This window comes from Oligoflexus sp. (genome assembly GCF_035638955.1).
GTDB lineage: Bacteria > Bdellovibrionota_B > Oligoflexia > Oligoflexales > Oligoflexaceae > Oligoflexus.
In genome coordinates, this window is record NZ_DASQYZ010000132.1 from 1 (window position 1) to 57,671 (window position 57,671).

A 57,671-nucleotide genomic window follows, 5' to 3' on the forward strand; every position below is an offset into this window, starting at 1 on the left:
CGGAAATCCAGGTTCCCATCTCGAGCGTCTCAATGTTCTTTCAAAAAATGTCAGCGATGCGATCAACGAGATTTTCTCGATGGCGTATGCTCAAACCCAGGAATTATCCTGGACTCCACCATCCGGATCAGACCCGGACATCAGGCTTGTTGAAAAAAGTCTCTGGATTAATCGCATCATGATTCCTCTGGCTTCACGTCAGAAGACTTTGCATCTGATTCAGGCTTTTTTTCAGAAGGAAACGATGGTTCTTTCCAAATTCGAGATTGTGGAGGCTGTCTACGGTCCGCAAAGTCATCACAGTCAGCGGTTTATCGACGCTCAGGACGGCAATCTCACCAAGTTACTGAGTCGAACCCGCACATTTTTGGAGAAGTCCCTGGCGCACACCTATCCGCAGCGTCCCTTGGATTGGCTGGTCTTTGACATCAAAGCGCGGAAGTACCTTCTCTATAAAGTCAGGACCGACTTTATCAAGCTCTAATGGTTCGTCACGGGAATAGCAAACAGGAGGGAAACCTAAACATGCAGATCAGTTGATTGGGTCAACGGTACAATAAACGTGCCCATGGCGTAAACTTCGTGACCAGGGGTTGGAGATCCCTGGTCTTCAGCCAGGGTCAAGGCTTGTTTGCGAAGCTGGTGAGAGACCTTCTGCGCATTTTCAGGGTGCATGGTAAAAAACGCGGTGTAAAAGAACCTTTGTTCCAAGGGCATATTTTCCAGGCACCATTGTGCGCGGTCCAGGGTCTTGCGATGAAGAGATCGTATCTCGTAGGCATTGCCTCGGTTGCCCAGTTCCATAAAACGAATTTTGGTCCCAGGCCCATCTGGTGTCTTCTGAATCCAGCCGATACTTTCCAACTCATCAATCATCTGCTTCAAGGCCTCCGAGCTCACACCAAGACGCTTTTGCAGGGCTTCGTCGGTTCGAATCTCGCTTTCAATTTCAAGCAGGAGCGTTAAAGCCAGGGGAGCGAGGGACCACGCATGCACCATGCGATGAGGAACTTCTGCCTGCAGATAGAGGTGCTGCAGCCGAATCTCTTTGGCCATCATGTAATTGAGGTTATTCACATCACCCGGTGCTTCCAATTCCGCGAGCGCCAGGTGAAGGAAATAATTTTTAACAGGTTCTGACTTTTGCAGGCGCCCTGCGACTTTATGAACAGTGGGTCTGGAAAAGTGCGACTTGCCTGACAGCACCGTACACAGGCCAGAAACAGCAATCCCAAGATCACGAGCAAATGCACGCATGGAATAAAGCTCTTTACGCGCACAACGATCGGCAAGTTCCGTCTTGAGGAAATCACGATAAGTCCGAGCGGCCAACAGTTCCCTGTCTCTTTGTGTAATGGCTGTCATAGGTCGATTCTCTGGATAAGAAGTATTGAAGTGAGAGCAACACCGACTTGATAACATCTGCTGCTTAAATTTATTGCAGTGTTCACTTCCAAACCCAGTCCAGGACGTGAATTGTGATCTTTTCGGCCCTATAGGCACCCCTTGATGCGCCACCTGCTGTCACCACGCGGTGCCGGGGCTGGAGGAGGTGCCGGCCCCGGACGTACCGGGCGCCGCCACGGTCACCCCGCGGTGCGGGGCCGGCCGGGGGTTTTGGCCCCGGACGCACAAAACCCCTGAAAGTTTCCTTCCAGGGGTTTTGCTATTTTTAAGGCTGCACCGAGCTACTCTCCCACAGTTTAAACTGCAGTACCATCGCCGCTGAAGAGCTTGACTTCCGTGTTCGGGATGGGAACGGGTATTTCCTCTTCGCCATGAGCACAGCCAAATCATGTATCACTCGGATGAACTGAATAGCGTGAATGTCTCGAGAAATCAAGGTCTGTTCGTAGCAGAGACTTATTCTCCGACTCTTGGTCCTCGCTTGAGCTTGTCAAGTAAGGGGAAAGGCGGGTTAAAATTAAGCCTCACGATCTATTAGTACTGATCAGCTCCACACCTTGCGGCGCTTCCACCTCCAGCCTATCAACGTCATGGTCTATAACGGATCTTCAGGGCCTTGCGGCCAGGGAAATCTCATCTTGGGGTGGGCTTCCTACTTAGATGCTTTCAGCAGTTATCCCGACCACACTTAGCTACCCTGCTATGCCGCTGGCGCGACAACAGGTACACCATAGGTGTGTCCATCCCGGTCCTCTCGTACTAAGGACAGACCCCCTCAAATTTCCTGCGCCCACAGTAGATAGGGACCGAACTGTCTCACGACGTTCTGAACCCAGCTCGCGTACCACTTTAATTGGCGAACAGCCAAACCCTTGGGACCTGCTTCAGCCCCAGGATGTGATGAGCCGACATCGAGGTGCCAAACCTCCCCGTCGATGTGAACTCTTGGGGGAGATCAGCCTGTTATCCCCGGAGTACCTTTTATCCGTTGAGCGATGGCCCTTCCATGCGGAACCACCGGATCACTAAGACCCACTTTCGTGCCTGCTTGAGGTGTCCCTCTCGCAGTCAAGCCACCTTATGCCTTTGCACTCTACGACCGGTTTCCATTCGGTCTGAGGTGACCTTTGTACGCCTCCGTTACTTTTTTGGAGGCGACCGCCCCAGTCAAACTACCCACCAGGCATTGTCCCTGTCCCGGCTTACGGGACGAGGTTAGATATTCAGAATTGTCAGGGTGGTATTTCAACGATGGCTCCCCAACGACTGGCGCCGCTGGATCAAAGCCTCCCACCTATGCTACACAGACAAACCCAAATACCAATGCCAAGTTATAGTAAAGGTTCACGGGGTCTTTCCGTCTTACTGCGGGTAACGGGCATCTGCACCCGTTTTTCAAATTCGCTGAGCACTGGGCCGAGACAGCGGAGAAGTCGTTACGCCATTCGTGCAGGTCGGAACTTACCCGACAAGGAATTTCGCTACCTTAGGACCGTTATAGTTACGGCCGCCGTTTACTGGGGCTTCAATTCGGAGCTTTGCTTGCGCTAACCCCTCCTTTTAACCTTCCAGCACCGGGCAGGCGTCACACCCTATACGTCATCTTACGATTTTGCAGAGTGCTGTGTTTTTGTTAAACAGTCGCTTCTCCCTCTTCTCTGCGACCAGCGTTGGCTTCGAGGGCGAACCTCTACACCTAGCTGGCATACCTTATCCCGAAGTTACGGTATCAATTTGCCGAGTTCCTTGGCCCAGCTTCACTCAATCGCCTTAGGATTCTCTCCCTGTCCACCTGAGTTGGTTTGGGGTACGAGCGATGTACTTCAACGTTTAGCGGCTTTTCTTGTGAGCATGGGATCATCAACTTCAGGACCGAAGTCCACCGCGTCACTTCTCGACATTAACCGTCCGGATTTGCCAAAACGATCTGCCTACGAGCTTGCACCGGGATATCCAACACCCGGCCTGACTACCCTTCTCCACCCCCGCATCACTCCATACAAACGGTACGGGAATATTAACCCGTTTCCCATCGACTACGCCTTTCGGCCTCGCCTTAGGGTTCGACTAACCCTGGGAGGATTACCCTGGCCCAGGAAACCTTGGACTTTCGGCGGTACGGTTTTTCACCGTACTTTTACGCTACTTATGCTAGCATGAGCTCTTGAAGTTCCTCCAGCATCCCTCACGGAACACCTTCGCAGGTTGCTTCAATACTCGCCTACCGCCCTTGCGGGCCCATAGCTTCGGTGCCACACTTGAGCCCCGTTACATCTTCCGCGCAGGAGCACTTGACCAGTGAGCTGTTACGCTTTCTTTAAATGATGGCTGCTTCTAAGCCAACATCCTGGCTGTCTGTGCACTCCCACAACGTTTTCCACTTAGTGTGATCTTTGGGACCTTAGCTGATGGTCTGGGCTCTTTCCCTCTCGACTACGAATCTTCTCACTCGCAGTCTGTCTCCCGGACTTTTGGCCGTACGGGTATTCGGAGTTTGACAGGGTTTGGTAATCTGGTGAGACCCCTAGCCCAATCAGTGCTCTACCCCCCGTAGGGAACGTCCGAGGCCATACCTAAATATGTTTCGGCGAGAACCAGCTATCACTGAGTTTGATTAGCCTTTCACCCCTACTCACAGGTCATCACAGAATTTTTCAACATTCACGTGTTCGGTCCTCCACTAGGAATTACCCCAGCTTCAACCTGCCCATAAGTAGATCACCCAGTTTCGGGTCTAATGCCACGGACTAAACGCCGCTTCGGACTCGCTTTCGCTACGGCTCGGGTCCTTGAGACCTTAACCTTGCCTGTGACATTAACTCGCTAGCTCATTATGCAAAAGGCACGCCGTCACTTTCGCTCCGACTGCTTGTAAGCGCTCGGTTTCAGGATCTATTTCACTCCCCTCAACGGGGTTCTTTTCACCTTTCCCTCACGGTACTGATTCACTATCGGTCACCAGGTAGTATTTAGCCTTGGGAGATGGTCCTCCCGGATTCAGACAGGGTTTCACGTGCCCCGCCTTACTCAGGAACGGATCGAAGACTTCAGGATTTCGCCTACGGGACTATCACCCTCTATGGCCGGACTTTCCAGACCGTTTAGCTATCCTTTCATCCCCTTGTGATCCGCCCTACAACCCCGATGGGTAAACCCATCGGTTTGGGCTCTTCCGTGTTCGCTCGCCGCTACTGACGGAATCTCTATTTGATTTCTTTTCCTCCGGGTACTGAGATGTTTCAGTTCCCCGGGTTAACTCCTTCGGCCCTATGTATTCAGGCCGAGGTCATGCCGAAGCATGGGGTTTCCCCATTCGGACATCTCCGGATCAAAGCTTGCTAAGCAGCTCCCCGAAGCATTTCGCAGCTTGCCACGTCCTTCATCGTCTCCTGGTGCCAAGGCATCCACCGAACGCCCTTAGTAGCTTATTTTTAACGCCTTCCCCTTACTTGATAAGATCAAGTACGAGTTCGATTCCCGGTTTAAAGGAATCTATGGAGAGAATCTCTGCTACATTGAGTGTGCTGGCATTTTTACCCTTCTTTCGAAGCGTAAAAAGGCTCAGATATACTTTCAATTGCCTTAATTTCTTTTGAGGATTATTCACGATATTCAGTTGTCAAAGAGCTTGAAAAAAAATGCCCCTTATTCAAGGGCAGGTTCCTTCAAAGCTGAATAGAGAGACAGAGGAATTAGTGACGAACGTCATTAACCATCAGGATAGCTGTTCATTGCTGAACGAGCATAGTCCTTAGAAAGGAGGTGATCCAGCCGCAGGTTCCCCTACGGCTACCTTGTTACGACTTCACCCCAATCACGGCCTCAACCTTGGTGAGCTGCCTCCTTGCGGTTGGCTCACTCGCTTCTGGTTAAGACCACTTTCGTGGTGTGACGGGCGGTGTGTACAAGGCCCGGGAACGTATTCACCGCAGCGTGCTGATCTGCGATTACTAGCGATTCCAACTTCATGAAGTCGAGTTGCAGACTTCAATCCGGACTGAGATAGTGTTTTACGGATTAGCTCCACCTTGCGGTCTTGCAGCCGTCTGTTTCTACCATTGTAGTACGTGTGTAGCCCTGGCCGTAAGGGCCATGAGGACTTGACGTCATCCCCGCCTTCCTCCGGTTTAACACCGGCGGTCTTCCCAGAGTCCCCAACTTAATGCTGGTAACTGAGAACAGGGGTTGCGCTCGTTGCCGGACTTAACCGAACATTTCACAACACGAGCTGACGACAGCCATGCAGCACCTGTCTACGAGTCCCCGAAGGGAAGGATGCATCTCTGCACCTGTCTCGCGATGTCAAGGCCAGGTAAGGTTCTGCGCGTTGCTTCGAATTAAACCACATACTCCACCGCTTGTGCGGGCCCCCGTCAATTCCTTTGAGTTTTAGTCTTGCGACCGTACTTCCCAGGCGGGATACTTAATGTGTGAACTTTGGCACTCAGAGGGTTAACTCTCCGAACGCCTAGTATCCATCGTTTACGGTGCGGACTACCAGGGTATCTAATCCTGTTTGCTCCCCGCACTTTCGCACCTCAGCGTCAATACACTGCCAGGCAGGCGCCTTCGCCTCCGGTGTTCCACCTGATCTCTACGAATTTCACTTCTCCACCAGGTATTCCCCCACCCTCTCAGGTATTCAAGACAAGCGGTTTCAACTGCAGTTCCTGGGTTGAGCCCAGGTATTTCACAATTGACCTACGAGTCCGCCTACGTGCGCTTTACGCCCAGTGATTCCGAGTAACGCTTGCACCTTTCGTATTACCGCGGCTGCTGGCACGAAATTAGCCGGTGCTTATTCTCGAGGTACCGTCAGCAAACTGGATTGTTCACCCAATCTACCTTCTTCCCTCGCTAAAGAGCTTTACGACCCAAGGGCCTTCTTCACTCACGCGGCGTTGCTGCATCAGGGTTTCCCCCATTGTGCAATATTCCCTACTGCTGCCTCCCGTAGGAGTCTGGACCGTGTCTCAGTTCCAGTGTGTGTGATCATCCTCTCAGACCACATACCCATCGTCGCCTTGGTGGGCCATTACCCCGCCAACTAGCTAATGGGACATGGGCCAATCCTTAGACGGTAGCCCTTGCGGCGCCACCTTTACTCTTGCGAGGTTATGCGGTATTAGCGTTCGTTTCCAAACGTTATTCCCCATCTAAGGGCATGTTCCCATGTATTACTCACCCGTGCGCCACTTTACTCATCCCGAAGGACTTTCGCGTTCGACTTGCATGTATTAGGCACGCCGCCAGCGTTCACTCTGAGCCAGGATCAAACTCTAAAGTTTAAATCCAGGACGAGCCGAAGCTCGCTTTTTTTTATTTTAACCCGACATCTCATCCGAAGATGAAACATCAGAATTGACGTTCGCGCTTCTTCTTTCTGTCTTCTATTCAGTTTTCAAAGAACCGACTGCTTTGTACTCTTAGAAGCTTGGATTCGTCAAGGATTTTCTTGTCTTATCTCTTCTTCATTTGCGTCCATTGCCGCCGTGAAGAAGGGTTATACGGGATCACCTACTGCTCGTCAACACCCATTGCAGTTTTTTTTAAAGGAGTTGTAAAAAAGTGCGAGAGCCTTGCTGGGCAAGGTTTTCACGATGCCGTCAAAGTTGCGTTTGATCGGGTCGAGGTGAGAAAAGTCGTCATGACTGAGTTATTCAGGCGGTTTTCTTTCCCGAATCAGGGAAGATGGCGAGGAATCTTTTCTTTTCATCTTCGGCTGTATACTGGCGGAATGTATAGCTTTTTATGTCGGTTGTGACCTTCGCCAGCTCATCAATTGTGCAGCGTTGATCAAAATCTATAAGAACATAGTTCAATCCGGTCTGCAGAATCTTCAGCGACATCACAACGTGTTCGAGCTTCTGCGCGATCACATCTTCTGACGAAAGCGCGCCAATAATACCAAAGATGACGTTCTTCATTTCATCATCTATGGTATTGAGCGTGTTCATTTCGGTTTTGAACCGACCAGCGAAGCGAGAAATGCGATTACGGACCAGAACTTCCGGCTCCGCCGATGTCAGTTGGCTCAGATCCTGGCCTTTACTGTACCGCTCAGCCGTCTCTTCGAAAATCTCATCCACGACCTTTTGCATGTCCTGAATCAGGATTTCCGTTTCCATGTCCGGGTTCACATAAGTGGATTCCAAGACCTTTTCGGCCTGTTGACGCCTGTCCTCAGTGGTGCTGCTGATTCCAGCAACACCCTGCATAACAGTTTCAACCGTGCTGACCATCGTCTCGCGAATATTCAGCAACTGCCCTTCGAGCAGCTGTGTATACTGCGCCAGAAAGCTCACGAGGTAGGCACTAGGATCCTCTTTATCCGACATCGCTGCCCCCGAAGTCTTAGCCTGCGATCTTGGTCACAGCGGCGACCAATTGATCAGGTTGGAAAGGCTTCACGAGCCAGCCTTTGGCACCAGCTGCCTTGGCTCTTTGAATCAGATCAGAAGCCCCTTCAGTGGTCAGCATAATCACGGGAACCGTGTTGCCTTCCGCTTTCAGTTTTTCGACCATTTCCAAGCCATTCATGTTGGGCATGTTCACGTCGCTGATGACCATAGCCACGTCTTTATTGGCCTTGAGCTTCTCGATGCCGTCGGCGCCGTCTTCGGCTTCGATGACTTCGTAGCCGCCTTTGGTGAGCGTGAAACTCACTTGCTGGCGAATGGTTTTCGAGTCGTCCACGATCATGATCTTCTTTCCCATGAAATCCTCCTTTGGGGGCAGACCTTAACTGACACGCTTTATTTGTTGTGGATGGCCGAAGATCTTGTGAAAGATCAATCGTTCATCTTCACTCGTATAGCTGAGATAAACCTGGGTCAGGACCCGATTGCGAAAGAGCTTGATGGATTCGACTCTGGCATTCAGCTTGAAGTTCGCAAGCAATGTTGCCAATTCCACCTGCAGCTGGTTCATGCCGGCAATGATATGACTCAGCCGTTGCGCGATCACGTCATCCACGGACACCGCACCGATGATTTTCGCGAGCATATTTTGCAGGTCACGGTCCAACCCGCTGATCGCTTCCATATGCTTCGAAAACAAACCGCCGGTCCGCATCAGCTTGTTTTCCAGATAATCCTTACGCAGCGAATCATTTGACGTCGGCGCGAGGATCGCGATTTCGTCTTTTTCCAATTCCTTGCTGGACGAGCTGACAAAATCCTGTGATTTCTTATCTTTGATAAGAACTTCATTGGCTTTTATCTTCTTTTCGTCGGCTACCTGGCTCATCGAGGTCACCGAATCCATGACGTCGGCTACGGTTTTCTCCATCAGCATACGAATGGACACCAGCTGCTGTTCAGTCAGCAGGGTGAAATCCCGCAGGAAATCCACGAGAAGTTTGGAAGCGACGAAACTGTCCTTGCTTTCGACCACGTTGAGTCTCCATCTAACCCAGGACGTATCGGTCAGGGGCAGGAGGGCTTGAATAAAACATCCCGGAAATTATGTTAAAAAGATGATAAGATGGTAAGTTTTAACCGGTTAGGGCCGTTGTAAAACCGCTGGCGTCAGGTTTTTGACAAGGCCGCGCCCCGAAAATCTTCGTGCTATACTCAGGTTTGATGCTTGTACATTCCCCTACTGCTGCGAGTTCTCTAGAGTGAAGACCAATATTCTTGAATTCTTTTACGAACATGTGGATGAAGACGACTGGCTCACAGGCCTCGACCTCTATACCTCGGGAAAGGTGGAAGAAATCAAGTCCATGCATGGCTTGATTACCGCGCGTATCAGCTCAAACGGCGGGCGCGGTGAAGAAACACGGCTTAAAATTCACCCCAACGGTCACTGTATTCAGTGGATCGAATGCACGTGTAAAAAAAATCGAAGCGGCGGCCAATACTGTGAACATCTGGCCTCCTTCATGATTTCCATTGATCGGGAGAAGCCGGAACTGCTGGCCTCGCTCGATGCCCGTATGCCGCTCAAACACCCCGTCGCCGTCCGCCGGAAGAATATCAAGGCCCAGATCGAAGGCGAAAAGCGCGACCGCGGTGAGGGTGCCGCCCAGACCATCCTCAGTCATTTAAAAGGTAATATTCAAAGCGTCCGTCTCCTGGCGAACGGACCTTCGATGAAAGTGCGCCTGGAAATCAAACCGGGCGAGTATACCAATTACCACCTCGAATTGGATGACGCAGCGAAGTTTTTGCAGAGTCATCCGAAGCTGACCACGGCCAGCGACGAGATCAAGTTGCTCAAAGTCTTCAATGTCACAGCCATTCGTGGCACACGAATCTATCAGGAAGATGATGAGAAGGTGGTCGCCGAACGCGTGGTGGTGATTCCGCATCCGCCCGCTGCCTTCCAGCGCCTGGCCGAAAAAGAACACCAGCATTCGCTATTCCCCGAAGCTCACAAGATGCTCACCCGGCTGGAACCCAAAGGCAAGGATGGGCATTTCGAATTTGTCTCGCTGAAGGCGGGGAATAAATTTCTGGGCAAGGAATATTTCTTTCTGCCCGAACGCGGATTCTGGAAATTGACAGAAGGCGACGTCAGTTCGGTTTGGAATGATCTGCCGATTCGCAAAGTTTTCAAGGACGATGCATCGGCTAATTTCATCCAGGATAATTTTTTCGAATACATCAATGAAGGCCCGATCTGGCTGGATGCGAATCTGAAAGGGGCGGCGATCGAGAGCGCGCCTCATCTGAAAGAGATCCGGATCCATAAAGCTGCGGATGGCTGGTTCTTCCTTGATCCTCGATATCAAAGTGGCCAGGAATCGATTTCCATGCTGGATCTGGTGACGCAATTTCGCAAGAAAAAGCGGAACTACATTCGACAGGGTGAAAAGTGGATCAAGATTCCAGACTTTGTGAAGGATCACAACTGGGAGACGGATGAGACAGGCAAGTTCATCAAGGTGAGCGCGCTGGGGCTGATGCGCCTCAAGGCGGCCGTCGGTGATTTCGATCAATTCGTCGGCTCGAAGAAGGTTTTGAATCAGATTCGTAACCAGCTCGAGTTCAAAAATAATATCAAGGTTCCGAGCCTGTCCCACACCAAACTGAAGCTGCGGGAATATCAGTTCACCGGCGTGCAGTGGATGTGGTGGCTCTATGAAAACAAGCTCCACGGGCTGCTGGCGGATGAAATGGGTCTTGGTAAAACACATCAGGCCATGGGTTTGATGTCGGCCATCCAATCCCGCAAGGAAAAGTCCTATTTTATCGTGATCGCGCCCACGACGGTTCTTGATCACTGGGAAGATAAGGTTTTGGCGTTTTGTCCTAACCTTAAAGTCTTCAAGCACCATGGCCCCAAGCGCAGCCAGAACATCAAGAAGATGATGGAAACCCACGATCTGATGATCACCAGCTATGGAGTCCTTCTGCGCGACGCCAAGCAGCTGCAGGCGATCCACTGGGATTCCATTATTCTGGATGAAGCCCATTTCGTGAAAAATCACGATACGGCCACTTATCAATCGGTCTGTACGTTGAGCGGGGATATCCGTATTTGTTTGACCGGTACGCCGATTGAAAATCATCTGGGCGAGATGAAGAACCTGTTTGATTTCCTGGTGCCAGGTTACCTGGGATCGGATGAATATTTCCGCCGCAATTTCATGCAGCCCATTGAAAAGAGCGGTGAGCCCGAGACCGAGCTGGCACTGCAGAAACTGATTCATCCCTTTAAGATGCGGCGGAATAAGGCCAACGTTCTGCACGATCTGCCGGAAAAGGTCGAGGACATCAGGCACTGCACGCTGTCGAATGATCAGATCAAGATTTATCGTGAAGTTCTGGAACTGAAGGCACGACCCATTCTGGAAACTTTGAAGGATGAGAATGCATCCGTGCCTTATCTGCACGTGTTTGCGGTTTTGACTCTGCTGAAGCAGGTTTGCAATCATCCCCTGCTCGTGCATCCTGGAAAATTAGATCAGTATGAGAGCGGCAAGTTTGAAGCGTTGAAGGAGATCCTGGCGGAAGCTCTGGATAGCGGCCATAAGGTTGTGATCTATAGCCAGTACGTAGAGATGATTCGTTTGATCAGCATGTATTTAAATGAAAAAGCCATAGGTCATGCGATCCTGACGGGACAGACCAAGAATCGTGGCAAGGTGATTGACACCTTCCAGACCGATCCGAACTGTAAGATCTTTGTCGGCTCCCTGCTCGCTGGTGGTATCGGTATCGACCTGACTGCGGCTTCAGTGGTCGTGCACTACGATCGCTGGTGGAACGCCAGTAAGGAAAATCAGGCAACGGACCGGGTTTATCGGATTGGGCAGAATAAGAACGTTCAGGTGCTCAAGCTGGTGACACGTGGGACTCTGGAAGAGAAGATCGATGCTCTGATCAATACCAAGAAAGAGCTGTTTGAGAAGTTCATGGATCGGGATGAGGAGATCTTTAAGACGTTGACGCGGAGTCAGTTGATAGATTTGCTCCAGTAGCTGATAGACCCCGCATGGCGGGGTAACGAAGGGGCGCCGCTGCCCCCGAGTGAACCGGTAACGAAGGGGCGCCGCTGCCCCCGAGTGAACCGGTAACAAAGGGGCGCCGCTGCCCCCGAGTGAACCGGGTAACGAAGGGGCCGTTGGTCCACCAAGCCCCCTGCTTTTAGCTCAGCACCGTATCGATAAAATTCCGAATCCGGAACCGCACGATTTCCCGGCCAATCAGTTCCATACTTTCCGTCAGAGGTGGCGAGTCTTTGCGGCCTGTCACGATCAGACGAATCGTCATGAAGTAATCCTTGGGTTTCCAGCCTATCTTTTCCCGATGAGCATTTAATAGATCATGCAAGGGCTTGTTCTGCCACTCATAGAGGTCATCGAGATGTTCAAGAAGCTGCTGCAGCATCTCGCGGACAGCATCCTTGTCCTTGCTCGCCGGCAGGACCTCGACATGCTTATAGTCGAGTGCGCCATTGAAGAAGAAGGCATTGTTATCAACGAACTGTTCAAAACGTGACATGCGCTCCAGGGCCAGAGGCTTCAGGCGACGCAGGAAGTCCTTGTTGAAGATCTCTTCCCGAATGTAATCGATAAAAGAGTCTTCATCCATTTTATGCATGTAATGCTGGTTCAACCACGTGAGTTTAACCAGGTCAAAGACCGGCCCGCCGATCGAAATCTTCTCGAGGTCAAAGACCTGGATCATGTCGTCGAGTGAGAAAATCTCCCGATCTTCCCCATAACTCCAGCCCATCAGAGCCAGGAAATTAACGATTGCCTCGGGCAGCATCCCGGCGCGGCGGTAATAGGTCAGCGACACCGGATTTTTCCGCTTGGAAATCTTCGAGCGATCCGAGTTGCGGAGGAGCGGCAGATGGCTGAAAACAGGCTCTTCCCAGCCAAAAGCCCGATAAAGCAACGCATGCTTGGGCGTGGAGGAAATCCATTCCTCGGCCCGAATTACATGCGTGATCTTCATGAGATGATCATCGACCACATTCGCGAGGTGATAGGTAGGAAAACCATCCGTCTTCATCAGCACCTGATCATCAATACGCTCATTGTCGAACTGCAGCTCGCCACGCAAAAGATCGACAAATCGTGTGACGCCGTCCGTTGGCACCCGCAGACGAATTACATGGGATGTGCCCGCGGCCTTCTGTTTCCCGACCTCGGCGGCGCTCAGATTGCGGCAATGACCATCGTAGCGGGTGGTGAGATTCGCTGCCTTTTGCTCCGCCCGCACCTTATCCAGCCGCTCGGCTGTACAGAAGCAGGCGTAGGCATGACCCGAGTCCACCAGCTTTTGGGTGTATTCCCTATAAATATCGAGCCGTTCAGACTGCCTATAAGGACCATATGGACCACCGCAGTCAGGCCCCTCATCCCAGTTCAGCCCAAGCCACTTCAGTGATGAAAAAATCTGCTGCTCGCTCGACGCCCGCGCACGGCTCTGATCCGTGTCCTCAATGCGCAAAATAAATTTTCCACCGTGTTTTTTGGCGAAAACATAGTTAAATAGGGCCGTGTAGGCTGTTCCTACATGCGGATCACCGGTGGGGGATGGAGCGATGCGAACGCGAATCTCACGACTCATGATGAATTTCCTTCATACAACTTGAAACTGGAGAGGAGATTCTTTATACAGGACTCTCCCCCGTCAAGGGTGCTGGAGACAGCAAAAGTTATAGTGGGCCAGACGCTTGTCCGCAACCTTTGTTTGGTCTCTATCGTCGTGAATACCTTTTAAAATTTGGCGGTACTCGATGGAAGAAAAAACTGCCCCCCAGAGTGGCAAAGAACGATTTGGTCGGCTCTTCATTAACGACGTCGACAAAATCGACTGTGCGATCTTTGACCCTTCGGTTGGTGTGGTCGGTCAATCCTGGTACGTGGACATTACCGTCTCCGGGCAGCTTGACTCCAATGGCTTTGTGTATGATTTCAGCCATTTGAAGAAATTGGTGAAGCAGGTTTTGAAGTCCTCGCTCGACCATACGCTTATTATTCCGGTGCAGTCCAAGCTGGTGCATTACCAGGAAACGGACCGGGGTGAGCTTTGGCGTCTTCAGGCCAAGAGTCGTCTGACAGGTGTCAACTCGGAGTGGAGCTACCTCTGTCCGAAAGGGGCGGTCTATCCCATTCGGTCGGTGCAGGTCACCCGCGAAATCGTCGAGCAGGAATGCTCACGTCTCGTACGCCATCGTCTGCCCGAGGAAATCCATTCCGTGGAAATCCACCTGCGCAAAGAGGAAGAGCGAGCCGGTTACTCCTTCTTCCGCTATAGCCACGGCATCACCGGTCATGAAGGTCTTTGCCAAAGACTCTTTCATGGTCACCGCAGTGTCGTCGAAGTTTATGTGGCCGATGAACGCCGTCATGATCTGGAGCAGTGGCTGGCTCACGAAGTTCTGGGATCGATCGTCCATATTGCTTCGATGTCCCAGCTGGTGAATCCGGCTGCCGATCTGCGCCCCGGTGTGCGTTCTGAACATCAAACGCCATTAACCATCGCTTATGAAGCGTCCAAGGGCCACTATGAAGCCACAGTTCCTGCCAATCGGGTGTTCCTGGTTGAAGGGGAAACCAGCATCGAATCCATAGCCCAGGAATTGGCCCGATTGATCGGCAATGAAGGTGTGGATTTGGGTGTCCCCATCAAAGTGAAATGCTTTGAAGGCATCGGCAAAGGCGCCATCGCTGAATTGTAAAACTCTCAGGCTGGTGGATGATAGAACTCATGCACCAGCCTGGTCCACTTCGACTTCAAATCATCCACGCCCACGCTTAAAAAAGATTCCGGATGAAACTGCACGCCGAGGCTCGGTTGTGGCTGTGTGTAATCCTCAAGCGCCTCCACTTCATCATCCGTATTCCAGGCCGTCACCATCCAATCTGGAAGATCCTGGACCACCAGGGAATTATAGCGAGCGACCCGAACATCAGCCGGCAGATCAGACAGAAACCGCGAATGAGCGGCAATTTTCAGAGTTTGAGCCGACCCATGAAAGGGATGCCGCGCGCGGGCCATAGCCCCACCCAGAGTCACGCCTAAACACTGATGGCCAAGACAAATACCAAAAATCGGCACTTTACCCAAATGTTCCCGCAAAATGCCCATGGTGGATGGCAGCACAGACGGATCTTTCGGACCTGGTGACACAACCAGGGGCATGGGTCGAGCACGCAGGAATTCCGCCAGACCCGTTGTGTCGTAAGGCTTGTAGACCAGCTCCAGATCAGTGTCAGAAAACAGCCAGTCTATAAGGTTGAAGCTAAAGCTGTCATAATGATCGAGGAAACACACCTGCATGGCGAGGTCCTTGTGATTCGCAAAATTTTGAGCGGCGCGCTGGCCCTGGTTGGCTTTCCCTTTACGGCGGCGGCCCTCGACCGTCCCGCGTATTATGACGAAGGCTGGCTGAAAATCAACCAATACAGCCCGGTGGAAGGCTTTGAATCCCATGGTTCCTATGGCTGGCATTTGGGAATCGGCGTGATTCAAACTTCAGAGTCCCACGATAATTCCAGAGAACTGCCAAGCCGGTTGGCACCAACCCAGGTCCCTCGATTGTTTCTGACCCACGGCACGAGCTGGCCTGTGGATCTTGGATTCAGTTTTGCGCGTTTGGATGACAATAAAGGACGGCAGTTCGGTGCCCACGTGCAATGGACCCTTTATGAAGGCTTTCAACAACCAGCCGTGGCCATCCGGGTGGCGCGGATGCAGGCGGATGGATTAAGCGGCCTCGAGCTTCTGCAAACAGATAGTGCCGTCCTGGGTCTGAGCTATGGCTTCCTTCGCTATTTTAACTTCGCGTTGGGCGTCGGCCAGCAGCGTCATCGGCTGGATATAAGGCCTGTTGATGAAGACAATGCCTTTGGTCTGAGCGCCGGTTGGCGTGAACAGATCGAGAAAACCGAAAGCATCTGGACCCTGTGTTTCAAGGCACATCTTTTTTCGCCCTTCGCGACCTTCGGTATCGAACGTGTTTACACCCATCCCCGACAGGCTCTGACCATCGCTAAACTTTCCTATATGCTCTAGCTTTCAAGCGTTCACAGCCACTCGATGGGGCGCTGCTGGTTCACGACGGACGTTGGCCTCGGGCTGGGACTGGAGCGTCGCCAGCGGTGTGGCGCCCAATTCCAACAGTCGATTCGAAACCACCTCCACGCTATCAAAGAAGACCACAATGGTTTCACCGGGAATCGTATCCTGCAGAGCCTCATCGAGGGCCTGAAGTTCATCACAGATGATACGGCAGTCTTTCTGAGGCTCGAGCCTTCTGACAGCTTTCTGCATTATTCCCGCCGTTTGACCGGGCTCCCTGCCGCGCTGATCCGCATCCTCGCGCAGGATAAGGCGATCAAAACCGCGAGCCGCTGCCTCACCCGATTGCTCAATCAAGGAATCAATCCGGTCACCAGGGACACCGACTATGCCTGTCAGGCGACTGGCCCCGGGACGCACGGCCTTGCTGATGGCTGCAATCGCTGCGGGATTGTGCCCAAAATCAAGCAGAATATTGACGTCACCCAGGCGATAGCAGTTGGCTCGACCTGGATTGTCGCGATCGCTGCGGAATTCGCGCAGAGCCTGGTCGATCGTCTCCCGACTCACACCCAAACTGCGGGCTGCAGCCACGGCCGCCATCACATTTTCCACCTGGAATTCAGCCTGCCCACCCCATGTGCAGGGAAGATCGGCAAGGTTCACCATGCGAGCCTCATCCACTCCAGGACCCCGAGCCTCTATCACCCAGTTGCGCTTCACATAATAGGCCGTTCCTCCCCGGCGCAAATGCTGGCGGATCACTGGATTGTCGGCGTCCAAAGCAAAATAAGCGATGTGGCGTGACAATTTTTGGAAGCGTGGATGATCCTGAATTTTAATCAAATAAGGATCCGCTGCATTCAACACCACGGTTCCACCCGCTTTCACGCGATCGGCGATCAGAGATTTGACGTGCAGGATATCATCGTCATCCTCGATTCCATCCTGACCAAAGTGATCGCGTTGAATATTGGTGATGACACCAACATCCGACCAGTCATAACCCAATCCTTCGCGCATCAGACCACCACGGGCGCATTCCAAAACGGCAATGTCGACGCTGGGGTTGGAAAGCACAGAGCGCGCCGAACGAGGACCTGTCGTGTCGCCCTTCGTGATCATCTCGTGGCCAACCCAAATGCCCCCGGTATGGGTACGCCCCACGGTTTTCCCTTGGGTCGTAAAGATCTGGCCAATCATACGGCTGGTCGTGGTTTTGCCATTGGTCCCGGTGACTGCAACGATGGGAATGCGACCCTGATGATCATCCGGGAAGAGCATATCCACAATAGCCTTGCCCACGTCACGCGGCTGACCTTCGCTTGGATAAAGGTGCATGCGAATGCCGGGCGCTGCATTCAGTTCAATAATTCCATTCTGTCTTGTCAGAGGTAAAGCAATATCCCTTGCAATTAAATCAATGCCACAGATGTCGAGGCCGATAGCTTCCGCAGCACGTTCGCAGACGCGCTTCGTTTGGGGATGCACAAGGTCCGTGACATCGCGCGCGGTACCGCCGGTGGAAAGGTTATGGCTTTCACGCATCCAGACGACTGTTCCCTCAGCAGGTACGGAATACAGGTCATAGCCTTGGCGTTTCAAACAATCCAGCGCAATCCCGTCACAGATGATTTGCGTCAATGGTTTTTCATGACCTTCGCCACGCAGCGGATTTTGATTTTCGATGGCCACCAATTCCGAGATCGTATGCAAGCCATCCCCCATAGCCCTTGGTGGAACTCGCTGGCTGGCCGCTACCATTTTTCCATTGACCACCAGCACCCGATAATCGTGGCCCTGGAGCATTTCCTCGATCACAATGGAAGACGATCCATATTCGCTGGCGTGAGCAAAGCCCTTAACCATATCTTCCGGCGTCATGACGTTCAAAGAAACGCCTTTGCCCTGCCGACCATCCAAAGGCTTCACAACCAATGGGGGTGAGAAGTCGCGAAGCGTTTGCAGGGCTTCATGAAGGGAACGCACCACGACACCTGCTGGCACAGGAATATGCGCGTCGCGCAGAAACTGTTTGGTGAGATCCTTGTCACAGGCAATGTCGACAGCGATGGCTCGGGTGGTCCAACCCTCGGTTGCCTGTACGTATTTGCGATATTTGCCGTAACCCAGTTGCAGAAGGTTGCCATCGTTCAGGCGCTGAACGGGGATGCCGCGACGTTTGGCAGCATCGGCAATCGATTGGGTGCTGGGTCCCAGAGCATAATCACGAACAATAGCCTGACCTTCCTCGAGTTTTTCCGCGAGTGGGTAGGAATCACCGCGCAGCAAAGCCTTGACAAGGTCGACCGCTGTACGCAGCAGGAATTCGGAGAATTGTTCGATTTCACATTCGATCACAACCCGGTATATGCCGGGAGAACCGGCGTAGACAGTTTTTCCATAGGATGCATTCCGACCTGCGGGCTCGGAAAGCTCAAGGGCCACGTGCTCGATAATATGACCGAAGTAGGTGCCTTCATACAGGCGTTCCACAAAACCTCCGGCGTGCCCGCGTGAACAGCGATGAGTATGCAGACCAGGCAGGAGCGCCAGGAGGCGTTCGATAAACTCCGGGCAGTCCTTGCTCTCAACGTCGGCGTAAGCGCCCAGGTCCAGCTTCATGCTCATAATGGGACGATTGGTAAAAACGTTCGGACCCCGGACGGGGAGAACATGCACAATATTCATACCCTTGTTCCTCTGTATTGATATCACAAGATTTCAAACTGTTTTGCGGGGGATGCGATCCCTTAGATTAAAGCCGTAACCTGGAGTCAGAATGTGAAGCTTCACATTACAGATGGCTAGGTGTTCGTGGCGATCCAACAGATGCACATTGGTATCTGTGACATCAGCTGCATCAATGACGGTAACTGACCCTGTTCCGATCACTTCAAATTCGTGGCCATGAACGACCATTGCTGTATCTTCATCGATACCAACACCAAGATGGTGAGGGTATTCAGCGATCGCTGAGAGCAGCCGATTGATGCGGCCTCTCTGAGCAAAATGCTGATCGATCAAAACACCGGGCAGAAATTCCAAGCCGGCACCCAGACGAACCATACCGACTCGTGCTGTATCGTGGGCGGAACCTTCGATTATCATCGTGGTCGACATCATGGAGGCACCTGCACTGGTTCCCGCGAGAACCAGACCGAGTTCATGTCGAGCATGCAGAAGGGTATCGACTTTCGTACCCCCCAGAAGAGACGTGATGCGGAACTGATCACCGCCTGTAAAGAAAACACCCGTGGCTGCTTCGATAGCCGCCAGAGCCCTTTCATTCTGGGCCTCTTCGCGCGATTCAATATGCACGCACTGAATCTGTTCCGGGCCAACGTCCTGCATCAAGGCGCGAAAGATTCGCGTATAATCCTCGCCAACTTCGTGGGGATGTTCCGTGGCCACGGTCATAATAACAAGCCTTGCGGCGTCACCACCTGCCAGGCGCACAAATTCTCTTAGGATGACCTGCTCATCCTTCTTATCTTCCGCACCGCCAATAACCAGCAAGGGTCCCAAACTTTGCGTCACCATATTCCCCCTCCAGACCCTCACAATGGGGTGCAAGGCTTGCCGGAATGCAATGACTTTGCCAAGGCCATACAAATTCTTTTGCGAGAAATCTGCGAAAAATCTGCGCAGAACTGGGAATTTTATGGAGGAAAAGGCGACGCCAGTGAAGGATTGGTATGTCTATCAAAACTAACATGAAGGGAAATTCCTCTACATATTTTATAATGAGGCGCTACATTTTGGACTGCATTTTGAATGCGGTTTCGGAATCTGACCCCTATTAATTGTGGAGGGATAATTATGACCGACTTGAACCCGCAGCTGAATTCACAAGGAATTCTTGCCGCTCAACCTCAAACAGGGATTGAGCCTGAGTCAGAAAATTTTGACGCATCGACTTCATTGGGTGCTTCAATCAATGAAAGCCTGATGATGCCCACGGAGAGTTTGGCAGCGGGTCTGCCCGATTTAGAGCAACCCCTTGGCCTCAGGGCTGATGATGACAGTGCGTCTGAAGAGGCTGTGTGGCAAAAACAGATCAAGGCCATGGATCAAAAAATTCGCCAAAATCCCTACCCCTATATTGCAGGAGCATTGGGACTGGGACTTATATTAGCCAAGAGCATGAGCTTTGGTCGGAACCATTCCATTTCCTAACGGATCCAAGCAGGACCGCGGTCAACCGCGGTCCCTTGGGCCTTCAGGCACCGCCTTGCGATGCCGCAATTTCTGAAGAATCTTCATTGGCAGCTGATGCAATGATTTCATCCACCCCAACGTTTTCCTGGATTCGTTTTTTCGCTTCCATGAATTCCTGGGACATCTGCATCAGAACTTCTTCGCTGCTGTTTTTCTTAATCAATGGGAACGCTTGATTTTCTTCCTCATCAACGTGATGTTTGACCAGCTGCTGCAGGTCGTCAATCTTATCCAAAAAAGATTCCCGATCATCCATCACGTCTGTGATTTCATCCAGCAACGTGCGTATATCCTCGTGCTCCTGCCGGGCATCGATCATCAGCTGTTTCATATCGGGGAGGTTTTGGAAACGGCTGTAGACAGTTTCTTCTTCGGCAATCGAATGCGAAGTAAGATCGGCTTTGAGCTGATGGAAAAGTCCCGCGTCCTTCTGAGGATCGTTGTTTTCGGTAATCTCTTTGAAAAGCACATCCACCTTCCGGTGGTCCATTGTCAGTATCGGCAGGACGCTCATTTCATCAGCAGGTTTAGCGACTTTGCTCATGACCATGCCGGCAAGGGTGGATACGGCGTCTCTGGCGCGTCCGAAAATACCAGTTACAGGTTCCTTGCCCGTGATCCATTCCACGCCAGCTGTTTCCATGAGCTTGGTCAGTTCTGTCACATGTCGGGTAAAGGTTGCATAGACGCCATCAAAGGCAATCAGCGCGACCTTGATATCAGGATCAGTGGCCTGTACCGATTTGTGCACGAGATGACTGCACATCATTTGGTTCTGCTTAAGGAGGATATAGGCACCGAGCTTTTCGATAGGGATCGATGCTTCATTTGTGACGATGTCGTTCACAACATCGGCAATCTGAACGGCAGCATAACGCGGTTCCACGCGGATCCCATAGCTTCCAATAACGGTCTCGAGCATGCGAAGGTTCTTATCATCCTCCTCGGCCATGGTGCGAAGCTCCGTATGCGCACCATCATCCATAAGATTCAGGGCTTCATTACAGGCCAGTATCGTTTTTTGCCGATGCAGAATGTCAGCTAACTCGAAGCCTATGGCTTCCCGCATATCCTGTTCTGAGATTTGCATATTCGATTCCTCGCGTATGATTGTGAAAAGTCGATTCCAGTCCTCATCCAAAACCTAACACTGCTCTGTCGATCCTCAAACAGGAATACATGAATTTTGACCACAAATCATGGATTGGGTACCGCAATGTTTTGCTTAATTTTATGGTGAAGGAAATTCGATGCATTGATTTGGAAAGCTATTTGCAAAGAACTCGAGCTACACAAATGGAAGGAGAAAGCCATGATTCGATTTCTAAAAATTCCAGCCCTGACATGTTCCTTGCTGCTCGTTGCAGCGCAGCCCTCGTTTGCTCAATCCAGCAGCACAGGCTCCGGAACGGGCAACAATTCCGGGAGTGCCCAGGGTACCGGAACGGGCAGCAATACCAACACGAATACCAATCAGGGCACCCCTCCCAGAACCAGTGTTGGCAATCACTCTGATATGAGTGGAGGAACAACCAAAACCACTGGCAAGCACGAGCACAGCAAAACTGCAAAAAGTTCCAAAGATTGTGCTGCGAATGAAGAGTTCGTAAAACAAGGTGACCGCCTGATCTGTATTCCGCGGGGCACCTCCGACACCAATCGGGCTGGATCCGGCGGAACGCCCTGACCCCAGGCTTTGATCCCTCGCCTTTGCGGGGGATCCTCTTTCCTTCCCCTGCCATCTGCTTTAAACTGAAAGCGGATCCATTCCTGCCACCGTTCTCACGCCATGGTTCAAGCAATGCCTTTGATTAAAGAAACTCTGCTGACCCTTTTGCTATCCAGCGCACCTGCTCTGCCTCTCGGTCAAAATCTGGAGACGATCAGCGCGTTTTTTCTGGATAAAAAATTCAAGACCGATGCTCTGGGAGAGGGGCCGGGCCAGCATGATAGTGATCCGCTGTACCGACTCGATGCTTTTGATTGCACCACCTTTGTGGAAACAGTCTGGGCCATGCACCGCACGACGCCCGGCCAGGATTGGACGCAGACCCTGCAGGATATCCGCTATCGGAACGGTCAGGTGCATTTTACCGAACGTTTGCATTTTATTTCGCTCGATTGGATGCCTTATCAGCAGTCCAAAGGACGTGTTCGTGATGTCACCGCAGACATGGGAGTCCCTTTACAGGAATCCAAAACGCTGATCACGCGCAAGGGTTGGTACCAGAAAAAACATCAGGCTCAGCTGACGGATTTTACCAGTCGCTATCCCAAGGATGAACCGCAGCGGGTTCAGCTTAAATACCTGAAGTTTGGGGAGCTATTGGATCACCCGGCGGGGCTTGAGAAACTAAAGGTGGAACTCAAAAAAGGGCCGCTTCTGGCAAATTTTGTGCGGCCCAACTTCGACACCGTGGCCTCGATTGGCACGCACATTGATATCTCGCATCAGGGATTTCTATTGCTCAAGGATGGCAGCATTATCCTGCGGCATGCCTCGCTGAGCCTGCTCAAGGTGGGGGACGAGGACTTCCTGGATTATATGAAGTTCTATCGTCATCATCCCACTCTAAAGGGCATGCAGCTGATCCGTTTACTTTAAGTTCAAGACCTTGTGCAGACAATCAAAGATGACTTTGGCTATGCCCTCACCGCTGCCGCCCTTGCGGAGACGCTCCTGCATGGCCGGAGCTTCCAGGCGGGTCTTTTCAATCGCTGTCAGCAGCGTGCTCGCCGTCAGGTCCGTTTCCCGCAGCACCTGAGCCCAACCCTGAGACACGAACGATTTCGCGTTATCCACCTGATCACCGCGGCTGGCTATTTCCAGTGGAATGAGCAGCATGGGTTTGGCCAAAGCTTTCAATTCAAACAGGGAATTGGCACCGGCCCTGGTCACCACAAGGTCCGCCAGGGCAAAGATATGCTCCAGACCTTCGTTGACGTATTCGAAGGCGGCATAGGAAGGATGCTTGAAATCGATGCCTTTGCCCCGGCCTGTCAGATGAATGATCTGCCAGGTGGGAACGAGTTCCGGCAGAGCGCTTCGCAGAGCCGCATTGATACGTTCTGCTCCTGAGCTTCCACCCATCACCAGAAGCGTGGGACGGGCAGGATCAAAGCCGCACATGAGCGCACCCTGTTCGCGGTTGCCGCGCAGCAGCTGCTCACGCACAGGAATACCGGCGGCAACGGCACGCACGCCGGTCAGGTGTTTTTCTGTTTCCGGAAAACAGTAGAAGATAAGACGGCAGAAGGGTTTGATCAGACGATTGGCGAGGCCAGGTGTCAGATCCGATTCATGCGACACTACAGGAATGCGCAGCACCCAGGCCGCCAGGGCCACAGGCACGCTGACAAAGCCGCCTTTGCTAAAGACGAGATCCGGTCGTTTCCGAAAGAGCAGAAAAAGAGCCTGGAAAATGCCAATCACCAGCCGAAAAATATCGACGAAATTTTCCACCGAAAAATAGCGCCGCAGTTTGCCGGTCTGGATCGTATAAAACGTCAAGCCTGCCTTGGTCGCCAGTTCTTTTTCGATGCCACGTGAACCGATGTAAAACACTTCCCAGCCCAGCTTGCGGTACTGGGGAAGCAAAGCGATATGAGGCATGACGTGACCGGCTGTGCCACCACCTGTCAGCGCAACTTTAACCATGGAATCCTTCCTTATTTAGGGAGCTGCAAGAGAGTTGGAATTTGTCTTTCCAAAGGATACGCTTCTTCAATGGATCGGTACATCATGCGCAGATCCATAATCACCGGACGAAAACGCGGGAGCCTCTGTCCTAAAAACTGCAGCACCTTGTCATCCAACGGGTCCAGCATGCAAACCTGAAAGGTGCCGTCATCATCACGATAGGGAATGAAACATTTGAACTGCTGCGCTTCCGGCCACGAGATCATGGCCACCGCTTCCGAATCCACATCGGAGGCATCGAAACTATAAAGGCGATCCAATTTAAACACTTCAGCGATGGCATCCGCCAGGCTGTGTTCGGCCATGATATGAGTTTCGAGCAAAGCCTCGTACGTGGTCACCGCCCATTTTTCAGCATAAATGCCGAGCATGCGCACGTTGGTCGAGGTGATATAGCCAGCGTCTTCCAGAGCTTCGAGTAGCTTCAATCTTACTCCTCCTCTTTCGGTGACCAGCGGCATTCGATATCCTGCAGATTTTCTGCCGTTAACACCATGCTGGCATCTTTGCGACTTTGCAGCTGGACCGATTCCCGGCGCAAGCCCCAGTACACATCCCAGGTCGAGGTTGACTGCCAGGTCCAGGGCGTCGTGCCCCCATGCTTGGCGATCCGAACGGCGGTGAGGCGTTCCTTGTCCTGAATCGCGAGATTCAGACCCTCACTATCTGTCGTATAGGATACCACCTGACGGAGCCAGTGGCGTGGCAAATGTCCGGAGAAAAAGCAGGGAAATTCGTCTGGCTTAAGACCGAGCTTCTGACCTTTGTAACGCAGAAAACCATCCTTGCCGATGGACACCTCGTCGAGCCAGTTGCCCCGGCGGCCGGTGGCCTCGAAGGTCTGACTTTGTTTGATAAACTGAATTTGAAACAGTGTTTGACCGAAGGGGGAATAACTGGCCAAGCCCCAGTTGCCATTGGGTTTGGCGGCCCATTCCAGCTCGGCCGCTTCCAGAGTCTGCCCTTGTCGATTCACCTGAAACGACAAAGCCCCATTGGTACTGGCGCATTCCACAAAAATTGCGCTGGCATAGGCGGGCAGCTGAACATCAACATAACTGGGAGTGGTCGTCGCACACGATGAAGCCAGGATCAGCCAGGGAATCGAGGCGGCGCGGCTATGAAATCTTCTTTTTGACACGTTCATACTTTTCCTGAATGCGAAGGCGATCCTTATCTTCCATTTTGGCTTTGGACGCCTTGCCATAGGTTTCCAGGGCTTTCTTGATGTCGCCGAGGACCTCATAGGTTTCACCCAGATGTTCGAGCACGACGGCCTCGTTGGGCACCACTTCATTGGCGCGCAGGAGGGTCTCCAGAGCCTTCTTATAATTCCCCTGCTGGAAATAGATCCAGCCCAGGGAGTCCAGATAATAGCCGTCATCCGGTTTGATTTCGAGAGCTTTCTTGACGTGGAATTCAGCATCCTCAAGCTTGATGCCTTTTTCTGCAAACAGGTAGCCGAGGTAATTGTGAGCCGCGGCATGCTCGGGTTCCTTGCTGATCACCTGCTTGAGCGCGGCCACGCAATCATCAAAGCGATTGGCTTTCTCCAGATTCACGGCCTTGAGAAAAAGGATATCCACGCGCTCGGGATATTTTTCATAGCCTTCATCCAGCAGTTTAAAGGCCTCATCATAAAGCTTGCGGCCACCCAGGATATTGGCGCCGAGTGAATAAAAATCGGCCGACCGATCCACCTGAGTATCAATCACCTCACGGACGACGACCATGGCCTGATCATAATTTCCAGCGCGTCGATGCAGTTCAATAATGCGATAACGGGAATGCACGTAAAATTCGGAACTGGAATCAAAACCCTGATAGGTTTTGACCGCACGATCATACTGCTGCGTGCGTTCCTGGCCCAGGCCGGACATATACACGATGCGTTCAGCCTGAGGATTGCGCTGGGCCAGCTGATCCAGGAGTTCGGACGCTTCTTTGAATTTTTGCATTTCCCAGAAAATAAACGCCATCTGCAGACGCACGCCCGGCACTTCGCGCTTGGCTTCTTTTTCCGTATTTTGCAGCATTTTAAGAGCTTCATCCAAAGTGCCGAGCTGCTTATAGAGACCGACCATGCGCGCGATCAGATCATCATTGGTAGGGTCCAAACGGAGCACGGCTTCGTAAAGTCCGACAGCTTTTTTCGAATCGCCATTGATATCGAGCACGACCGCATAAAGGTGCACGCGTTCCGGATCATTATTATCCAACTCGTAGGCGCGGCGGGCCGGCTCAAGGGCCTGCTTGTTCTGCTTCAAGGTCAGGTAAAGTCGGGTCAGTTGAATCCAGCCTTCGGAAAACTCGGGACTGACCTTCAGCATGTCCTTGGCAATCGGCACAGCTTCCTTATATTTCTGCTGGGCTTGCAGAAGCTGGAGCAGGACCACGTACGCCTCGACCTGCTGCGGGCTGTACTGGGTGGCAAGCCGGATGTGCTGTTCGGCCTTATCAAACTGTCCCGCTGCCGAGAGCAGGCGGCCATAGAGCAGCTGAATTTCGCCATTGCGTGGATAGAGCAGGATCATTTTTTTGGCAAGGAGCAGACCCCCTTCCACATCTTCATTGGCTCTGGCCTCGATCAGTTTGGAGGCCAAAAAAGGGTTCGGGTCGAGATTATAAGCATTTTCCAGGAATTTACGGGCTTTTCCCATATTGCGGTTGAGCGCTTCATACTCACCGGTGAGGTAATAGAACGAAGCATTGGCGCGACGTCGCGTGGGTGACCACAGGTCCATGGGTACCTTGTCATCATCCATGCTGTTGGTACGAATTTCAGCATTACCGCGGGGCGATGGTTTCGCCGATTGCGTCTGCTGGCAGGATGTCAGAAGCTGACTGCCAATCAAAAACGGCCAGAACACCAGCAAGCCCTTAGTCTTGGCCATAACTCTCCCTATGATCCGAATGGTCGGTATATACCATTATAAGGGCAGCCAGCCTGCTGGGGACCAGGGAAAAAAAAGAAAGCGCGGAATGAAAGGCAGGACCTGGATCAGACGCCGTTCGAAGCCTGAGGAGGAAGCAAAGCGAAGCCGAATTCGGAACCCGAACTGATGAGTGACTCAGGAATGGTTTCCATCACGTCATAGAAGATGCGAAGCAGGGACAGGCCATGGGCCGGCGCCGTTTGTCCCGCCTGACGTCGATCCTGGGCCTGTAAAATATTCTTTATATCATCCGGCCTTTGCTTGCCCAGTCCAACGTTGACCAGGGTTCCTACCAGACTCCGGACCATCTGTTTTAAAAAACCGTCGCCCAGAATATAAAATTCCAAAAGCGGACCCCGCTGCACCCAACGCACATCGAAAATCGTTCGGTCGTAGGTCACAACACTGGCGTCGCTCGCACAAAAGCTGCGAAAATCATGTCGACCCAGAAAATGCCGGGCGGCTTCCTGCAGAGCGGCGGTGTCGAGCGCGTAATGCAGGGACCAGACATAAGGCCGCGCAAAAGGATTTTGCGGCGTTCCGAGCCAGATCCGATACCGATAAACCTTGCTTTTTGCCGATCCAATGGGATGAAAATCATTCGACCAGGGACGCAAATTCAAAACGCCGATCGTAGGAGGCACCAGAGCCTGAAGGGAACGTAGAATCGATTCACAGGGGATCGCCGCAGGCACGCGAAAGGTGGCCACCTGATGCTCGGCATGCACCCCGGTATCCGTCCGCGACGCTCCCATGATACGCAGATCCTCCTGACGCAAGACCGTGCGCAGGGCTTTTTCCAAAGCATCCTGCACCGTGTGGCCACTGGGCTGGCTTTGCCAGCCTTGAAACGCAGTGCCGATATAGGCAAGATCCATGCGGTAAGTCAGGTATGGAGGAGCGGCCCCGCTGTCAGCGGAGTCCTTCGAAGCTAAAGGCGATTCCATAATTCTTTCTGTCGAAATTGCCGAACTTGTCGCGCGTGGTTGTGACGTTTTCGAGGAAAAAGCTGAGGTAATAACGATCCACACCGAGGGAACGCAAGGAATTGTCGGAACGCGCATCCAGGCCGGTCAAACTAAAAGAAGCCATCACCCCAGTGGCTATACCCTGGTTCCAACCGGAACTGGTATAGGTGGAGGCCGTATCGGTCGTTGAGGTCGAAGGCAGATCGGGTTCGATGGTTTCCTGAACATAAAGATATTCCATTCCCATCCAACCGCGGAACACAACCCAACGCGTTTTGAAAGGTGAGATGGCAACTTCCAACGCCAGCTGCGTGGGGATAAGCGTCAAACCCAGTTTCTGATTTTCATCCTTGAGTTCGTCAACCAAATCCCGCTTCAGGGGTGTTTCGGGTCGTGCCGCCAAAGGATGACCTTCGGCATGATAATAACCGACGCGTCCCACGAGACCAAAATCCACGAGATAACTGAAAAGGTAATAACCGCCGTAAAAATGGGGCGAGACCTTCTCTTTTCCATAAAGATAATTGTAATGATTAAACTTGCCGAGTTTTTCCGGACGTGTGGCACCAAAACCAAATGTGGCGCCGGGTCGACGACGACCTTCGATCAGACTAAATCCCGACGATTGCGATTTTTCAGCGGCAGCAGGAGCAGGCGGTGGGGGCGCGGGCTCAGGCACATCGCGCACGACCACAGGGGCCGAGCGTGTCGACACGGGCGGAAGCGGTGGCAGAGGTTGAACAGGCTCAACCTCGTCACTTTCATCAAGAATGGAAGATCCTGGAGCTTCGGGAGTTGGCTGCGGCTTACCCAGTTCAGCGTCATCATCCTGAGCCAGAACCTGCGGCGCCAGTGCATTCAGAGCGAGCAGGGCCAGCAGACAAATATTTCGCATGAGTCCTCGTTCACTTATGTATCAATGGAACCCTGTTCATCCTGCTCAAAGATATCGTCGTCATCCACCAGCTTGGTCCAGCCGAAGAGAAGCTCCAGAGGACCACTCAGCGCATAACCGAAGAATATCATGAAACCAAAGACTTCAGGTTGAGCTGCAATCAAAGCGACCATGGCCACGGCCAATACCAGGAGTCGGAATGGTTTTATCCCACGGATGTTAAGTGTTTTATGAGATCGGTAAGGAACGTTGGTGACCATAGCCATGGCCAGCAAAAAGCCGGTGATGGCCAGGAACCATTGCCGGAAAAGCGGGTTCTGGATCAGATTTTCAATCCAAAAGAGCACCTGAAAATCGGTAGGTTTGGTTTCGAATTCCATCCACAGCGCGACAAAACAAGCCACGACTCCGGCTGCCATGGGTATCGGCAATCCCGTGAAATCACCCGAGGCTTTGCCGATGGAACTCTGTACATTGAAACGGGCCAGGCGTAGCGCGCCGCATGCCAGAAACATGAAACACACGATCCAGCCCACACGTCCCGCTTCCGAGAGACCGGCTTTATACATAAGAAGAGCCGGCGCGGCACCGAAGGAAACCAGATCGCAAAGGGAGTCATACTGCACTCCGAATTCGCTCTGGCTGTTGGTCATGCGAGCCACCCGTCCGTCGAGAACATCGAAGATGGCAGCCAGAAGAATGGCACCGGAAGCCCAAAGGAAATTGCCCTGCAGCCCTTTCACAATGGAGAAGAAACCAAAGAAAAGATTACCGGTCGTAATCAAATTCGGGAGGATATAAATCGCTCCCCCCAGCTTGCGTCGCGTGCCAAGATTCTTCATAGGCCTACCTATCAGACGAAAATTCACAAGTCGTTCGGGTTGATCCATTCCGGTTCCCCCTCAAGCTTTTCTATCAGCCTTTTCTTCCGGAGCTGACTTACGTAAATACTGCGGCATCGGTAAAACATCGCTCAGCTTACACGAATTTGCAATGAAGTCCTGGAGCATGGCGTTGAGCATTTCATAAGCCCGCGCCTCGATGGGCGAGCTATGAATAATGATGCCTCGACTTCTACCTAAGTCATTCAAGCGCGGCCAGTCACCCAGACAGCCAATACGCAGGGAACCGGACGCCGCCAGAGAATGCGGTTCCTGTCCCGGCACTTCCAGACTGATGCGGTCCAATTCCAGATTGACCACGCCTACTTCGTAGCGGGTGGCGAAATAACCATGGGTGGCCGTGGCTGGCAGAATCCAGGTATTGGCTTCCAAGGCCACGCGCGCAAAGCAGCCCAGGGCCGAACTCGCGTAAAACCCTAGTTTGGGATACCCACGGCGCAGGCCGTAGACAAAGGCCAGACCGATTTTGATGCCGGTAAACGATCCAGGTCCTGTCCCAACGATAACGCCATCGACCTGATCGAGGGTTTTATTTTGCCGGGTCAAAAGCTCCTGGACGAGATGGGGCAGACCTGCCGCGGCTTCCTGGGGATTATGCCTGATCTCCACATCCAACAAGCGACCGCTACTGGCATCAGCAAGCGCCAGCAGGGGTCCTTTCAGACTGGTATCAAGCAGCAGGATCAGCACAGCATGTGTCCTTAAAACATGGAACTAACGCCTTTGAGCATGGAAGCCCAGAAGCGACCGAGGTCATTGTAGGTGGCAATCACGACCAAAGCCAGCACCATCATAAAACCCAGCTTCTGATAGTTTTCGATCGCGACTTCGGAAACGCGGCGACGCAGGCCGGCCTCAGCGCCGATCAGGACCATCTGACCCCCATCGAGCACGGGAATAGGGATTAGGTTGATCAAAGCCAGGTTGATGCTGATGACAGCCAGGGAATTGATAAAGAACTGCCAACCGAGACGCACGGAATCGGAAGCAACCTTGGCAATTCCAATGGGTCCACTGATGGCAGCCAACGGCAGCTCACCCGTAAAGAGAGCCCCGATGCCTTTGGCAATGGCTTTGGTCGTGGAGAATGTTTCCTCAATGCCGTACCTCAGGGCACGGACGGGATTGGTGTAACGTTCTTCGACCAGTTCCGGGGTTTCGAGTCCACCCCAGAATTGCACGGGCAGTGTGTAAAGCGTCACCCGACCTTCCACGCGTTGCACTTCAACGCCTTTCAAGGGCACGGTGATATTTTGCACGACTTCTTTCCGAAGTATCTTGAGATCGACCTGCGGACGACGGTTATCACCGATCAGCTGGCTCAAATCAAAAGCCGACAGCAAAGGCTTGCCGTCCCATTCCAAAAGCAGGTCACCCTGCTGAAGTTTAGGAACCTGCTCTTCACTTTTAAAAATGGTGAGCTGTCCATGGGTCACGCCCAGCAGCTCTTGAAATTTGGAACCATCCCAACGAAACCCTGCAGGCAGGGTGGCCTTCAACGTGCGTTCCGGCAAAGGTGTTTCCGCACTGTCGGGATTTTCTGTGCGCACAATCAAATTCAAATCAAGGGGCGCGGCCAAAGGCGTGGAGAACTGTGAGAAAAATTTCTGCACCTGACGCCAGTACTTGACCTCGGTGCTGGTCCCATTCATTTCCACGCGCAGCAAACGATCACCTGTTTGCATACCGGCAGCACTCAAGACACCTTCATCACTCACGCGGGTAACCGTGCTCGGCACAAGGTTGGGTGAAATCCCAATACGTCCGCGTTTGCCAGGCATATCATCGTCCTTCACACTTTCCGGAGACAGTGAGATGGCAAGATCCTGCTGGTCGCGTTTAATTTTTAATTGAATGGTTTCATCCGCAGAACCGCTGATCAGATTGGTGACATCACGCCACGACACGATCGGTTTATCGTTAATGCTGGTGATGGTGTCGCCAAACTGCAGGCCCGCGCGTTCAGCCGGACTGTTGGGAATGATTTCACCGACCAGAGCCGGTGGCAGTTTCAGTCCATACGAAATTAAACCGGCATAGGCAACGACGGCCAGAATAAGATTGGCAATCGGACCGGCGGCGATGGTGATCAGACGGGCCCCGATGGAGGCGTTGTAGAACTCGCGGCCTTTCAAAGCTTCCGGCACTTCCTCGGACGGGATGGCGCCATAGAATTTAACAAAACCGCCCAAAGGAATCAGACTCAAGCGGTAATGAGTTTCGCGAATTTGGAAACCGAAAATGGTTGGACCGAAGCCAATGGAAAAAATTTCGACGGGAATCTTGCACAGCTTGCCAACAATAAAGTGTCCCGCTTCATGAACCACGACCAGTATGCCAAGCAACAGGATCACCGCGACCACGGGTTGCGAAAAAAACTCCATAGATCCTGTCTCCAACGGCGTCAAATGCCAAATTGATACAGTATAAACCAGATGGCAGGGGCCGCAAAGAGCAATCCGTCAACACGATCGAGAAAGCCGCCATGCCCAGGAAAGATTTTGCCTGAGTCTTTGACTCCAGAAAAGCGTTTAAAGGTCGATTCTGCAAGGTCACCAAGCTGCCCAAGGGCTCCACCCAATACAGCACAAATAATAACGATCGGCCAATCGACCATCTGTTCGGCATAAAAGCTTTTAAAAACAGAGGCTCCCACGATACTGGCAATAATGCCTCCGATGGAACCTTCCCAGGTTTTGTTCGGTGACATGCGTGGTGCCAATTTATGTTTACCAAAGGTCTTGCCTGCGAAATAAGCCCCCGTGTCCCCGCACCAGACGATGGTACACATCAGAAAGATATAGCGGGAATCCGGTGCAAGCTTATACAGCTCCCAAATTGCCAGCCACGGAAAGGCACCATAGACGAGGCAGACGAGGATGCCGGCCCCCGCGCCAAAGGAGAGGTCGATCTCGGGGGCGATAAAAATTCCGAACAAAAGACTGCCAAGCAGTCCAAGCATCATCACGCTCACGCCATAGCGCTGCGTGTAGGCACTGCCTGCGAAGAGCAGGCAGGACATGACAATGATCATGGGTTGCAGGAAAGTCGGGGGCACGCCTTCGTTCCGGGCACTGAAGAGCGTATAGATGCGAGGAAAGATCATGGCTGAGATTTCATAAGTGCTGATGCCCACGAGCAGCGCGAAAAAGAGCCGCATGAAGTGGGAATTGCCAAACAGAAACACAGCGAGAAAAATAATGAGGGCGACGATGGCCGTGATCACACGAGTCTTCAGCATACAGGTTTATCCATTCGCACCGCTCCGAATCGGCGATCCCGATCCGCATATTCACGCAGCGCTTCGTTCAGGTGGTCACGGCTGAATTCCGGCCAATGCACTTTGGTAAAATAAAATTCGGTGTAGGCCATTTCCCAAAGCAGGAAATTGGAAAGACGTTGCTCGCCACTGGTACGAATGAGGAGATCAGGCTCAGGCAGTCCCTGCGTACTCAAGTGCTCGGTGACCACCTGCTCCTGAATATCATCAGGCTGGAGTCGACCTTCCTTGACCGCCATGGCCATTCGCTGCATCGCCCGGACCAGATCCGAGCGTCCGCTATAGCTCAAGGCCAGCACCAGCTGCAGTCCATCATTGTGTTCAGTCCTGGCTTCCACGAGTCTGAGCCATTCCTGACAATCGGCCGGCAATTTATCGGTAAAACCGATGCTGCGCAGGCGGACCTTGTTTTCATGCAGCTGATCGATTTCCTGTTTGAGATAGGAGACGAGGAGAGAAAAGAGCGCATTGACTTCGTCAACCGGCCTTCGCCAGTTTTCCTCGCTGAAGGCATAGAGTGTCAAAACTTTGACGCCAGCGTTGCCAGCGGCCTCGACCACATCACGGACCCGCTGCGCGCCACTTTGATGACCATAAACCCGGGCTTGACCCTGCCCTTGAGCCCAACGGCCATTGCCATCCATAATGATGGCGACATGTTCAGGGACTTTTGCTTGACTCAGCCGACTCATCGATCGATATAGCCCTATCTATGGCTTATTCCCGTGAGCTTTTCAACTCCACGAGAATATGTTACTCGACACACGCGGAAACAGTTCCATTATCATAAACCCAGAATTTTCCCAAGGCTGGACTTCAGTTGAACCCGAAAGGACGCCCCATTGCTTGCATCACAATCCAAAAGCCCGAGCGGCAAGCTCATAATGGCAGCCAATGCACTTGGAAACCCGACTGATATTCCCACCCGCAGTTTGGAAGCTCTCCGCACTGCGGACCTCATCGTCTTCGAAGAGGACAAGGTCGCTCGACAAACACTCAAGGCGGCTTCTCTTCATCGTGACTATCTTCGTTTGACAGAGCATATCGAACAGGAAACGCTTGATGCCGTCAAAAAAGCCCTGAAAGCTGGTCAGACTGTGGTTTTCATGAGCGACCAGGGCACACCCACTTTGGCTGATCCTGGCAACAAGCTCCTGGAGACGGCCTACGCTGCTGGCGCTCAGGTTTCACCCATTCCCGGCCCAAGCTCAATCAGCGCCGCACTTTCCATCTGCCCGTTCCTGCACGGACCCTTTTTGTATCTGGGTTTTCCGCCTCGCGAACCCGCTGAACGCGAGGCCTGGCTTGCGCATTACACAGACGTGGATTTCCCTCTGGTCATCCTTGATACACCTTACCGTCGTCCATCGCTGATTGCCAGCTGTATGAAAGTATTAGGTGCAGATCGACGTTCGCTGCTGGTCTTTGATATCAGCGGCCCCGACGAGGCCGTGCATCTTGACAAGCTGGAAAACCTGACTAGCATCGAAAAGGATAAAATCAATTTTGTTTTGGTCATCGCGCCGAACTCGGCCCTCAAGAGGGCGGCGGCAGCCGATAAAATGGTGAGTTTTGTAAGTAAGGCAGACAAATCTGCAAAGCCACAACCGCAGCCGCCACGATCGGCACCGCGAGGAGGACCCCCAAAAGGCCGAACCAGTGGCCAAAAGAAAACACCGAAGCGATCACCACGATAGGATGCAGTCCCGCGCGATCACCGATGATGCGCGGGGTTATGATCATACCGTCCAGTGATTGCACTACGGCGACCACGATCAAAACACCGATGAAGACCGCGATGCCGCTGCCCTGGGTCAGGATCACGATTGAACTCAGGAGCAGCCCGACCAGCACATCAAAATACGGCACCACACGGCATATACCCGCGATCGCGCCAATGGCAATCCCTGACGGCAGATCAATGAGGCTGAAACCAGCCATATAGAAAATGCTGAGCACAAAGGCGACCAGAAACTGGCCCTTGACCACCGCCCGCAGCACGCGATCGATGCGAGCGACGAAGACGCGCATCAAGGGATGCAGGTCATGCGGCGTCCAGCTCTTCACCAGACTGCGCAGATCATCCTTATCGGCCAGCATCATATAGGTGAAAAGGGGCACCATGGCGAGGTTGAAAGCAGCTTCCAAAACCTTGGGCGTTCGCGAAAAGAGCCCATCCATGGTATCCGTAGCGCCCATGACGTGCTGCAGGAGGTTCATCTTGCGAAAGCCGGCTTCAATGGTTTCATCAGGCACGATTTTCGAGTGCCGCGCCCAATCAATGAGGGGCTTGGCCAGACGCTCGGCATAAGCCGTCGCCTCCGGAATCATCTGCACAATATTCAGCAGTTCCTGATAAATGTAGGGAATGCCAAGGACCGCACCCAGCGTGCAGATCGTGACGACCAGGAAAATCAAAATGCCCACCAGCGTTTTGCGCGCAATCGGCAGAGCTTCACAAAGGTAATTGATGCCGGGTGAAGCGATGTAGGAGATGACCGCACTGGCCATCAGCCCGACCATGATGGAGCGATAAAGGTAGGTCAATAGCATAAGGACTGTGCCCACGCCCAGGCACAGAATCAGAAAACGCCGAAAGAGAGGCCAGGAGTACTGCTGCTGATCGACCATCGCTCGTTACAGCCTTCCTAATGTGATGCTTATGCGAGAGGCGCTGTTGCTGTCACGACCCGATCCAGTCCTGCTAGATCTTGATGTACGGCTATATTCTGCCAGCCTGATTCCTCTAGTAATAAGCATACATCAGAGGCCTGCCCCGCGCCGATTTCAAGGAAAATTTTTCCTCCCTGGCGCAGACTACGCACAGCTTTTTGAGCCAACTTGCGGTAAAAAATCAGCCCACTTTCCTCGGCAAAAAGTGCCAGGGCTGGCTCAAATCGCACCACGGAAACCGGCAGTTCCGATCGCTCAGAAGCCGCGATATAAGGGGGATTCGAGGCAATAAAGTCAAACGCATGGGAGCGTTGACCCCAGCTGGAATCCTGCAGGGCATCACGCTGTTCAAACATGACGGGAGCCTCAAGCGCTTCGGCATTGCGCGCCGCAACCGTGAGAGCCTCGCGACTGATATCCCAGGCGGAGAGGTTCCAATGCGGTCGGGCTTTTTTCAAACTGATCGCAATGCACCCGGTGCCTGTTCCCACATCCAAACCCGTGAGCTCGGTGTCATCAGGATAGCTTTTGAGTAAAAGCTCAACCAGATGCTCTGTCTCCGGACGGGGAATCAAGGTCGCAGGGCCCACATAAAATTCATGACCAAAGAATTCCTTGCGGCCTAAAATGTAAGCCACAGGCTCACCCTGGGAGCGCCGCCGGATGCGATCACGAAAGGCGGTGCGTTCCTCAGAATTCAGCGGTTTATGATGATCCAGATACAGATCAAGACGTCGGCAGGCCAGCACATCACAAAGCAGGAGCTCAGCATCCAGCCTTGCGCTGGGTGAACCCTTTTCCTTGAGAAACGGAATAGACCAGTCGATCACATCCTTGATGGTCCAGATCTGTTGGCTCATGATACGCCTTGCACCTTGTCCAGTTCGTTCTTCAGGAGTTCCGTCTGATGATAGGCTGCGAGCGAGTCAACGATTTCGGCCAGATCACCTTCCATCACCTCGCCCAATTTATAAAGGGTGAGGTTGATGCGATGATCGGTGACGCGACTTTGAGGGAAATTGTAGGTTCGAATGCGTTCACTGCGATCACCGGAACCAACCTGACTTTTGCGGTCGGCACTGATCGCCTCCTGCTGCTCTCTCTGCGCCTTTTCCAAAAGACGCGAGCGCAGAACTTTCATGGCCTTCTCGCGGTTTTTGATCTGCGAACGCTCATCCTGGCATTCGACCACCAGACCCGAAGGCTTGTGCAGAATACGCACCGCGGAATCGGTGGTGTTCACGTGCTGCCCACCGGCTCCCGAGGAGCGGCAAAGGGTGATTTCCAGGTCCTTGGTATCGATCGGCACTTCATCCACTTCATCCGCTTCCGGTAAAATGGCGACCGTGCACGCGCTGGTATGAATGCGGCCCTGGGCTTCGGTTGCCGGCACACGCTGCACGCGGTGCACGCCTGACTCGAATTTCAGGCGACGGTAAACCTTGTCACCTTTGATCAGGATAATGGCTTCCTTATAGCCCGCCGTCGATGATTCGGTGGAGGACATCAGTTCGATTTTCCAGCCATTCTTATCCGCAAAGCGCGTGTACATGCGCAAAAGATCAGCGGCAAACAGCGACGCTTCCTCGCCACCGGTCCCGGCGCGGACTTCGAGGATCACGTTGCGATCATCATTGGGATCCTTGGGCAGGGTCAGGATCTGCAGATCTTTTTCGACCTGCACGAGGCGCTCTTCCAGTGATTCCAATTCCTCTTTGGCCATCGCTCGCAATTCCGCCTCCGGCTCTTCATTGAGCATCTGCTTGGCAGAATCACGATCGCTTTTTAATTTCTTGTATTCGCGGTAGGCCGCGATGATTTCGGAATAACCGGCACGTTCGCGGGAAAGCTTGGTGATCTCAGCCCCGCTGAGTCCATCACGGGACATCAGGCTGTCGATTTCCACAAAGCGGTATTCAATGGATTCGAGTTTTTCGTACATTGGGGACTGAGCCTCCTGCGTGCCGTCGATTCAAAAAGCGAAGCCCAAAACCTCTCCGTCCGAACTGGCTGAGGAGAGGCTTTGGGCTGCCAAAACGCGGCGCAGAGACTAGCTGCGAGCGTATTTCTTCTTGAACTTCTCGATACGGCCGGCGGTATCCATCAGCTTCTGCTTACCGGTAAAGAACGGGTGGCAGGCGCTGCAGATCTCGACGTGGATTTCTTTTTTCACCGAGCGCGTTTCAAAAACGCTGCCGCAAGCGCAGGTCACTTTGGAAACTTGGTAGTTGGGGTGAATTTCTTTTTTCATCTTCAATTCCTTCCGGCATCAAACCAGCCCTAGATGCTTCGCCAATCGCGCATCCCATGGGCTGGTGCTTCGTTCGTTTACCCGTTCATCGATTCCAGGAAATCCTGGTTGCTGTTGGTCTTTTCCATCTTGTTCACGAGGAATTCCATAGCATCAACCGTGTTCAGAGGCTGCAGCAATTTACGAAGAATCCACATGCGGTTGAGCACGTCTTTTGGCAAGAGCAGCTCTTCCTTACGAGTTCCGGACTTGTTGATGTCCATCGCAGGGAACACGCGTTTTTCCGCCAGCTTGCGGTCCAAAACGAGTTCCATGTTACCCGTACCTTTGAATTCTTCGAAGATCACCTCGTCCATACGCGAACCGGTATCCACAAGGGCCGTCGCAATAATGGTCAAGGAACCGCCGTCCTCAATGTTCCTGGCTGCGCCAAAAAATCTTTTTGGTTTGTGCAGCGCGTTGGAATCTACACCACCTGAAAGAATCTTTCCAGAGGGAGGTACCACAGAGTTATAGGCTCGCGCCAGACGTGTGATCGAATCGAGCAGGATGACTACGTCATGCTTGTGCTCAACCAGACGCTTGGCCTTCTCAATCACCATCTCCGCCACCTGGACGTGACGCTGAGCAGGCTCATCGAAGGTTGAGGAAATCACCTCACCCTTAACCGAGCGCTCCATATCCGTCACTTCTTCGGGGCGTTCATCGATCAGAAGGACGATCAGGATGGCTTCCGGATGGTTCTTCTCAATCGAGTGCGCAATATTTTGCAGCAAAACCGTTTTACCCGTACGAGGCGGCGCCACGATCAGGGCGCGTTGGCCTTTGCCGATGGGGCACATGATGTCGATGATACGGGTCGAGTAATTATTCCCGCCCGTTTCCATCTTGAACTTTTCCATCGGATACAGCGGGGTCAGGTTGTCGAACAGGATTTTATCAAAGCCTGGATCCGGAGCCGCACCGTTGACCGCTTCCACTTTCAAGAGAGCAAAATAGCGTTCGCTATCCTTGGGAGGGCGGATCTGACCGGACACCGTATCACCTGTTCTCAGGTTGAAACGGCGAATCTGCGAGGGCGATACATAAATATCATCAGGACCTGGCAGATAGTTATAGTCAGGCGCGCGAAGGAAACCAAAGCCGTCTGGCAGGGTTTCGAGCACACCTTCACCGTAGATCACACCACCGCGCTCGGACTGGGCCTGCAGCAAAGCAAAGATAAGATCCTGCTTGCGCATGCTGCTGGAGCCTTCAACGCCCAGTTCACGTGCGAGTTTGTTCAGATCGGAAATCCTGCGTTCTTTCAGCTCCTTAAGGTTGATGTCAACCTGTCCTTGGCTGCCCGAAGAGGTGGTGGGCGCGGCGTTGGACGAAATGCTGGGAGTGATGGTCACAGGTTGAGTCTCGGGCAGAGCTTGTTCTGGTTCGCTCTTTTCGACTTTTGCAGCTGTCGCACGTTTCTTAGTAGCTGCCGCCGCTGCCGATTTTTCCCTTTCTGTCATTGGATAGCTCTCTAAATTAAGGTGGGTAGTAAAACTGAAACTATTGGTTGGAAAAAAGCCGTGAGAAAAGCTCCAGGCAATATCGATATCTTATTCAGCATAAGTCAATTTTTTTGTGAAGAAAAATAGACGGAAATTGGCAGGTTAAACGAATTTGAAAACAGATGCCTTTTCCTTATAATGTTGGATATTCCATTCCTGCTTATTTGTCAATTGCAAAGCACGTCCCCTCAGGCCGTGGGCCACCCTGGATAGGCAGAAAGCACGCTCTTTGATACAATCAAGGCAGATGATACCCAGCTCAGACAACCCCCATCCAGCGATGAGAGCCCCATGAAAAGCATCGTGCCCTTCACCGCTTTAGCGGTCCTAGCGTGGAGCACCGCTTCGTCTCCCGCGCGTGCTCAAATGGTTTCGACCGAAGAACGTTTCCAGGACCTCTTTGTCACCGCCGGTTACGGAACCGCGTTTGGTGCCGCATTTGGCGCTGCTCTTTTGAGCTTCCAGGCCAAGCCGGACCAGAATTTGCGCTTCGTCGCCATCGGGGCTTCGGTCGGTTTCATCGGCGGCAGCCTGATTGGATCGTATTTGATTTTCTCACCGGTTTTCACCGGCTACGAAATGGGCCAACCCGCCCCGACATTGCTCGCCACTGAACAGAAAATGCCGCGCCTGTCCGGTCTGGAAGCGCAGTGGACTGTCCTACGCTTTTAATCATCAGCTGTAGAGTTCCTGCAGAAGTGCATAGGCACGACGCAGATGAGGGATGACAATCGTGCCACCGACCACGGTGGCGACGTTGATGGATTCCTCCTGTTCGTCGCGCGTGCAGCCGAGACGCCAAGCCTGAATCACATGATAATTGATGCAATCATCGCAGCGTAACGTCGCGGAAGCCACCAGCCCCATGAGTTCCTTGGTTTTGGCCGGCAGGGCACCTTCCAGATAGGCGTTGTGATCGACGTTATAAATCCGCTTCAGGAGTTTATTGTCAGCTTCGTTGACAATTCCATTCAAACGGCCGCGTTCATCCAAAAATTCGCCTGCCAGAGGACTTTTCGCTTTCGCTTCGGCTTCCGAAAAAACATAGGTCGGTTCTGATGCTGAACTCTTCATACGCTCCTCAGTCCACAATCCGGCCGACCAGATCGTAATCATGGGCCTCAGTGATGCGGACCATTTGGATCGTGCCGGGCTTGAATTCGCCTTCATTGATATAAACCACGCCGTCCACTTCAGGCGCCTGAATGGACAGACGACCTTCCGCCAGCAGCTCGGATTCCTCGGAAAGACCCTTCACCAAAACCGGTAACGTCTGACCCACAAATCTCTGCATGTTCTCGCGGGACAGTTCCTTTTGCAGTTCCATGATCTCGGCCTGCCGACGGGTTTTGACTTCCTCGGGAACTTGATTTGGCATACGGCCAGCGACTGTGCCTTCTTCCTGGGAGTAGATGAAGCAACCCAGGTGTTCAAAGCGCATCTCTTCGACGAACTCTTTCAATTCCAGAAACTGCTCTTCCGTTTCGCCAGGAAAGCCGACCATGACCGAGGTCCGAATGGCGACACCGGGAACGCGTTCACGCAAGCGGTTAAAAGCCTGGCGCAGATCCTCGCGGGTCACACCGCGATTCATCTTTTGCAAGATTTCATTGCTCGCATGCTGAACGGGAATGTCGAGGTATTTGCAAATTTTCGGATGCGTAGCGAAGAATTCGATGAAATCTTCACTGATGTTTTCCGGATAAACATAGAGCAAACGGATCCACTCGATGCCTTCGATCTCGACCAGCTGACGCAGCAGAGCCAAAAGATCCGATTCACCCCAATCACGACCATAGGCTGCCAGGTCCTGGGCAATCAGATTGATTTCCTTCACACCCTGGGTCGCTAGGTTGGAAACCTCCTGCACCACATTGGGGATGGGACGGGACCGCAGTTTACCGCGAATGGCGGGAATGATACAGAAGGAACAATTGTGCTGACAGCCTTCGGCAACTTTCACATAGGCCGCCGACGCCGACAGGGTATTTTTCTTGGGCAGCGAACCGTCGTAAAGGTAATGCGTGCGCTTCGCCCTGACCGTTCCTTGCGGCAGATTCTCATTCAAAAAGTTGGCAATCTGCGGGAACTCGTCAGTGCCAATAAAGAGGTCGACTTCCGGCAGACCTTCGACCAGCTGTTTTTTATAACGCTGAGTCAGGCAACCGGCGACCACGAGTTTCATATCAGGTTTGGTTTTCTTGATCTCGGCCGCTTCGAGAATGGTTTGCACACTCTCCTCTTTGGCCGCCTCAATAAAACCGCAGGTATTGACGATAATGGTGTCCGCTTCCTCGGCGTCATCTGTCACCGACCATTGGTCGGCCAGCATGGAACCCAACATCACTTCAGAATCGACTCGATTGCGTGCGCAGCCTAGTGAAATGAGATGGACTTTCCGATTTTGGGAAGTTATGACTTCCATGTTCTGCTGACTCCTTTTGGCAAGTCTATGCTGGAGGGCTTTAGTGACGTGACAGGGCCTGCATTAGCTAGCACCAGGGGCCAAAAACAGCAAGGATAAAGTATGGCTGGACTTGTTTCCGTGAATGGGCAAATAACTCCGGCGGCTGAAGGCCTTATCCCGGCTCAGGATCGAGGTTTTCTGTTCGGTGATGCCATCTATGAAATGATCGCCGGGCGCGAGGGCAAATTAATTGATTTTGCGGCTCACCTGGCCCGCCTGCGACGCGCTGCCGAGATCAGTCGCATGGCATTCCCCTGGACCGATCAGGAGCTGCGCTTTGAATGCGAGCATCTGGTTGGTTTAACGAAATTTTCCCAGAGTGCTCTGCGGATCATGATCACTCGTGGCAGCAGTCCATCCTTGCGTATCGAAGCCGGCATGCAGCCGAACCGCTATATTTACTGCCTTCCGTCGCCCCTGCCTGCCCCTGCCCAATACGAGATGGGGCTGCAGCTGAAAGCCAAAAAGCATCCATGGAACCCGCGTGGGCCCCAGCTGAAATCGCCAAATTATCTGCATGCAGCCACGGCTCAGGCCGAAGTTCAGGCGGAAGGCTATGATGATGTGCTGTGGATGAATGCGGATGCCGAATTTACCGAAGCCGGCAGCGCCAACATTTTTCTGATCAGCCGGCAAGGCGATCTGGTCGAGATCGCAACCCCACCGCCGACCGCTGGCATTCTGCCTGGCATCACGCGGGCACGGGTCATGGAGCTTTTGAGGCGGAGCCAGATACCAGTGACGGAACGCAGCATCACGAGTGATGAATTGCCGCGCTTTGACGAAGGCTTTGTCACATCAAGTCTAAGGGGACCCTTCCCCGTCAGCCGCATCGATAAACATCGCCTGCACAGCACAAGGCCCCAGGCCGTCTTTCAACATATTTTGCGTTTGTATCGAAGCTGGGAGAGTCACGAGGGAGATGGGAATCAGGGAGATGGCTCCCCCCTGAATTGAGGCTTATTTCTTTTCGACTTTGCCGACATGAGGCTCGGCTTTTTGCTCGCGCGCCTGGTCGATGACGTTCTGCAGAGTCTGCTGCTCGGTATTGGCCGAGTGCTTGCGCATCTCTTCCATAATATTATGACGGGTCGTATATTCTGAATTGTTCAGAATCACCTGCCGACCCTTGCGATTCTTCAGATTGAAAATCACGGGTGCCTTGAGGTTGGCCGTCATTTTCTGGGGGTCGCTGGGCATGGTGATGATCACCGAAACCACAGCGTCCTCTTCCGTCTCAATATCAAGGTCCCCAACTTCCGCTTCATTGACCTCAACCAAATAGTCAGGCTTGAAGAGCATGGGATTGATCATGACAAAGGCAATAGCCCCGTCATCGAGCGATTGCAGCCATTTGAAGGGCGAATCCTGATCATGATCCAGGAGCACGTACTGTTTCAATTCGGGAAAACCGATGATGCCGGAGGGAAGGGTGATCACGTCCTTCTCATCGATCTCTATATCCCCGAACCTGGTGGTCTTAACCTTGATCAAGGCTCTGTCTCCTCGGTTGGTATCACTCGCACGTAGGGTCGTTCTATTAGTGTAGCCTAACTTTATCAGCGCAACAAGGCTTCAGTCTTAGGACTTTTTGGGGTCGGGTTTCCTGGCGACGCGGGTCACTTTCTTCAAAGGTGACGCCGTGTTCTGCTTGTCGGTTTCCCCAAATATTTCCGCAGCCTGCTCCACGCTGACAACGTCGGTCGTGGAAGCTTGCCGATTTTCATCCTGGATTCTTTGATAGACTTCCTCGCGGTGCACCACGGTGCTGGGACTCGCCTTGATGCCAAGACGGACCTGTTTGCCTTTGATTTGCATGACCACGATTTTGATGTCGTCGCCGATCGAGATTCCCTCACCGACCTTTCGCGTTAGAACAAGCACCTTTAAACCCTCCCTGGCATGAGGCGCGATAACTTAATCTGTCTTACTGCATGAAATTCATCAATGATGGCTGCAAAAGCTTATTCGAAGCCATCAGTGTGCTCTGCAAAACACTCTCGGTTCTCTTGAAGTCCGACGCGGCCCGATAGGTATCCGCATCCTCGATCCGCGAGAGGTCCACTTGCGTCAATTCCCGGGTCAGCTCCAGCTTTTTCGAGGTTTCATCGACAGCATTGTGTATGGCGCCGAGCGTCGCCTGATAGCTCGACGTCTTATCCATCTGAAAATCGAGCTCTTCCATCGCTACCTGAATGCCTTGAACATCATTGCTTTGCAGCGAATCCGTTAGAATTTGCAGGGTATGCACCATACCGAAGTGGCCTTTTTCCCGCTCATCCGCACTGGGCTCAAAGAGATTGCGGGCCTGCAGATTGATCTGGCGGAACGTGCCGTCATCAACCTGCAGGAAGATGGCACCATCATCCCCCATGAAACCACCTTCACGATTAACTGGAGGTGTCTGGGTCCGAAAACCACCAAAGATATAGCGGTTGCCGTAGGCGGAGTTGGCCAGGGAAACCACGCCCTCGATGATCTCGCGCAGTTCCCGGGATGCCGCTTCGCGACTGGATGGGCCGTACGTGGCGTTGGCCAGGGTCACCGACAGTTCCTTGGCTCGCATCAAATTTTCGTTGATGCCTTGCAGAGCCGCCTCAGTCCGCTCCAAATAGCCTTTGGAGAAATCGATGTTTTTAATGAACTGATCGTAGTTGCTGATCTGATTCTTGCGTTTAAGCGCCTGCCCCATACCGATCGGGTCATCGGAAACGCGATTGATACGTTTCTGGGTCGAAAGCAATTCGAGCATGTTGGCATTATCGCCCTTCGCGGAATCCACGCGGGCGTTGGCCATCTCATAGCGCTGTCGATCCGAAATACGCATGGTTTAAACCCTAGCGTTTCAATTGCAACACGGTATCCAACATTTCATCAATCGTGGTAATCACCTTGGACGAGGCGGTGAAGTTTGCCTGCCACTTGAGGAGATTGGTGGCTTCCTCGTCCATCGATACGCCTGAAATCGCTTCACGGCGCGCGCTCAAATTCTGGGTCAGCGTATCATCAGCCTTTTTCACCTGCTCCGAGCGGACCAGATCCAGACCAAATCCACCGACGTAACTTGCGTAATAGTCCTGCAGGGTGGATCGCCCCTCGCCCATGACCTTTTTTTCCTTCAGCCGAAGCATTTGATTGACCATCACGTTATCACCCGGCGCATTGGGTGATGAGGCAACGGAAATCGCATCAGTGCTCTCTTCGATCATACCATCCAAACGGATGTTTGCGGCAGCAGCCGCACGATCGTCGCCCAAGGTAAAGAAATTACGACCGGTTGTTTCCTTAAAATCTTTGATACCAAAACCCTGCTGATGGATCGAGTTCATCTGATCAGCAAAGGTTCGAGCCATTTCGTTGTTATGTTCCAACATCTGCGGGATGACGTGATCACGGACCTGAATCAGACCCGCGAGCCGCCCTCTTTTATTGGCTTCCGTCACAACCGTCGGTTGATGCGAGGCTCCATCAAGGACCACCACATCATGAAGATTGGATCCATCACCCCGGGTCATGACTTCAAAACGGGCCGGATATCCTCGGTCGACCAGAAGGGTTTCCTGGGGACCACGCACCACCACCATGCCGTGCTCACCGCGGTAATAGTTCACATCGATCCGTTGGGTCAGATCGCGGAGCATGCGATCCTGCTGATCCAAAAGGTCACTGACCTCGGGATTCGCGGTGGTTTCAGCGGTCTTAATCGCGATATTCAGTTTGGCGATTTCCTGCAGGAGCGTGGAGACTTCCCCGACCTCGCCGCCGATGCGGAGGTTGATGTCCTCACGCTGCATTTTTAAGCTGGAATCGATCCGACGGAAGGAGTTGACCAGGTTCTGGGCGTTTTCGCGCACAGCGGTTCGAACCGTAAGTTCTTCGGGAAAGTTGCTAAGATCCTGGAGTGAGTTGAAGAAGCGATCGAGTTCATTCGACATGGTGTTATTGAGCTCGGGACTGTAGATCCCTTCCAGCGGCTTCATCGATTCGAAGCGGGCCGTGCTCTGACCCAGATTTTGGTTGGTGTCGTTGATCTGCTTTTCCAGAAAGCTATCGTGAGCGCGCGTGATGTTTTTCACAAACACCCCGTTCCCGATCAAAACCCCGCGCGTTTCCGAGGGATGCCTTTGTTCCAGGTTCACCCGCTGCCGCGAGAAGCCTTCGGTTTGAGCATTGGCAATGTTGTGGCCTGTCGTGTCCACACCCTGACGACTCGCATAGAGCGATTCTGCACCCACGTTCAGAGTGTGAAACAGTCCACCCATAAATCAAGTCCTCACAGAGAGGATGGACTTTTTCGGAGCCATCACCGCTTTACCGGATTTACCATAGACGGCTTCCGACTCGCTGGCGACGGCCTGCCAGAAGATGTAGGTTTCCCGGTGATACTGCAAAAGCTTCTTCACCAGGTAGGCATTGGCTTCGATTTTTGGAAAGATGCGCTGACGTTCGGCAGCGAGCGCCTGAATCTGTTCGGCGAGTTTCGCCAGGGCAGCATCCATGGGACCGGCCAGATTCTTCTGCAGCTGATCGAGGATGTCTTCCAGTTGAATGGCTTCATTCTGCGGCGCAAGCTGCAGGAAAGCCGCCAATTCATCGATGGATTTGCGGATTTTTTGGGCCTTGTCTTCCACAGCCTGACCAAAGGCCACCTTCTCCTGGGTGATGCCTTCAAGCTCATGAATATCAGACCGGCGAATCGCATCGTTTTCCCGTTCCAGCACTCCATCAAAGGACGTCAGGGTCCCCTGTAGCTGCTGGCAGGTACGCCCGAGCGCTTCCATTTTTTTTACAAGAATGTCCGGGGTCATATCACCCTCAATTTATCCGCGTTCCGGACATCCTCCATGAACTTGCGGATTCTGAAAAACCCGGCGCTCATGCCAGGCCTATGGCGACATTCCAAAAGATTTCACATTTCCGGGGGATTTTTGGCTAGTTCATCGCGAATGGCTTCGCGCATCATGCCGTCAGCGATCTGACCAGCATCAGCTTTGTATTCGCCGGCATCGATGCGACGCTTCAATTCGGCGACTTTTTCTCCGCGAATATCCGAGGTGTTTTTCGCGATATCGAGAGCTTTCGTTCGCGCTTCCGCCATCTCCTTGGATTTGGCGGAAATGTTCACGTTAAAGTCGGCTTTGTCAGTGCCTTCCCTATTTTGAACGAGTTTATCGAGGTCCTTCTGAACCCCTTTGGATTTCTGAACGGGAGCGTTGTTGGTCAAACCTGAAGCGACGCCTGGGCCCACTTTTGTACTATCCATGGAACTCCCTCCCCGTTACTTGGCCTTTTCATACTGGGCTTTGCCTAAAGCTTTCTGCATGGCATCCGATGCCTTGGACTCACCCATCATACCCAGCAGGTGCTGTTCGATGGAAACCGCAAGCCCAGTGGTCCGTTGACTCGCAAGATTCTTGGCGTATTCTGAGTCGAGCATGGATTGAAAAATCTGCTCGCCGTTGCCGCCATCGATAAACTGCGATTTGTCGACCGTCTCTCGCATCGATTTTAACACGATTTCGAGAAAAATACCTTCAAACTCGTCCGCTAATTTTTTAATGGCGTCGACGTTGTCCGGGGTTTTTTGATTAACCTTGGAAAACCTATCGAAATCAGCGGATTCCATCGCATAGTTGCCGAGCTTATCGATACCTGCCATGACCGCCTCACAGGAGTTTGATGTCTGCTTTCAGCGCGCCCGACGCATGCAGCGACTGCAAAATACTCACAAGGTCCTCAGGCTTCACACCCATCTGGTTCAGACTTTTGACCAGATCGCCGATGGTCGTGCCCTGAACAGGAACCACACTTTCTTTCTTTGCATTCTTGCCGGCACCGACTTCAATACTAAGCCCATTATGAGATACCACGACATCACTGATTTTAACATCCCCCCCCATCACCACCGTTCCGGTTCTTTCATTGACGATGACCACCGCCTTCTGATCCGGTTCCACGGTTAAGCCTTCGATCTCGGCAATGAATGAGGTCAGTTTTGTTTGGTAGTCGTCTGGCACCTCAACCTTGACATGCGCCGCGTTCAAGGACTTGGCAATGAACATGCGGAAGTGTTGGTTGATGGTCTGGCTCACCCGATCACTGGTCGTAAAGTCGGGCTGGCGCAAGTTCAGATCAATCGCATTGTTCTTCACCAAAGCCGGTGTGAACTCTTTTTCAATCGTACCACCATCAGCAATACGCGCCACTGTCAAAATTCTGGCACCTTTGCCATTGGCCTGACCGACCACGATCGCGCCTTCCGCCACTGCATAAACTTCACCGTCACCGGCTTTTAAATGGGTCATCAGCAAGGTACCGCCGGCAAGGCTGGTGGCATCCGCAATCGTGGACAATCGCACGTCGATGCGATCGCCGATGTTGGCAAAGGCCGGCAGGTCTGCTGTGACCACGACAGCGGCCGCGGACTGAGTGGCAACCTGAGGATTGTCCGGCGTCATTCCCAGACGGCTCAGAAGGGTCACCATGGCTTTATTGGTTGTGACCGTGGCCGGAGAATCTCCGGTTTTATTCAGGCCAATGACCAGACCGAAACCGATCAAACTGTTGGTGCGATCACCACGCAGGTTGGCGATATCTTTAATACGAACTGCCTGACCCAAGGCCACCGGTGTGGTGAGTACGATCAGAATGAAGCGAACGATCCAAAGGAAAACTCTTGGTGATCGCAGTATGCTTTTCATTGCGGAGCCTCGGCGGGTGGATTGGCTTTTTCAGCTTTAGGCGCAGCAGATTTCTGCGCTTTCTCCGGATTGCTGGAAACTTCATCCAAAAGCGCCTGCTGTTTGGTGATGGTATCTTTCTGCTGTTCGATAAGTCCGGTTTGTTCGGAAACCTTGCGATTGAGTTCGGTCAACTTTTGCTCGGCTTCCTCACGCAATTTGCGCACACGTTCGCGCTCCTGAGCGATCTGCCCACGCTCTTTGCTCATATTCACGATGCGATCCTGCAAACGGTCTTTGACCTTCTGCAAATCCTTGCGCTTGTTTTCCAGGTCAATCGCGGTTTTTGAACGTGCCTCTTCGAAGCCGGCCCAGCGCAGCGTATATTCATCTTCCCAGCCTGATGATTCGCGCTCGATCGTATTCGCACCCTGCTGCTCATACCAATCCACATCCACCAGATCCGTGGTGGCAAGCGGTTGATTACTGGCAAGCCGGGCGCGCGGAATACGGGAAACCGCTCGAATGGAGTTGGCATCCCATTCATTCGTGCTGGCACGCGTCGCTTCGACGATGACATCACCATTTTCAAGTTTGCGCAGAACGCGCATTTTGATGACCGATGGGACCTTCGGGGTTTTATCCTCAGGTTCCAGCTTCGGCAGAGCAGCGATCAACTCATCCTGGGGACCTTTACCGGGCGCTCCAGGAGCAGCGCCTGCAGCAGGAGCGGCAGGCGTTGAAGCGGGTTTGGCGGCGCCTTCACTGCGATTGACCTGGACAACGACATCCAAAGTCTCGCCGACGGCACCGCGCGCGGGCTCCATAAACAGAGAGTTTTCGGCTCTTTTCAGTGATAGGAGAGAACCTGTGAAGTTTTGGGTTTCTTTAGGAACAACTGCAAGGCTTTCTCTTTTAACGTAGATTTCTGGAGCTGATTCTGATTTCTCCTCAACAGGTCGTCGATGACCCAGATGGGGAGATTTTCCTTCCTTCTCACTGAGATACTCCCTTTGCGAGATCGGAAACACACCTGATTGGCAGGCACCTAATAATGTTGTAACCAATATCATACACAAACTTCTCATGGCATGTGTACCTCGACCTTTGAAGGTCCTGTGACGATAGCCATAACCTGACGTTTCGTCGTGTCGAGCTGCACGCGGATGCGTTGTCCAATCGCGGCCGATTCCAAGGCCTGAGCCGCGCTATTCATTTTGACACCATTTGAAACGACCGAAGCTTCCACACGTTCTCCACGTTTCACATCAGGATCACGGCTTAAGTCGTAAAGGCGAAGCACCTGGCCGGGACGTACGGTCGAACGCAAAAGCTGCTTTGCAAGCGATGCGGCATCGCGCACCACGTTTTCCTGATAAGGCACCCATTGAAAGGCTACCGATTCGGGATTGATGAGCAGACCTCGATCCATGGCTTTGGTTACCACTGCGGCCTGCACTTCGGCGCGCAGAACGACCTGCACGGTCAGATCAAACTGTTCGCTGCTGCCTGGTTCCTGATCGACGAGTCGCACCATCACGTTCACCAAAGCGCATCGCGGATTCTGCTGAATAAAACTGAAATCCTGTTTCCAGCTGGGGAACTCAATGCGGTAATTGTCATGCCGCAGACGCAAGCCGACCGGTACGCGTACATTGTTCAAGGTAAAACGATAAGGCCCTTCGAGCTCGGGCAGCCTGATGTCCACCTGCTCGCGAATGCGCAAAGGATCGACCGGCAACGCCGTAGCCACCAAACGAATCCGCTGTGGAACATGAATGTCCACCTTTTGCTGGGGCAATTCCAAATCCAGAGCTTTGCGCAGATCGGCTTCGGTCAGGGATTTTTCCTGGCCAGCCTTGGGACTGGGTCCCAGATCAATGGCGAGGATATCGCGGCAAAGGAGAATGGAACCCTGGCAGGTGGCAATGTCCTGGACATAGACACGGGCGCGCTTGATTTCGTTCAGTTCCTGGACCGTAACCGTGCTCTGCAAAGTCAGTGGTAGAGTTGGGGTCTGCGAGGATGAACCCTGACCATAGAGCGCTGAAACGGGAACCGGCTCGGCAGCATGAGCCACCGAGGCGAAGGTCAAAAGAAGGATGAAAAGACTAAGTCTCATGGCCATCCAGTATCAGCGAATGTTATTGGTTTGCTGCAGCATCTGATCGCCAGTCTGAATCACCTTGGAGTTGATTTCATAAGCTCTTTGACCAGAAATCATGTTGACCATTTCCTCGACGATGTTGACGTTCGAGGCTTCCAGTTCGCCCTGACCAATCCGGCCAAACCCTTGAGTATTGGGCTGACCCTGCAGCGGCTCGCCGCTGGCTGGGGTGTTCGCATAAAGGTTGCGTCCCAGCGATTCGAGTCCCGTGGGGTTCACAAAGTTAGCCAGCACGATCTGACCGATGTCCTGGGATTCATTGCCAACCCGCACCGTCACGGTTCCGTCGAGGCCGACATGCATCTTGTCACTTGTGACGTTTTCCGGAACCACGATTTCCGGGATCAGTGGGAAACCTTCGGAGGTCACAATGCGACCGGTATTGTCGATCTTAAAGCTGCCGTCACGGGTGAAGGCGACGCTGCCGTCATCCTTCTGCACACGGAAAAAACCCTGGCCTTCGATCATAAGGTCTGTGGTTTTGTTCGTGACGCGGATGGCGCCTTCATTGAACATTTTTTCCACGGACGAGATCCGCGAACCGGCACCGATTTGAATCCCGGTCGGAACCACGGTTCCTGCGGTCGAATTCTGTCCAGGTGCTTTCAATGTTTGATAAAGCAGGTCATGGAAATTCGCCCGCGAACGTTTAAACGCCGTGGTGTTAACGTTGGCCAGGTTGTTGGAAATGGTATCGATGGTTACCTGCTGGGATTCCATACCCGTTGCGGCGGTAAAAAGGGAACGCATCATAATTCATACTCCTTGCCTGGATTAGGCTCTCACGTCACCGATAGCGTTAGACGACTTTTCCATCATCTGATCATAGTTCGACACCGCTTTCTGATAAGCTTCATACGAGCGATGGGCCACGATCATACCAGTCAGATTTTTGATCGCGTTCACGTTGGAACCTTCCAAAAATCCCTGACGGATCGTCGTCGAGCGGGCTGGCTGAATATCTTCGGCACGGCCTGCATACTGATAGTAGTTGTTGCCAACGCGTTCCAGACTGTCCGACGCGTTATTGAAATTGACGATCTTCAGGCGGTCCATCAACTGGCCATCCTGAAAGATTTCGCCGCGATTGTTCACTTCAAATTGAGTCCCGCGCACGTAAATCAGACCCTTCTCACCCAGCACCGGATCACCCTGCTTGGTGACCAACACGCCGTCCTGGGAAACAGTCAGATCACCGGCCCGGGTATAACGCAGACCATCAGGCGTCTGAGCCGAGAGAAAACCCTGACCTTCCAGCATCAGATCATAAGGATTATGAGTGGTGATGGCCGGGCCCTGGGCCATATCCTTATGCATGGCTGCGACACCCACATAGGACATTTCGTTACCGCGCAACGGAAAAACTTCGCTCATATCCTGCTTGAAATTCGCAGGTGGCAAAGGATCGGGATAGTTTTTATAGGGCTCAGGTTTCTGGAGCGTAAAGGTTACGTTGTCGCCTTTAAAACCAACCGTGTTGACGTTCGCCAGATTGTTGGCGATCATCTCGAGAGCTCGTTCCTGCGAGAGCGCTCCGGCCAATGGCGTGTAAATATTCTTTAGCATAACGTCCCACCTCTACTTTGCACTCAAGGAATGAAAAGCAATAAGTGGACCACGGACCATGCATGAAGAAAGTATTTCGAGGAATGACGGGAAGAGCTTGCGTATCAACGGCTCTTCAGCAAAAGACCAAAGCTCGCGTCAGAGTTTGAGCAAGGCTGAAATTGCCGGCTGTCAAGGCCCTGACTTCTGAGCGTCAGAGCGCTGCCGCCTTAAACCTGACTCAGTGCGGGGTTTTTGACGATAAGTGCTGCAGCATTGCCGCCAAAACCGAGCGCGGTGACGAGCAGGTGACGCTGACCGGAAAGACGCCTTTCGGCCCTTCGGGGATCACCAAAGTTAAGATAGGGATGCGGTGGAACCACACCCTGATTCAAGTGATACATACCGAGGATAAGACTTGCACAGGCCGAGGCACCCAGCATGTGACCATACATCCATTTATGAAAGACGATCGGTACGGATTCGTTAAAGATCTGTTCATACGCAGCGAGTTCTGCAGCGTCGCCTTTTTTCGTGCCGGCTCCATGACCCACGATCAGATCAATATCCGTGGCCTCCAGCTGCGCAATATCCAAAGCCTGGCGAATGGCTTTGACCAGCACCGCACCGTCCGAGGAAATGCCGGTTAACGTGGATTTTTCCGTCGCCGCTCCCCAGCCCACGAGCTCGCCTAAAGGCATCATCCAGGGATCAGAATCGATCACCACCGCGGCCGCGCCTTCGCTCAGCACCATGCCGCCGCGATCATCCGCTCCGGGTCGGCAGGGATATTCGTTGTCATCGTGATCCGCATAAACCCGGGCCGCCTGCAAAATCTCCAGCGTGTAATCCGTATTCGAAAACTCCGCTCCACCGGCGATCATGCCTTTGGCCAGTCCAAGGCGTATGGAACCAGCCGCCTGAATCACCGCATGTAAACCGGTGGAACAGGCCGCGGAAATAAATAAAGAAGGACCTTCCAGACCCAATTCACGCGCGACAGCTGCCGAGAGCGAGCTGGCTGTCGTCGTCGGGCTGGTCAGAGGCGACAATCTTTTTTGCTCGTGATGATCGATGATGGAGGATTCCAAAAGATGGGTCGGACCACGCGAAGATCCAAAGATCACGCCAAAATCCGGGGCAATGCGGCTTTTTTCGGCCAGGGAGCGTACCAGAAGCACGGCCAGACGCGTGAGGGGATCCTGATGTTTGAGGCCCTTCTCGTCAGCGGCCCTATGTAAAGCCTCACGCACCTTTTCGGGCAGGCGTCCCTGCAGAGTTCCGGCCTCGTTTTGCAGGAAACAGCGATCGCTCAGGAGCCCGTCCAAATGAACGTGAGACCCCCAGCCCGCAGGACTGATGAGATCGGCAGCTGTGATATAGAGGCGTGGTGTGTCCATGCGCGCTCCCTCCCTGTTTGGCCCTATACACCAGGGCCAAGGGTGGAGGCAAGACCAGGACCCTCACAGAATCGTGAGGGCCACCATGGGGTTGTATTAGCCGAGGTTTTGCAGGAGGTTGAGGGCGACCTGTGGCAGTTTGTTGGCCTGGGAAAGAACCGAGGCGCCAGCCTGCAGAAGGATATTGCCCTGCGTGAATTCTGCGGTTTCATAGGCGAAGTCCGCATCGCGGATACGGGATCGAGCCGCCGAGAGGTTTTCGATCGACACGCCCAGGTTTCGTTCGGTGGATCCCAGACGGTTCTGAACCGCACCGATCGTGGCCCTGTAGGAGGCGATTTTTCCAAGCGCGGCATCAACCTTGGCCATCGAATTCTGAGCATCGATTTTATTGTCAATCCGCGTGCCCGCCTCATTCCCGGCACTGCCGAGGTCGAGCGAGTTTTCACCTTCCGTGGCCGCATTCATTTTGCTGAAATCAAGCCGGATGATGTTCACAGGATTGCGTGATTCCAGGGAGTCAGGCGGCGTGATGTAATCTTTGCCGATCTGCATTTCCAAGGGAAACTGGTTATGACTTTCCAGCAGCGAGGGATCCACATCTCCGTTACCGATCAAAAGCCGGGTTCCGTTGAATTCTGTGGAAAGCACGATCCGATCCACTTCATCCTTGAGCTGCATAAATTCGCGGTTCAGGAATTCGCGTTCCTGCCCACCGACGGTATCCGATGCGGCTTGCACGGAAAGTTCCTTGAGGCGCGTGACGATACTGGTCACTTCCTCCAAACTGCCTTCCGCCACCTGCAGCATCGAAACAGCATCATTTGCGTTCCGGCGTGCCTGGGCCAGGGATCGGATGTCTGCATTCAAATTTTCAGAGATTGCAAGTCCCGCTGCATCATCAGCCGCCTTATTAATACGATAACCCGACGACAGTTTTTCCATATGGCTACTGACCTTTTGATTGGACAGGCCCATGTTTCGCTGCGCGGTGAGCGACTGGACGTTAGTGCGAATCCTGAGGCCCATTAGGACTCCTTCATGACGCAACAGAACGGGATTTAGGTCAGGATTGGGTGACCTTATACCTTAAGAATACAAAACTTTCCTCGCTGTGGGAAGCAAGCAGGGAAAAATTGACTTTCTGAAGGAGTTCAGGCGCAACAAGAAAAGGCGCGGAGGATTGTCCGATGACGAGGGGGGCGAGGGTCAAACGCAGTTCATCGACCAGGTTTTGTCGATAAAACCAATTGTTGATAATACCGCCGCCGAACAGCAGACATTGTTCGTGCTGACGAGTCGCAAGATGGTGATGCAAAAAAACCGCGGGATCATGGTGGCCAAAAACCAGGTTTTGCACACCACTTCCTGCAGGCATCGGCAGAGCCTGAGGCGAGATCAAAAATCGGGGTATGTGGGTCTGCTTCCAAAAAGGAATCGAAAGAGGCAGAGGGTGCTGGGCAAAAATGTACCAGGCTGGTGCTGTTCCCAATCGTCCGGGATGATCAAGACATTCGCCATTGGCGCGAACGCTGGTGGCGCCGACGATGATCGCATCAGCTGCTGCAATTTGGGCGCGCAAATGTTTCTGATCGGCCTGGCTGGATAGACCTACGGATTGACGTTCCGCATCACCCTCACGATCGTGAAGGCCGATGCGGCCGTCGATACTGGAAGCCATCACATTGATGATCTGCATAATTTAAGGCCCAACCTGACAAAGCATTCCGCACATGCTTTTGGAATACTACGGTTGGTGGCAAGGTATCAAGAGCTTGCTCGGGATTTCGATTCCAAGGCCTCATCGAGTTCAAGCTCGACTTCACCCGGGATACGACTCTTGGCAGCAGAAATCTCACTGACGAGGCGAGCCTTGGCTCGGTCGATCATTTCCTTTTCACCATACGAAGGCTGGCGCAAACGATCCTTGCCGGAAAGATCCCGCAGGACTTCGGCAATTTCAAACAAGGACCCGGAACGGATCTTGTCGGTAAACTCTTTCTTACGTCGATTCCAGATTGCCGAGTAGGTCTTTGGCGGTTGACCGAGAATCGCAAAGATACGCGCGATATCGTCATCGCTGACCAATTCACGGATGACATGAGGCGTGTTAATTTTCGGAAATCTTACCATCATTCCTGTAGCCAATATTTTCAGGATGTAATATTCCTGCGATTGACCACCCATTGTGAGGCTTTCAATTCCTTGAATTTCGCCTACCCCGTGAGTTTTATGGACTACTTTGTAGCCGGCTGGAAAGCTCATCACCGTCTCCTTCTCGTTACCGAGAATGTTTGTCAGGGAACCAGCGCAGCGGGGAACAACAGCTTATCAAAAGGAAGTCATCATTACCGTGTAGCAGTGGCGTTTTATGACAAAACAACGGAGTTTTGTCAATTCCTAAAATAGTATCGGAATTTTGTGAGAAATCATTAAAAATAAGCCCACAATCTGTTGAAAGTTGGAAAAATCGACCCCCTATACAAGACGACTCTTGCAATACGGGCACATTATAGGTAGTTTGCCTGCTTACATCGCCCGAAAACCGGGGCTATGCTAATCAAGCGCGTATAAGCTCTCAGTTAGGAAGGATATTGATATGGCTTTGAGCAAAGCTGAAACGTCCGAAATCGTTCAAAAATTCGCCAAGAAACCCGGCGACACTGCTTCTCCTGAAGTGCAAATTGCTTTGCTGACACGCCGTCTGCAGCAGCTAAATGGCCATTTCAAAGTTCATGAAAAAGATCATCACTCGCGTCTGGGCCTGATGAAACTTGTTGGCCAGCGCAAGCGTCTCCTCACGTATCTGAAGAACAAAGATACCAGCGCATACAAGAACCTCATTACAGAACTTGGCCTGCGTAAATAATACATACCAAAACTACAAAGCGTCTTTATCTCTCGCCAGTAACTTGATACTGTTGGCAAGAAGTGTAAAGACGTTTTTAATTTTGGCGGGCTGCCAATTTTTTTCGGAGTTTGCTTAAGATGTCCCTAATCAAGGAAGCCAAAGTCGGCGACAAAACTATATGTTTCGAATTCCAAAAGTTTGCGAAACAAGCCAATGGCTCCGTCATGGTCAGCTGTGGCGACACCCAGGTCCTGGTGACCGTATGTGCCTCAGAGACCCCCAAGGAAGGGCAGGACTTCTTCCCACTCAGCGTCGACTACATAGAAAAGTTTTACGCGGCCGGACGAATCCCTGGTGGGTTTGTTAAGAGGGAAACGAAGCCAAGTGAAGCCGAAGTTCTTACAGCCCGCGTGATTGACCGCCCCTTACGCCCCTCCTTTCCTGAAGAATACCTATGCGAAACTCAAGTTGTCTGTACGGTGATGTCAGTGGATCCCCTGCATCATCCAGCAACTTTGGCTATGGTCGGCGCGAGCACAGCTTTGATGATCAGCGATATCCCATTCAATGGTCCTGTCGCTTCCATTCGAGTTGGCAAAAAAGATGGGCAGCTTATTCTTGACCCTGTCCTGGGTGATGAAGGCGACCTCGATCTGACTCTCGCCGCCAATCCGGACGCTGTTTTGATGGTGGAAGCCGCCGCCAATTTCCTCTCGGAAGATGAGATGATCGAAGCGATTACCTTCGCTCATGAAGCCATGCGTCCTCTCTTCGAGATGCAAAAGGCCGTGCAAAAAGAAATCGGCAAACCCAAACGTACTTTGAGCGGCAACACACTGGCTGACACTGTTTATGCTGAAGTGCAGCACCTTGAAGGCCTGGCTCGCGAAGCCCTGCAAATCCGCGTCAAGCAAGACCGGGTTAAAGGTCTGAAATCGCTTAAAGATAAAATCATCAGTGACCTTAACCCTGATGGTGAGACAGCGCGCGGCCGGGCTTTGAGCGCGGCTTATGAGAAACTGGTTTATGTTTCCATGCGCAAGATGATTTTGGACGATCGCAAGCGGATCGACGGCCGTTCGTTCACCGATATCCGTCAGATCACCTGCGAAACCAAGGTTCTGAAAAGAACCCACGGTTCGGCTCTCTTCACCCGCGGCGAGACCCAGGCTTTGGCGACTGTTACGCTGGGATCGGCCGATGATGAGCAGCGGATGGATTCCATCCTGCAAGCCAACTTTAAGAAAAGCTTCATGCTGCACTATAACTTTCCACCCTTCTCGGTCGGTGAAGCC

General features: G+C 52.7%; 54 protein-coding genes, 3 rRNA genes and 1 pseudogene (1 of these 58 running past the window's edge). 12 read left to right on the top strand and 46 right to left on the bottom strand.

The features are described 5' to 3' along the window. On the top strand, window positions 1–484 hold a 484-nt coding region (locus VE954_RS13000), incomplete at its 5' end, for a hypothetical protein (RefSeq protein ID WP_324953373.1). A gap of 35 nt (window positions 485–519) precedes the next feature. Here the strand turns inward: VE954_RS13000 and VE954_RS13005 are convergent. The 7 genes from VE954_RS13005 to VE954_RS13035 all read right to left on the bottom strand — a co-directional run bounded on the left by VE954_RS13005 (window position 520) and on the right by VE954_RS13035 (window position 8,802). Continuing rightward, a complete protein-coding gene (locus tag VE954_RS13005; protein ID WP_324953375.1) occupies window positions 520–1,365 on the bottom strand; it encodes a TIGR02147 family protein in 846 nt (281 codons plus the stop codon). A gap of 310 nt (window positions 1,366–1,675) precedes the next feature. Further along, window positions 1,676–1,790 (bottom strand): 5S ribosomal RNA (gene rrf, locus VE954_RS13010). 130 nt (window positions 1,791–1,920) lie between these two features. Next, window positions 1,921–4,838, bottom strand: a 23S ribosomal RNA gene (locus tag VE954_RS13015). Between the two features lie 324 nt (window positions 4,839–5,162). Next, window positions 5,163–6,695, bottom strand: a 16S ribosomal RNA gene (locus VE954_RS13020). Together the 16S, 23S and 5S rRNA genes form the textbook arrangement of a ribosomal RNA operon. A gap of 372 nt (window positions 6,696–7,067) precedes the next feature. Further along, entirely contained in the window at window positions 7,068–7,745 is a 678-nt protein-coding gene (locus tag VE954_RS13025; protein ID WP_324953377.1) for a hypothetical protein, read from the bottom strand. Window positions 7,746–7,761: 16 nt separating this feature from the next. Beyond that, window positions 7,762–8,124 carry a response regulator gene (locus tag VE954_RS13030; RefSeq protein WP_324953379.1) on the bottom strand — a complete coding sequence of 121 codons (363 nt, stop codon included), beginning with the start codon at window positions 8,122–8,124 and terminating at the stop codon, window positions 7,762–7,764. Between the two features lie 24 nt (window positions 8,125–8,148). Beyond that, window positions 8,149–8,802 carry a hypothetical protein gene (locus VE954_RS13035; protein ID WP_324953380.1) on the bottom strand — a complete coding sequence of 218 codons (654 nt, stop codon included), beginning with the start codon at window positions 8,800–8,802 and terminating at the stop codon, window positions 8,149–8,151. A 226-nt stretch (window positions 8,803–9,028) separates the two neighbouring features. On the opposite strand from VE954_RS13035, the gene VE954_RS13040 reads away from it, so the two are divergent. After that, on the top strand, window positions 9,029–11,836 hold the full coding sequence (locus tag VE954_RS13040; RefSeq protein WP_324953381.1) for a DEAD/DEAH box helicase: 2,808 nt from the start codon (window positions 9,029–9,031) through the stop codon (window positions 11,834–11,836). A gap of 166 nt (window positions 11,837–12,002) precedes the next feature. On the opposite strand, the gene gltX is transcribed toward VE954_RS13040, so the two are convergent. Then, window positions 12,003–13,436, bottom strand: a complete 1,434-nt coding sequence (gene gltX / locus VE954_RS13045; RefSeq protein WP_324953382.1) for a glutamate--tRNA ligase — start codon at window positions 13,434–13,436, stop codon at window positions 12,003–12,005. A 169-nt stretch (window positions 13,437–13,605) separates the two neighbouring features. Here gltX and VE954_RS13050 point away from each other — a divergent pair, with 169 nt between their 5' ends. After that, on the top strand, window positions 13,606–14,550 hold the full coding sequence (locus VE954_RS13050) for a 6-pyruvoyl trahydropterin synthase family protein (RefSeq protein ID WP_324953383.1): 945 nt from the start codon (window positions 13,606–13,608) through the stop codon (window positions 14,548–14,550). Window positions 14,551–14,555: 5 nt separating this feature from the next. Here VE954_RS13050 and VE954_RS13055 read toward each other — a convergent pair whose 3' ends face one another. Then, complete coding sequence (locus VE954_RS13055) at window positions 14,556–15,152, bottom strand: aminodeoxychorismate/anthranilate synthase component II (RefSeq protein ID WP_324953384.1); 597 nt, start codon at window positions 15,150–15,152, stop codon at window positions 14,556–14,558. Between the two features lie 12 nt (window positions 15,153–15,164). Here VE954_RS13055 and VE954_RS13060 point away from each other — a divergent pair, with 12 nt between their 5' ends. Then, a complete protein-coding gene (locus VE954_RS13060) occupies window positions 15,165–15,887 on the top strand; it encodes a hypothetical protein (protein ID WP_324953385.1) in 723 nt (240 codons plus the stop codon). A 3-nt stretch (window positions 15,888–15,890) separates the two neighbouring features. On the opposite strand, the gene cphA is transcribed toward VE954_RS13060, so the two are convergent. Beyond that, on the bottom strand, window positions 15,891–18,584 hold the full coding sequence (gene cphA, locus VE954_RS13065; RefSeq protein WP_324953386.1) for a cyanophycin synthetase: 2,694 nt from the start codon (window positions 18,582–18,584) through the stop codon (window positions 15,891–15,893). A gap of 33 nt (window positions 18,585–18,617) precedes the next feature. Beyond that, window positions 18,618–19,436 (bottom strand): cyanophycinase, encoded by an 819-nt coding sequence (locus VE954_RS13070; protein ID WP_324953387.1) that lies wholly within the window; start codon window positions 19,434–19,436, stop codon window positions 18,618–18,620. Window positions 19,437–19,715: 279 nt separating this feature from the next. Here VE954_RS13070 and VE954_RS13075 point away from each other — a divergent pair, with 279 nt between their 5' ends. Further along, window positions 19,716–20,072, top strand: coding sequence for a hypothetical protein (locus VE954_RS13075; RefSeq protein ID WP_324953388.1), 357 nt, complete (start codon window positions 19,716–19,718; stop codon window positions 20,070–20,072). 43 nt (window positions 20,073–20,115) lie between these two features. Here VE954_RS13075 and VE954_RS13080 read toward each other — a convergent pair whose 3' ends face one another. Then, the gene (locus VE954_RS13080) at window positions 20,116–21,204 is read right to left on the bottom strand and encodes a hemerythrin domain-containing protein (protein WP_324953389.1); all 1,089 of its coding nucleotides are present in this window, start codon (window positions 21,202–21,204) and stop codon (window positions 20,116–20,118) included. 222 nt (window positions 21,205–21,426) lie between these two features. Here VE954_RS13080 and VE954_RS13085 point away from each other — a divergent pair, with 222 nt between their 5' ends. Together VE954_RS13085 and VE954_RS13090 are read left to right on the top strand one after the other, a co-directional pair. Further along, window positions 21,427–21,801 carry a hypothetical protein gene (locus VE954_RS13085; protein ID WP_324953390.1) on the top strand — a complete coding sequence of 125 codons (375 nt, stop codon included), beginning with the start codon at window positions 21,427–21,429 and terminating at the stop codon, window positions 21,799–21,801. A gap of 114 nt (window positions 21,802–21,915) precedes the next feature. Beyond that, window positions 21,916–22,719, top strand: a complete 804-nt coding sequence (locus VE954_RS13090) for an N-acetylmuramoyl-L-alanine amidase-like domain-containing protein (RefSeq protein WP_324953392.1) — start codon at window positions 21,916–21,918, stop codon at window positions 22,717–22,719. Here the strand turns inward: VE954_RS13090 and VE954_RS13095 are convergent. The 11 genes from VE954_RS13095 to VE954_RS13145 form a co-directional block, all read right to left on the bottom strand. Then, on the bottom strand, window positions 22,711–23,772 hold the full coding sequence (locus tag VE954_RS13095; protein WP_324953394.1) for an undecaprenyldiphospho-muramoylpentapeptide beta-N-acetylglucosaminyltransferase: 1,062 nt from the start codon (window positions 23,770–23,772) through the stop codon (window positions 22,711–22,713). The genes VE954_RS13090 and VE954_RS13095 overlap by 9 nt on opposite strands. 11 nt (window positions 23,773–23,783) lie before the next feature. Beyond that, a complete protein-coding gene (locus VE954_RS13100; protein WP_324953396.1) occupies window positions 23,784–24,242 on the bottom strand; it encodes a hypothetical protein in 459 nt (152 codons plus the stop codon). A 2-nt stretch (window positions 24,243–24,244) separates the two neighbouring features. Continuing rightward, the gene (locus tag VE954_RS13105; protein WP_324953398.1) at window positions 24,245–24,955 is read right to left on the bottom strand and encodes a hypothetical protein; all 711 of its coding nucleotides are present in this window, start codon (window positions 24,953–24,955) and stop codon (window positions 24,245–24,247) included. Continuing rightward, window positions 24,933–26,708, bottom strand: coding sequence for a tetratricopeptide repeat protein (locus tag VE954_RS13110; RefSeq protein WP_324953400.1), 1,776 nt, complete (start codon window positions 26,706–26,708; stop codon window positions 24,933–24,935). Before VE954_RS13110 ends, VE954_RS13105 begins: the two co-directional genes overlap by 23 nt. Window positions 26,709–26,815: 107 nt before the next feature. Beyond that, window positions 26,816–27,697, bottom strand: coding sequence for a tRNA pseudouridine(38-40) synthase TruA (gene truA, locus VE954_RS13115; protein WP_324953402.1), 882 nt, complete (start codon window positions 27,695–27,697; stop codon window positions 26,816–26,818). Beyond that, on the bottom strand, window positions 27,663–28,613 hold the full coding sequence (locus VE954_RS13120) for a hypothetical protein (protein ID WP_324953404.1): 951 nt from the start codon (window positions 28,611–28,613) through the stop codon (window positions 27,663–27,665). Before VE954_RS13120 ends, truA begins: the two co-directional genes overlap by 35 nt. A 14-nt stretch (window positions 28,614–28,627) precedes the next feature. Continuing rightward, window positions 28,628–29,503, bottom strand: a complete 876-nt coding sequence (gene pssA / locus VE954_RS13125) for a CDP-diacylglycerol--serine O-phosphatidyltransferase (RefSeq protein ID WP_324953406.1) — start codon at window positions 29,501–29,503, stop codon at window positions 28,628–28,630. 12 nt (window positions 29,504–29,515) lie between these two features. After that, a complete protein-coding gene (locus VE954_RS13130) occupies window positions 29,516–30,205 on the bottom strand; it encodes a hypothetical protein (RefSeq protein ID WP_324953408.1) in 690 nt (229 codons plus the stop codon). An 11-nt stretch (window positions 30,206–30,216) separates the two neighbouring features. Continuing rightward, complete coding sequence (locus tag VE954_RS13135) at window positions 30,217–31,899, bottom strand: site-2 protease family protein (RefSeq protein ID WP_324953410.1); 1,683 nt, start codon at window positions 31,897–31,899, stop codon at window positions 30,217–30,219. A gap of 20 nt (window positions 31,900–31,919) precedes the next feature. Further along, entirely contained in the window at window positions 31,920–32,756 is an 837-nt protein-coding gene (locus VE954_RS13140) for a phosphatidate cytidylyltransferase (RefSeq protein ID WP_324953413.1), read from the bottom strand. Further along, complete coding sequence (locus tag VE954_RS13145) at window positions 32,750–33,487, bottom strand: isoprenyl transferase (RefSeq protein ID WP_324953415.1); 738 nt, start codon at window positions 33,485–33,487, stop codon at window positions 32,750–32,752. The genes VE954_RS13140 and VE954_RS13145 overlap by 7 nt, the downstream gene beginning before the upstream one ends. Window positions 33,488–33,679: 192 nt before the next feature. On the opposite strand from VE954_RS13145, the pseudogene VE954_RS13150 reads away from it, so the two are divergent. Beyond that, window positions 33,680–34,261: pseudogene (locus tag VE954_RS13150) on the top strand (SAM-dependent methyltransferase); the annotation flags it as partial. A gap of 70 nt (window positions 34,262–34,331) precedes the next feature. Here VE954_RS13150 and VE954_RS13155 read toward each other — a convergent pair. The 5 genes from VE954_RS13155 to rho all read right to left on the bottom strand — a co-directional run bounded on the left by VE954_RS13155 (window position 34,332) and on the right by rho (window position 39,044). Further along, entirely contained in the window at window positions 34,332–35,426 is a 1,095-nt protein-coding gene (locus tag VE954_RS13155; protein WP_324953417.1) for an AI-2E family transporter, read from the bottom strand. Between the two features lie 29 nt (window positions 35,427–35,455). Continuing rightward, window positions 35,456–36,328, bottom strand: coding sequence for a peptide chain release factor N(5)-glutamine methyltransferase (gene prmC, locus VE954_RS13160; protein WP_324953420.1), 873 nt, complete (start codon window positions 36,326–36,328; stop codon window positions 35,456–35,458). Continuing rightward, on the bottom strand, window positions 36,325–37,410 hold the full coding sequence (gene prfA, locus VE954_RS13165) for a peptide chain release factor 1 (RefSeq protein WP_324953422.1): 1,086 nt from the start codon (window positions 37,408–37,410) through the stop codon (window positions 36,325–36,327). The genes prmC and prfA overlap by 4 nt, the downstream gene beginning before the upstream one ends. Before the next feature lie 108 nt (window positions 37,411–37,518). Beyond that, complete coding sequence (gene rpmE, locus VE954_RS13170; RefSeq protein ID WP_324953424.1) at window positions 37,519–37,719, bottom strand: 50S ribosomal protein L31; 201 nt, start codon at window positions 37,717–37,719, stop codon at window positions 37,519–37,521. 77 nt (window positions 37,720–37,796) lie between these two features. Next, the gene (rho, locus tag VE954_RS13175) at window positions 37,797–39,044 is read right to left on the bottom strand and encodes a transcription termination factor Rho (RefSeq protein ID WP_324953508.1); all 1,248 of its coding nucleotides are present in this window, start codon (window positions 39,042–39,044) and stop codon (window positions 37,797–37,799) included. Window positions 39,045–39,557: 513 nt separating this feature from the next. Here rho and VE954_RS13180 point away from each other — a divergent pair. Next, a complete protein-coding gene (locus VE954_RS13180; protein ID WP_324953426.1) occupies window positions 39,558–39,938 on the top strand; it encodes a hypothetical protein in 381 nt (126 codons plus the stop codon). Window positions 39,939–39,941: 3 nt separating this feature from the next. Here VE954_RS13180 and VE954_RS13185 read toward each other — a convergent pair whose 3' ends face one another. Together VE954_RS13185 and rimO are read right to left on the bottom strand one after the other, a co-directional pair. Then, entirely contained in the window at window positions 39,942–40,340 is a 399-nt protein-coding gene (locus VE954_RS13185) for a carboxymuconolactone decarboxylase family protein (RefSeq protein WP_324953428.1), read from the bottom strand. 7 nt (window positions 40,341–40,347) lie between these two features. After that, window positions 40,348–41,691 (bottom strand): 30S ribosomal protein S12 methylthiotransferase RimO, encoded by a 1,344-nt coding sequence (rimO, locus tag VE954_RS13190; RefSeq protein ID WP_324953430.1) that lies wholly within the window; start codon window positions 41,689–41,691, stop codon window positions 40,348–40,350. A 102-nt stretch (window positions 41,692–41,793) separates the two neighbouring features. Between rimO and VE954_RS13195 the strand changes: the two genes are divergently transcribed. Beyond that, the gene (locus VE954_RS13195; RefSeq protein ID WP_324953432.1) at window positions 41,794–42,690 is read left to right on the top strand and encodes an aminotransferase class IV; all 897 of its coding nucleotides are present in this window, start codon (window positions 41,794–41,796) and stop codon (window positions 42,688–42,690) included. 3 nt (window positions 42,691–42,693) lie between these two features. On the opposite strand, the gene fliW is transcribed toward VE954_RS13195, so the two are convergent. The 16 genes from fliW to VE954_RS13275 all read right to left on the bottom strand — a co-directional run bounded on the left by fliW (window position 42,694) and on the right by VE954_RS13275 (window position 55,790). After that, window positions 42,694–43,227 (bottom strand): flagellar assembly protein FliW, encoded by a 534-nt coding sequence (fliW, locus tag VE954_RS13200; protein ID WP_324953434.1) that lies wholly within the window; start codon window positions 43,225–43,227, stop codon window positions 42,694–42,696. An 87-nt stretch (window positions 43,228–43,314) separates the two neighbouring features. Beyond that, on the bottom strand, window positions 43,315–43,617 hold the full coding sequence (csrA, locus tag VE954_RS43775; RefSeq protein WP_349263818.1) for a carbon storage regulator CsrA: 303 nt from the start codon (window positions 43,615–43,617) through the stop codon (window positions 43,315–43,317). A gap of 43 nt (window positions 43,618–43,660) precedes the next feature. Further along, window positions 43,661–44,560 carry a flagellar hook-associated protein FlgL gene (gene flgL, locus VE954_RS13210; RefSeq protein WP_324953436.1) on the bottom strand — a complete coding sequence of 300 codons (900 nt, stop codon included), beginning with the start codon at window positions 44,558–44,560 and terminating at the stop codon, window positions 43,661–43,663. Between the two features lie 10 nt (window positions 44,561–44,570). After that, entirely contained in the window at window positions 44,571–45,995 is a 1,425-nt protein-coding gene (flgK, locus tag VE954_RS13215) for a flagellar hook-associated protein FlgK (RefSeq protein WP_324953438.1), read from the bottom strand. Between the two features lie 3 nt (window positions 45,996–45,998). Further along, complete coding sequence (gene flgN, locus VE954_RS13220) at window positions 45,999–46,541, bottom strand: flagellar export chaperone FlgN (protein ID WP_324953440.1); 543 nt, start codon at window positions 46,539–46,541, stop codon at window positions 45,999–46,001. A gap of 101 nt (window positions 46,542–46,642) precedes the next feature. Then, the gene (gene flgM, locus VE954_RS13225) at window positions 46,643–46,996 is read right to left on the bottom strand and encodes a flagellar biosynthesis anti-sigma factor FlgM (RefSeq protein WP_324953442.1); all 354 of its coding nucleotides are present in this window, start codon (window positions 46,994–46,996) and stop codon (window positions 46,643–46,645) included. A gap of 15 nt (window positions 46,997–47,011) precedes the next feature. Next, the gene (locus VE954_RS13230) at window positions 47,012–47,392 is read right to left on the bottom strand and encodes a rod-binding protein (RefSeq protein WP_324953444.1); all 381 of its coding nucleotides are present in this window, start codon (window positions 47,390–47,392) and stop codon (window positions 47,012–47,014) included. Window positions 47,393–47,399: 7 nt separating this feature from the next. Beyond that, window positions 47,400–48,434 carry a flagellar basal body P-ring protein FlgI gene (locus tag VE954_RS13235; RefSeq protein ID WP_324953446.1) on the bottom strand — a complete coding sequence of 345 codons (1,035 nt, stop codon included), beginning with the start codon at window positions 48,432–48,434 and terminating at the stop codon, window positions 47,400–47,402. After that, window positions 48,431–49,486 carry a hypothetical protein gene (locus VE954_RS13240; RefSeq protein WP_324953448.1) on the bottom strand — a complete coding sequence of 352 codons (1,056 nt, stop codon included), beginning with the start codon at window positions 49,484–49,486 and terminating at the stop codon, window positions 48,431–48,433. The genes VE954_RS13235 and VE954_RS13240 overlap by 4 nt, the downstream gene beginning before the upstream one ends. An 11-nt stretch (window positions 49,487–49,497) precedes the next feature. Continuing rightward, window positions 49,498–50,535 carry a flagellar basal body P-ring formation chaperone FlgA gene (flgA, locus tag VE954_RS13245; RefSeq protein WP_324953450.1) on the bottom strand — a complete coding sequence of 346 codons (1,038 nt, stop codon included), beginning with the start codon at window positions 50,533–50,535 and terminating at the stop codon, window positions 49,498–49,500. Window positions 50,536–50,547: 12 nt separating this feature from the next. Beyond that, window positions 50,548–51,333, bottom strand: coding sequence for a flagellar basal-body rod protein FlgG (flgG, locus tag VE954_RS13250; protein WP_324953452.1), 786 nt, complete (start codon window positions 51,331–51,333; stop codon window positions 50,548–50,550). 21 nt (window positions 51,334–51,354) lie between these two features. Beyond that, window positions 51,355–52,146, bottom strand: a complete 792-nt coding sequence (locus VE954_RS13255; protein ID WP_324953454.1) for a flagellar hook-basal body protein — start codon at window positions 52,144–52,146, stop codon at window positions 51,355–51,357. A gap of 209 nt (window positions 52,147–52,355) precedes the next feature. After that, window positions 52,356–53,525: a beta-ketoacyl synthase N-terminal-like domain-containing protein gene (locus VE954_RS13260; protein ID WP_324953456.1), complete on the bottom strand. Its 1,170-nt coding sequence runs from the start codon at window positions 53,523–53,525 to the stop codon at window positions 52,356–52,358. Window positions 53,526–53,621: 96 nt separating this feature from the next. Next, the gene (locus VE954_RS13265; protein WP_324953458.1) at window positions 53,622–54,554 is read right to left on the bottom strand and encodes a flagellin; all 933 of its coding nucleotides are present in this window, start codon (window positions 54,552–54,554) and stop codon (window positions 53,622–53,624) included. A gap of 37 nt (window positions 54,555–54,591) precedes the next feature. Beyond that, on the bottom strand, window positions 54,592–55,224 hold the full coding sequence (locus VE954_RS13270) for a dihydrofolate reductase family protein (protein WP_324953461.1): 633 nt from the start codon (window positions 55,222–55,224) through the stop codon (window positions 54,592–54,594). Window positions 55,225–55,292: 68 nt separating this feature from the next. After that, window positions 55,293–55,790: a CarD family transcriptional regulator gene (locus VE954_RS13275; protein ID WP_324953463.1), complete on the bottom strand. Its 498-nt coding sequence runs from the start codon at window positions 55,788–55,790 to the stop codon at window positions 55,293–55,295. Between the two features lie 334 nt (window positions 55,791–56,124). Here VE954_RS13275 and rpsO point away from each other — a divergent pair, with 334 nt between their 5' ends. Together rpsO and VE954_RS13285 are read left to right on the top strand one after the other, a co-directional pair. Continuing rightward, window positions 56,125–56,394, top strand: coding sequence for a 30S ribosomal protein S15 (gene rpsO, locus VE954_RS13280; protein ID WP_324953465.1), 270 nt, complete (start codon window positions 56,125–56,127; stop codon window positions 56,392–56,394). 128 nt (window positions 56,395–56,522) lie between these two features. Further along, a protein-coding gene (locus tag VE954_RS13285; protein WP_414699003.1) for a polyribonucleotide nucleotidyltransferase crosses the window boundary here: on the top strand, window positions 56,523–57,671 show its 5' portion. It continues 927 nt past the right edge of the window; only the first 1,149 of its 2,076 coding nucleotides appear in the window; the start codon lies at window positions 56,523–56,525; its stop codon lies off the right edge, out of view.

Coding starts and splice junctions, on each gene's coding strand:
- VE954_RS13005 (WP_324953375.1), bottom strand. CDS start 1,365: ATGACAGCCATTACACAAAGAGACAGGGAACTGTTGGCCGCTCGGACT.
- VE954_RS13025 (WP_324953377.1), bottom strand. CDS start 7,745: ATGTCGGATAAAGAGGATCCTAGTGCCTACCTCGTGAGCTTTCTGGCG.
- VE954_RS13030 (WP_324953379.1), bottom strand. CDS start 8,124: ATGGGAAAGAAGATCATGATCGTGGACGACTCGAAAACCATTCGCCAG.
- gltX (WP_324953382.1), bottom strand. CDS start 13,436: ATGAGTCGTGAGATTCGCGTTCGCATCGCTCCATCCCCCACCGGTGAT.
- VE954_RS13050 (WP_324953383.1), top strand. CDS start 13,606: ATGGAAGAAAAAACTGCCCCCCAGAGTGGCAAAGAACGATTTGGTCGG.
- VE954_RS13055 (WP_324953384.1), bottom strand. CDS start 15,152: ATGCAGGTGTGTTTCCTCGATCATTATGACAGCTTTAGCTTCAACCTT.
- cphA (WP_324953386.1), bottom strand. CDS start 18,584: ATGAATATTGTGCATGTTCTCCCCGTCCGGGGTCCGAACGTTTTTACC.
- VE954_RS13070 (WP_324953387.1), bottom strand. CDS start 19,436: ATGGTGACGCAAAGTTTGGGACCCTTGCTGGTTATTGGCGGTGCGGAA.
- VE954_RS13075 (WP_324953388.1), top strand. CDS start 19,716: ATGACCGACTTGAACCCGCAGCTGAATTCACAAGGAATTCTTGCCGCT.
- VE954_RS13080 (WP_324953389.1), bottom strand. CDS start 21,204: ATGCAAATCTCAGAACAGGATATGCGGGAAGCCATAGGCTTCGAGTTA.
- VE954_RS13085 (WP_324953390.1), top strand. CDS start 21,427: ATGATTCGATTTCTAAAAATTCCAGCCCTGACATGTTCCTTGCTGCTC.
- VE954_RS13090 (WP_324953392.1), top strand. CDS start 21,916: ATGCCTTTGATTAAAGAAACTCTGCTGACCCTTTTGCTATCCAGCGCA.
- VE954_RS13095 (WP_324953394.1), bottom strand. CDS start 23,772: ATGGTTAAAGTTGCGCTGACAGGTGGTGGCACAGCCGGTCACGTCATG.
- VE954_RS13110 (WP_324953400.1), bottom strand. CDS start 26,708: ATGGCCAAGACTAAGGGCTTGCTGGTGTTCTGGCCGTTTTTGATTGGC.
- truA (WP_324953402.1), bottom strand. CDS start 27,697: ATGGAATCGCCTTTAGCTTCGAAGGACTCCGCTGACAGCGGGGCCGCT.
- VE954_RS13120 (WP_324953404.1), bottom strand. CDS start 28,613: ATGCGAAATATTTGTCTGCTGGCCCTGCTCGCTCTGAATGCACTGGCG.
- pssA (WP_324953406.1), bottom strand. CDS start 29,503: ATGGATCAACCCGAACGACTTGTGAATTTTCGTCTGATAGGTAGGCCT.
- VE954_RS13135 (WP_324953410.1), bottom strand. CDS start 31,899: ATGGAGTTTTTTTCGCAACCCGTGGTCGCGGTGATCCTGTTGCTTGGC.
- VE954_RS13140 (WP_324953413.1), bottom strand. CDS start 32,756: ATGCTGAAGACTCGTGTGATCACGGCCATCGTCGCCCTCATTATTTTT.
- VE954_RS13145 (WP_324953415.1), bottom strand. CDS start 33,487: ATGAGTCGGCTGAGTCAAGCAAAAGTCCCTGAACATGTCGCCATCATT.
- VE954_RS13155 (WP_324953417.1), bottom strand. CDS start 35,426: ATGGTCGATCAGCAGCAGTACTCCTGGCCTCTCTTTCGGCGTTTTCTG.
- prmC (WP_324953420.1), bottom strand. CDS start 36,328: ATGAGCCAACAGATCTGGACCATCAAGGATGTGATCGACTGGTCTATT.
- prfA (WP_324953422.1), bottom strand. CDS start 37,410: ATGTACGAAAAACTCGAATCCATTGAATACCGCTTTGTGGAAATCGAC.
- rpmE (WP_324953424.1), bottom strand. CDS start 37,719: ATGAAAAAAGAAATTCACCCCAACTACCAAGTTTCCAAAGTGACCTGC.
- VE954_RS13180 (WP_324953426.1), top strand. CDS start 39,558: ATGAAAAGCATCGTGCCCTTCACCGCTTTAGCGGTCCTAGCGTGGAGC.
- VE954_RS13185 (WP_324953428.1), bottom strand. CDS start 40,340: ATGAAGAGTTCAGCATCAGAACCGACCTATGTTTTTTCGGAAGCCGAA.
- rimO (WP_324953430.1), bottom strand. CDS start 41,691: ATGGAAGTCATAACTTCCCAAAATCGGAAAGTCCATCTCATTTCACTA.
- VE954_RS13195 (WP_324953432.1), top strand. CDS start 41,794: ATGGCTGGACTTGTTTCCGTGAATGGGCAAATAACTCCGGCGGCTGAA.
- flgL (WP_324953436.1), bottom strand. CDS start 44,560: ATGCGTATTTCGGATCGACAGCGCTATGAGATGGCCAACGCCCGCGTG.
- flgK (WP_324953438.1), bottom strand. CDS start 45,995: ATGGGTGGACTGTTTCACACTCTGAACGTGGGTGCAGAATCGCTCTAT.
- flgN (WP_324953440.1), bottom strand. CDS start 46,541: ATGACCCCGGACATTCTTGTAAAAAAAATGGAAGCGCTCGGGCGTACC.
- flgM (WP_324953442.1), bottom strand. CDS start 46,996: ATGGATAGTACAAAAGTGGGCCCAGGCGTCGCTTCAGGTTTGACCAAC.
- VE954_RS13230 (WP_324953444.1), bottom strand. CDS start 47,392: ATGGCAGGTATCGATAAGCTCGGCAACTATGCGATGGAATCCGCTGAT.
- VE954_RS13235 (WP_324953446.1), bottom strand. CDS start 48,434: ATGAAAAGCATACTGCGATCACCAAGAGTTTTCCTTTGGATCGTTCGC.
- VE954_RS13240 (WP_324953448.1), bottom strand. CDS start 49,486: ATGATATTGGTTACAACATTATTAGGTGCCTGCCAATCAGGTGTGTTT.
- flgA (WP_324953450.1), bottom strand. CDS start 50,535: ATGAGACTTAGTCTTTTCATCCTTCTTTTGACCTTCGCCTCGGTGGCT.
- flgG (WP_324953452.1), bottom strand. CDS start 51,333: ATGATGCGTTCCCTTTTTACCGCCGCAACGGGTATGGAATCCCAGCAG.
- VE954_RS13255 (WP_324953454.1), bottom strand. CDS start 52,146: ATGCTAAAGAATATTTACACGCCATTGGCCGGAGCGCTCTCGCAGGAA.
- VE954_RS13260 (WP_324953456.1), bottom strand. CDS start 53,525: ATGGACACACCACGCCTCTATATCACAGCTGCCGATCTCATCAGTCCT.
- VE954_RS13265 (WP_324953458.1), bottom strand. CDS start 54,554: ATGGGCCTCAGGATTCGCACTAACGTCCAGTCGCTCACCGCGCAGCGA.
- VE954_RS13270 (WP_324953461.1), bottom strand. CDS start 55,224: ATGCAGATCATCAATGTGATGGCTTCCAGTATCGACGGCCGCATCGGC.
- VE954_RS13275 (WP_324953463.1), bottom strand. CDS start 55,790: ATGAGCTTTCCAGCCGGCTACAAAGTAGTCCATAAAACTCACGGGGTA.
- rpsO (WP_324953465.1), top strand. CDS start 56,125: ATGGCTTTGAGCAAAGCTGAAACGTCCGAAATCGTTCAAAAATTCGCC.